Origin of the sequence: Lentzea sp. NPDC004782 (assembly GCF_040609115.1) — a bacterium.
In the GTDB taxonomy this organism is placed as follows: Bacteria; Actinomycetota; Actinomycetes; order Mycobacteriales; family Pseudonocardiaceae; genus Lentzea.
On record NZ_JBEXJN010000023.1, the window covers coordinates 1 to 56,244 of the forward strand.

Sequence of the window (56,244 nt, forward strand, 5' to 3'; positions counted from 1 at the left end):
CCCGCGGGTGGCTCGATTCGTTCTGCTAACGCGCCCGCCCCGCGCCCGTGTTGGTCGCACTTTTCCTCTATCCCGCGCGCCTTCATCCACGTCAGGTGGATGAAGGCGCCCTTCATCGTGGTGAACAGGGTTGTCACCCCTTGACGCGACAGCTGTACTGCGGTCGAGTGACACTCGAAAGCGGGGAATGGGCCGTGTGGGTGTCCCGCAGTACGGGAGAGAACACCCCGAAGGGGTGTCCGGCATGCGGCGAGTGGCCGTGATGCCGGTAGCCTTTCGCGGAGGAAAGTAGTCCCACTAATTGGGGACGGACACCTGGGAGGTGTGTGGATGCGGCTCGCAGTGATCCCAGGAGACGGGATCGGGCCCGAGGTCATCGCTGAGGCCCTGAAGGTTCTCGGCGAGGTCGTTCCGGCGGCCGAAATCACCCGCTACGACCTCGGCGCGGCGCGCTGGCACGCCACGGGAGAGTTGTTGCCCGAGTCGGTGCTGGGAGAGCTTCGCCAGCACGACGCGATCCTGCTCGGTGCGGTGGGCGACCCGTCGGTGCCGAGCGGAATCCTGGAGCGCGGCCTGCTGTTGCGCCTGCGCTTCGAACTCGACCACCACGTGAACCTCCGCCCCGCTCGTCTCTACCCCGGCGTCCGCAGCCCGCTCGCGGACCCGCCCGAGATCGACATGGTGGTGGTGCGCGAGGGCACCGAGGGCCCGTACGCGGGCAACGGCGGTCTGCTGCGCAAGGACACCCCGCACGAGATCGCGACCGAGGTCTCGCTGAACACCTCGTTCGGCGTCGAGCGCGTGGTCCGCGACGCCTTCGCGCGTGCGTCGGCCCGGCAGCGCCGGCACCTGACGCTGGTGCACAAGACGAACGTCCTCACGCACGCCGGCTCGCTGTGGTCGCGCGTGGTCGAGGAGGTCTCGCTGCAGCACCCGGACGTGACCGTCGCGTACCAGCACGTCGACGCGGCCACGATCCACCTGGTCACCGACCCGGGCCGCTACGACGTGATCGTGACGGACAACCTGTTCGGCGACATCCTGACCGACCTCGCCGCCGCCGTCACGGGCGGCATCGGCCTGGCCGCGTCGGGCAACCTGGACGTGACGCGCCGCAACCCGTCGATGTTCGAGCCGGTCCACGGCTCGGCACCGGACATCGCGGGCCAGGGCATCGCGGACCCGACCGCCGCCGTGCTGTCGGTCGCCCTGCTGCTCGACCACCTGGGCGAGCACGAGGCGTCGCGCCGGATCGAGGCCTCCGTGGCGTTCGACCTGGCGACGCGCGACCACCAGTCGCCGGGCGCGACCTACGCGATCGGCGACCGGCTCGCGGCGCTCGTCTCCTCGAACGTCCGCACCGGCTGACCGTTTTCGGCCTGTTCACGGCTCCCGGCACCTGCGTGGTGCCGGGAGCCGAGCCGTTCACAGGAACTGTTTCGGGTCTTCCCATTGCCCGCGGACGACGCCATCGGCGTCCGGCACCACCGCGTACAGCTCGGCCAGCGCGTCGGGTGAGAGGAAGAGGCTGAACCCGGCGCCGGTCACTTCAGCCACTTCGTCATCGTCGTCAACCCCGGCCGGTACGTGGCGATAGACGAGTTCACCTGGCACCAGAGGCGCCGTGAACGCGGTGAAACTCTCGGCAATCAGACGAACACGCAGGTCGGGTCCGCTGCGACGCTGACCGGAGATCCCGGCTGCATCGCCGCGTCGACATCCGGGATCTTCGGGGGTGCCGTCCTCCTCAAGCGAGAGAATCAGGTCCCTCGTCGTCAACCTGCTCGTCATCCGATCACCAGGTAGGGCTTGGTCTTCTCCGGATGCATGGTCTCCGACATCAACAGCACCTGCTTGCCGACGGCGTCGTGGATCACCTCGAGCAGGCCGACGAGCTTTCTCAGGTCCTCAGGCGTCGTGATCTCACGGGGCTCGCCCTGGAGCTCGATCCTGTTCTCGACGAACAACATCGACGTCCAGGTCTGCGCGCCGACCCGAAGCTTCAGCAGGTTGTCCTCGTTTCCGCCGAACACGTCGGCCCGGACGTCGAGCGGGGCGGGCTCCCCGGCGCGGGTGAACCCGGCCAGGAAGCCTTTCTCCGCCAGGCGTTCGACCATCCGCCGCCAGTCGTCGGCGTCGGTGCCGAACACGTAGACCTCGACAAGGCTGTCGTGTTGGCCGGCCAGGCCGGCGAGGATCTGTTCGACGTTCATATTTCCTCTCAGTGGTCCAGGAAGCCGATGAAGTCGCCGTTTTGCGACCACCTGGCGCCGACGTCTTCCAACCAGAAGTCGTAGACCGCCCCGTGGGTGGGATGGGTCCAGCTCTGCATCGCTGTGCGCGGGTTGGTGAGGATGTCCTCCACGAGGTACTGGCTCACATCCTTGATTTCCTTGCCCTTGAGCGGTATCAGCGACGTGTTCGTGCGGTTCAGGGTGTCGTAGGTGAAGCACTGGGTGCGCACCGGCGACTGCCCCTCGCGGCCCTGCGTGTTCACCATCTTGGTGAGGTTGCCTACCGGGTCGTACGAGTACTTCGTGTCGTCGATCTGCGCGTCCGCCTGCTGCGCGGAGAAGTTCGTCCCGGTCAGCCTGCGGTACTGCGACTCGGACACGTAGGCGAAGCTGGTGCTGCCCGTGCTGGTCGGCCTGCCGTACTTGTTGTACGTGATGCCGATCGCCTCACCGGGCAGACCACCGGCGGTCGGCTGCGAACCGAGTTCAGCAAACCGGTGGTCGTGTAGCCGTACGTGGTGGTGTACAGGCCTGCGAGCCCGGTTTCCGAGGCCGGGATCTGGGTGAACATCCTCGCCGGCTTGGCCTGGCCGTTGTACGCGCTGATGCCGGTGATGTAGTTGCCGTTCGCCGTGTACCGGGTCGAGTAACCCGGCAGGCCGACACCGTTCTAGACGAGATCCGCTCACCTCCATCACCGTTGAAGACCTCCTCCTCGTACGGCACGTCAGCGAACAGTCGATTGTCCACAGTGGACTGACCGGGCGAGTTCGTGACCGAGGCGGATCGTTTGGCACCACCGGGCATGGTGTCGCCGTCCATGCCGCGGAAGTAGGTCGTGCGCCGCAGCGTCTGCTTGTCGCTGACCCCGTCGAAGCTGAACTGCTTGTTGCCGGTGCGCTGTTCGACCTTTCAGTACCCGCGGAACTGGCCGTACGTGCGGTGCTCCGGCTTCACCAGCTCGAAGTCGTCGTAGTGCCAGGCCGCGTCACCGAGGTACGAGTACTCGGTGACCCGGGTCGGCGACGAGGCGGTCGTGTCCTGCACCTCGACCCGGTCGACGACGTACTTGTGGAAGTACTCCAGCGGCGGGTTCTCGTTGAAGGGCAACGTCCAGTACACCGGGTAACAACGCCGGTGATCGTTGGCGTGGTACGGGGAGACCGGCTGGTACTTCGACGGTTCGGTGGCCGACGTCCGCGTGCAGCAGCAGACGTTGTCCCCGCGGGACGCCGCTCTGGTGCACGCAGAACCGCACAACCGCCCCTACGGCCCGTACGCCAACAACAGCGGTGTGAGCGCGGGCGGTCTCGCGGTGGCGATGGAGCGTTCGACGATGAACGCGCCCGGCCTGCGCACCGTGATCGTCTCGACCGGCGCTCCCGATCTGCTGCGCGGTGTTTCGGCGGGTACCGTGCAGGCGGACATCACCGCGGCACTCAAGGCGAGCAGCCCGTTCGGCGCCAAGCGGGCGTTCCGTCCTGACGGGACGCCGCTGCACGTGATCATGACGACCGTCCCGCCGTTGAACCTGGACCCGTCCGACCCGCGAGAGCAGCAACGCCGTGAGCTCAACAACAAGATCCTGGCGAGCTGGGCGGACTTCGGCGCGGACGACGTCGTGGACTTCGACGCGGCGGTGCGGGCGCCGTCGGATGCGAGCAAGATCGATGGTCAGTACCTGACCAACGGCGCGATCAACCAGAAGTACCACGATCGGCTGGCCACCACGATGGCCGAAGCCTGTGCGGACTTCCCGCCCCACGCCGAACTCTGCTATGGCCTGAGCAGCCGGTGCGGGCTGGTGTTCAGAGCTGGCCGTTGGCCTCGCGCCAGGCCCGCTCCTTCTTGATCCACTCGTTGTCCTGGGGAAACTCGTCGATCGTGGGCACCCGGCGGATCTCGGTCTTGAAGCCGGGGCCCGTGAGCGGCGCGCGCTTCGCCCACTCGATCGCCTCCTCCCTGGACGCGACGTTGATGATGTAAAAGCCGTTGAACAGCTCCTTCGTCTCGCCGTACGGGCCGTCCGTGACGACCGGCGGCTCGGAGGAGTAGTCGACGACCACGCCCTCGGACGGGTCGGACAGGCCCTCCGCGGCGAGCAGGACGCCCGCGCGGATCATCTCGTCGTTGTACCGGCCGACGATCTCCAGCATCTTGTCGAAGTCGACGTCGCCCAGGTTCGCGAAGGCCTCGTCGGTCGCGCGCCAGATCAGCATGAACTTCACGGTGTGTCTCCCCGTTCGTCTGTGTTTGACGTCCACAGGTCGAACGGGTCCCGCACCGGATCGACACGGACCTCGAACTTTTTTGAAGTTTTCTGTTTCAGCAGGTCAGAGGCAGGTCGAACGCCTCGAAGACGGTCGGCGACTGGAAGACCGCGGTGTGCGCGATCAGCCCGCCGGCGACCGTGAACACCTGCAGCGTGTGGAGCCGGCCGTCCGGCGTGTAGGCCGCGACCGCCGGTTGGCCGTTGGCGGCGGTCGGCATCATGCGCCAGCCCTCGCCGCGCAGCGCGAACACCCGGCGGAGGAACGCGGCGCAGTCGTCGCGACCGCGGTACCACAACGGCACCGGCGGCATCTCCAGGATCGCGTCCTCGGTGAGCAGCTCGACCAGCGCGCCGACGTCGGCCGCCTCGAAGGCCCGCACGTAGGCCTCCACGGTCCGCAGCGCGGCGGGATCACTCGACGGGGCCACCTCGGCTCCGTTCAGCCCGGTCCGCGCCCGTTGCAGAGCGCTGTTCACCGACGTGACGGTCGTGCCGAGCTGCTCGGCCACCTCGGCGGCGCTGAACTCGAGCACCTCGCGCAGCACCCAGACCGCGCGCTGGCGGGCGGGCAGCGCCTGCATGGCCGTGATCAGGGCCAGCCGCAGACTGTCCCGCCGCACCGCCAGGTCCGCGGGATCGGCCCTGGTGTCGGGGAACGGCCCCAGCCACGGCACCTCGAAGTCGGGCACCAGCGGGGTCTGCGGGTCGGTGCTCGGCGGGCCCAGCCCGGACGGCAGCGGCCGGCGCGCCCTGCCCTCCAGCGCGGTCAGGCACACGTTCGTGGCAATCCGGTACAGCCACGTGCGGATCGACGCCTTGCGCTCGTCGTAGCGCTCGCGCGCGTTCCACGCCCTCAGCATGGTGTCCTGCACGAGGTCTTCCGCCTCGTGGACCGATCCGAGCATCCGGTAGCAGTAGGCGAGCAGCTCCGCGCGGTGCTGCTCGACGCGCGCCTGGAAAGTCGTGTCGGTCATCGCGATGAGTATGCGGCGCCCCGCCGGTATGTAGTGGCATGAATGATCTGATCGTCATCGAGTTCGTGACACTGGACGGCGTGGTCGAGGACCCCGACGGGTCCGGCGGCACCGCGGGCGGCGGCTGGGCGTTCCGGCACGGCCCGGAAGCGGTGAAGGGGGACAAGTTCGGGCTGGGACCGTTGCTCGACACCGGCGTGCTGGTGCTCGGCCGGACGACGTGGGAGCTGTTCTCCCGGATCTTCCCCAGCCGCACCGACGAGTTCGCCACCAGGATGAACGCGATTCCCAAGCTGGTCGCGTCCCGCTCGCTGACGCGGGCGGACGGTTGGGCGAACTCCTCGCTGATCGAGGACGACCTGGTCACGGAGGTGCGCAAGCGCAAGGCGCATCAGGACGTCCTCGTCACCGGCAGCATCAGCGTCGTGGACGCGTTGGCCGAGCACGACCTGGTCGACGAGTACCGCCTCATCGTGTTCCCCTCGACCGTCGGCGCCGGGCGGCGGCTTCCCCTGCCGGAGGACCTTCGCCTGATCTCGGTGGAGCGGAAGGGAAACGGCGCACTCCTGCGCTCCCGCAAGGTTGCGTGACGCAGCCCTCAGTTGCACAGCTCGTCCGACACTCACCGTGAGCCACCGGTAACGTACAGCGCTGCCGATCTGGGGGGATTGGTTCAACGGGAGAGGCATGGACGAGGAAAACGAGGCGGTCGCCCACGCGCGGCGCTACCGCGAGGGCGGGGGAGACCCGGAAGCGTTCCTGAAGGCGTTCCGGGCGAGCACGGTGTACCTGCAGCGGATCGACCCGCTGTCCCTGCCGGTCGTCACGGTCGAGGGACTGAACTGGCTGGCGGCGTTCTCCAGCCCCGAACTGCTGCGAGGACATCTGGCCGCCCGAGGTGAGAGCACCGACGCTCTCCACCTGGCGGTCACCGGCGGACGGTTGCTCGACCACTACCTGCCCGCGCTGCCGAGGCCGACGGGTGTGGTGTTCGACAACGGGTCCGAGCACATGATGACCCTGCCGCCGGTGCGCGGCGTCGTCGCGGACGAGCTGGCGGTGGACGCGTGACCGGGTTCGGCGTCGACCTCGGCGCGATGGCGCAGGCGATCAAGGGCATCAACGACACCGTCGCCGCCCTGAAGGAGATCGCGCCCGACGGCGGGCACCTCGTGTCCACCACGGCCACGTTCGGGATCATCTGCCCGGACGAGGACGAGTGCGGGGACGAGGTGCTCGCCGACGCGTTCGAGGAGTTCTTCGAGCGGTGGCGGTGGGGTCTGCGGCACCTGGTGAAGGAAGGCACGGCGATGGCGTCCGCGCTCACCGACACCAAGACCGTGTACGAGAAGGCGGACGAAAAGGCCAAGCAGGCGTTCCAGCTGCTCATGGGCAACCCGCACGCTCATGACGACGCGTCCCAGAAGTCATGGGAGGAGCTGGAGAAGTCCATGCGGCCGACCTCCGTCGGGCAGGAGTGGGACAAGGCGGGCAAGGGCCTGGACGACGCGTGGAACTCGTCGGCCAAGGACGTGCGCGGTGCCGCGGAATGGGTCGGTGATCTCACGTGAGTTTCTTCGGCCGCAGTGAGCTCGGCGACACCGACGACCCCGTCGAGCTGGTGCCCGGCAGCGTCACGTCCCTGGAGGAGACGGCGAACGGGTTGCACAAGCTCTCGACCGCCTGCCAGGAGGCGCACGCCGGTATGTCCCGATTGGACCTCGGCCAGTGGACGGGGGAGGCGGCGGAGAAGTTCGGCAGCTACCTCGCCCAGGAGACGCCGAAGTGGCGCGACGCCGCGGAGGCGTTCGGCCCGGTGGTGGACGCGTTGGTGACGTACAAGGGCGCGGTCGAACGCGCCCAGCGGGAAGCCGCCGAGGCGATCCGCCTCTACAACGAGGCCAAGGCGGAGACGAAGGCGGCGGAGAAGCAGTACGACGACGCCTCGTCGCGGTACGAGAAGGCCGCACTGGCCGCCATGACCTCTGGTGACGCGGCACCGTCGCCACTCGCACCGTTCAGCGATCCCGGCAAGGCCAAGCGGGAGCAGGCCGAGCGGATCCTCGCCGACGCGCGGAAGGCGTTGCGGGCGGCAGCCGCGCAGACGGCGTCGGTGGTCACGAAGGCGAAGGACAGAGCGCCGGAGGAACCTGGTTTCCTGTCCAAGGTCGTCGCCGCCTTCGAGGACACGACCGACAAGCTGGTCGACCAGATCGGGTCCTTCAACAGCGGTCTGACCAAGTCCGCGCTCGGCATCGTGCAGTTGCTCCGCGCGACCAACCCTCTCGACCCGTACAACATCTCGCACCCCGGCGAGTACGCGGCGAACATGATGAAGCAGGCCGCCGGCATGGTGCACATGGCCACGCATCCGGTCGACGCCGTCAAGGGCATCCTCAACTTCGAGCAGTGGAAGAAGGACCCGTTCGCCGCGCTCGGCCAGCTGACCGGTGACGTCGCCATCGCCATCGCGACCGACGGCACGGCACTCGCCGGCACGGCGGAGAAGGCGGTCGCCCGCGAGGCGATGGAGGCGTCGGCCCGGGAGGTCACCGAGCAGGCGGCGACCCAACTCGGCAAGCACGTCGACGACGGTCTGCCGCCCTGGGCCAAGGGGGAGCACTACGAGCCGCCGTCGCACCCGACGGACTACGGCAACCCGCACCCCGACGAGCCGTTCGGTCCACAGAAGACGGACGACCTCCCGACGCACGACCGGGAACCGGAACACCACGAGCCCGATCATCCTGCCGAGGAACCGAAGCACGAGCCGGACGAACAGCCCAAGGTCAGGGAGCCGGAACACCTGCCGCAGCCCGACAAGAGCTACTACTTCCAGCTGCAGGACGCGGTCGGCCGGATGCAGGACATGATGCCGAGCCTGTCTCCCCCGGAACAGGAAGCCATGTGGCGCGCAATCGAGGAGAAGAGGCAAATGATGCGCGACATTCTGGACCGGCACAGCTGACGTCACGGCGATCTTCAGGAGCCAATACCAATGCACCCACAGCAACCACCGATGCGTCCGCCACACCGTCAGCTGCCCCCACCGCAACCACCGCGCCCGATGAGGCCGCCAGTTCCACCGCCACCACCCCAACCGGTGGAGGAGGAGCTTCCGGAATGGACGAAGGACGGCGAGTTCCCGGCGATCTCCCGGCAGATCCCGCTCTACGGCAAGGATCCCGAGTCCGGCAAGGAGCAGGTGTGGGTCGGTCGCGTCGTGTGGCAGGCGCGGACCGCGAAAGAGATCACGATGGCGGTCTACGGCCCGTTCGGCCGCAAGATGGCCACCGGTGAGTCCGTGTTCCACGCCCTGTTCCGGATCCGCGGCGAGCTGGGGGACCCCGAGCAGTACAGCCCGCCGTGGAAGGTGCTGGTCAAGGGATCCAGGAGGGACGTGTGGCACCTCGGTCACAAGGTGTCGATCTTCCCCGGTGACCGGGCCGAGATCGTCGTGCCCGGTGAGAAGGTGACCGAGTCCGTCGACGTGCTCGCGATGCTCGAACCGCACGACACTCCGAAGTTCGGCTTGGTCGAGCATCAGATGACCAACGTCCTGGAGTACTTCCGCCGCTTCGGCGTGTGAGGCTCCTCGTAGCCCGAGGTCACGCCAGCCAGAGGATGAGGCCGGCCAGCAGCAACCAGTGCTGGCCGGCCACCGCCACGGCACGCCAGCCGGGCTTGGCCAGGCGGGAGATCGCGAGGCTGATCGGTACGAACACCAGTCCCACCCCGAAGAACGCCGACGGCACCACCCAGCTGCCGTCGGACGCGATGAGCAACATGCCCATGAGCCCTGCCAGGAACGCGCTGGAGTAGATCGCCACGTCGCGGCGCCAGAGGAGCACCAGCAGCGGCGCGACCGCGATCGCCCAGCCGATCAGCGCCTGCGGCAACGCCAGACAGAACTCCGGCGTGCAGTAGAGCCGATCAAGTGCCGCCGGGATCTCCTCGGCCCAGATGCCACCGGTCTGGAAACCGGCGACGAGCAGGGCGAACGCGATGAAGGCGGGGCTGTTCTTCTGCCCCGTGTCCTGCTCGCCCAGTTGACGCTGACGCCGTAATCGCCGTTTGTCTCCTCCGCCCATGCCTGTTGAACGCGTCTCCGCGCGGTTTTGTGCACTGGCCGGTGAGTTAGGGTGGGGTCGTCGTGCACGGGGGAAGACCGGTCGAAGTCCGGCGCTGACCCGCAACGGTAGGTCCCACTCCGGTGGGGCGAGCCCGAACACCCGCACACGGCTTTCAACCGGGAACTCCTGCCGTGGACTGCGGGAAGGGCTGTCAGTGATCGCGAAGATCAGCGCGCTCGTCGGCGTGCTCGCCGTCAGCGTCGTGGCGGGCGTGGCGCTCGGCCCCGTCTCCGTCCCGTTCAGCGTCACGGTCGACCTGTTGCGGGCGGCCGTCACCGGCGGCACGATCCCCGCGGACCTCGCCGGGCAGTACCACATCGTCTGTGACATCCGGCTGCCGCGCGTGCTGCTCGCCGCGGTCGTCGGTGCCGGGCTGAGCACGGTCGGCGTCGCGATCCAGGCGATGGTCCGCAACGCGCTCGCGGACCCCTATGTGCTCGGCATCTCGTCGGGCGCGAGCGTCGGTGCGACGGCGGTCGCGACGCTCGGCGTGTTGTCCGGTCTCGGCGTCTACGCGTTGTCGACCGGGGCGTTCCTGACCGGACTCGGTGCCACCGCGCTGGTCTACCTCACCGCGCGCACGAGCCGGGGGCTCACACCGTTGCGGCTGGTGCTGACCGGAACCGCGCTGGCGTACGGGTTCTCGGCCGTCGCGATGCTGCTGGTGTTCCAGGCGCCACGCGGGGACGCGGCGCGGGCGGCGATGTTCTGGTTGCTCGGCAGCCTCGGCGGAGCGGACTGGAAGTCGTTGCCCGTGGCCACCTCGGTGACGGTGCTCGGGATCGTGTACCTGCTCACCAGGGCGCGGCAGCTGAACGCGCTGGCGATGGGCGACGAGACGGCGACCACGCTGGGTGTCGAGGTCAACCGGTTCCGCACGCGGCTGTTCGTCGTCACCGCGGCGATCACCGGCGTGCTGGTGGCGGTCAGCGGCGCGGTGGGCTTCGTCGGGCTCATGCTGCCGCACCTCACGCGCATGGTCGTGGGCGCGGACCACCGCAGGGTGCTGCCGCTCGCACCCCTTGCCGGGGCCTCGTTCCTCGTCTGGGTCGACGTGGCCGCCCGGATGCTCGCGGCGCCGGAAGAGCTGCCGCTCGGCGTCATCACGGCCGCGATCGGCGTGCCGTGCTTCATCTTCCTCATACGCCGCAAGAGCTACGTGTTCGGAGGACGTTGATGCGCGTCGAGCTCACCGGCGTCGCGGTCCGCGGGATCGTCGAGGACATCACGCTCACCGCCTCGGCCGAGGTCGTCGGCATCGTCGGCCCGAACGGCAGCGGCAAGTCGACCACGCTCCGGTGCGTCTACCGCGCGCTGAAGCCGGACGCCGGTGCCGTGCGGATCGACGGCGAGAACGTCCACAAGCGACGGAACCTCGCCCGCGAGCTCGCGGCGCTCACCCAGGAGTCGCAGGTCGAGTTCGACTTCACGGTCGCCGAGGTCGTCGAGATGGGTCGCCTGCCGCACGACCGCGATCCCGCCAGAGACCGGCGCGTGGTCGCCGACGCACTGGCCACAGTGGACGTGGCGCACCTCGCCGACCGCAGTTTCCTCAGCCTCTCCGGCGGCGAACGCCAGCGCGTGCTCATCGCCCGCGCCATCGCCCAGGAACCGCGGGTGCTCGTGCTGGACGAACCGACGAACCACCTCGACATCCGCCACCAGCTGGACGTGCTGGCGCTCGCCCGCGGCCTGGGCGTCACGGTGCTGACCGTGCTGCACGACCTCAACCTCGCCGCGTCCTACTGCGACCGCCTCCACGTGCTCGACGAAGGCCGCCTGGTCGCGTCCGGCACGCCGGAGGAGGTGCTCGTGCCCGAGCTGATCGCCAAGGTCTTCCACGTCACCGCGCACGTCGTCCGCCACCCCACCACGGGAGTTCCGCAGCTCCTGTTCGACCAGGAGGTCACCCCTTGAGAACCGCTTTCGCCGCAGCCGCTCTGCTGCTCGTCTCCGGCTGCGGCGCGACGGTCGCGCAGGACACCGCGAAGTCCGACCCGGTGACCATCACCAACTGCGGTCGGCAGGTCACGTTCGACCAGGTTCCGTCCAAAGTGGTCACCAACGACACGGGCATCACCGAGCTGATGTTCGCGCTGGGCCTCAAGGACCACATGGCCGGGTACGTCGTGGACGGCGACAACACCGTCGACCTGCGCACCTCACCGTGGAAGGCCGACTTCGACAGCACCCGCAAGCTCGCGGACAAGATCTCCAAGGAGGTCGTGCAGGGCGCCAACGCGGACCTGGTGTTCGCGGGCTGGAGCTACGGGTTCAGCGAGAGCACCGGCTTCACGCCGGACGCGCTGAAGCAGCTCGGGATCGGCACCTACCAGCTCACCGAGGCGTGCCGCAACGGCATCGGCAAGCAGCGCGGCATCATGCCCGCCCTCGACGCGCTGTACACGGACCTCCGCAATCTGGGGAAGATCTTCCGCGTCGAGCGGAAGGCCGAGGAGCTGATCCAGGGCTACCAACGGCAGATCGACGACGCCGGCCGGTTGATGGTGGGCAGGCCGCGGCCGAAGGTGTTCCTCTACGACAGCGGCCAGGACCAGCCGTTCACCTCCGGCCGGAACGCGGCCCCGCAGGACGTCATCGGCAAGGCGGGCGGGGACAACGTCTTCGGCGACCTCGACGACAGCTGGACCACGGTCAACTGGGAGACCGTCGTGCAGCGCGATCCCGACGTCGTGCTCATCGTGGACTACGCGTCCGGCGAGGCGCACACGCCTGAGCAGAAGCAGGCGTTCCTGGAGGGCTTCGCGCCGCTGCGCAACTCCCCGGCGGTCAGGAACAAGCGCTTCTTCGCCCTCCCGTACGCCGCGCTGGTCGAGTCGCCGCGCAACCCGGCCTCGATCGAGGCCTTCGCGAAGTACCTGTCACAGGGGTGAACGCATGACCAGATAGTGGGAGATTTCCTCCCGGCGCTTGGTACGTCGAGCTGAGCTGTGGCAGCATCCGCTACATGGCTCAGCACCTCGCCATCATTATTGACGAGCGCGTCGGGTAGTGCCGCCCCTGGCACCCGACGCGCAGACCTCTCGCATCCCGCGGGGGGTCTTTTTGTTTGCCCGGATGAGGAGATGACCCGAGATGGCCGGCCCTACCGACGAGTTCCACGTCTACGACACGACGTTGCGCGACGGCGCACAACGTGAGGGCATTTCGTACTCCGTCACGGACAAGCTCGCGGTCGCGCGCCTGCTGGACGGGCTCGGCGTCGGGTTCATCGAGGGCGGCTGGCCCGGCGCGCTGCCCAAGGACACCGAGTTCTTCGCCCGTGCGGCGGCCGGTGACCTGGACCTCAAGCACGCCAAGCTGGTCGCGTTCGGCGCGACCCGCAAAGCAGGGGTGAAGGTCGAGGAAGACCCGCAGGTCAAGGCTTTGCTCGACGCCCAGGCGCCGGTCGTGACGCTCGTCGCGAAGTCGGACCTGCGCCACATCGAACGGGCGTTGCGCACCGACACCGACGAGAACCTCCGGATGGTGCGCGACACCGTCCGCTTCCTCGTCGATCACGGCAGGCGCGTCTTCCTCGACGCCGAGCACTTCTTCGACGGCTACGCCTTCTCGCCGGACACGTCGCTGCGCGTGCTGGAATCCGCTGTGGAGGGTGGCGCGGACGTCGTCGTGCTGTGCGACACGAACGGCGGCCAGCTGCCGTTGGGGCTCGCCGAAACGGTCGCGGAGGTGGTCGAGAAGACCGGCTTCCGCGTGGGAATCCACTGCCAGGACGACACGTCCTGCGCGGTGGCGAACACCATCGCGGCCGTGCAGGCGGGCGCGACGCACGTGCAGTGCACCGCCAATGGTTATGGCGAGCGAGCGGGCAACGCGGACCTGTTCGCCGTCGTGGGAAACCTCGTGACCAAGCTCGGCATGGACGTGCTCCCGACCGGGGCACTGGCCGAGCTCACCCGCGTCTCCCATGCGTTGGCCGAGATCGCGAACATCGCACCCGACACCCACCAGGCCTACGTCGGGTCGTCGGCATTCGCTCACAAGGCGGGTCTGCACGCGAGCGCGATCAAGGTGGATCCGGAGCTGTACAACCACATCGATCCGGACCGCGTCGGCAACGACATGCGGGTGCTGGTCACCGAGATGGCCGGCCGGGCGAGCATCGAGCTCAAGGGACGTGAGTTCGGACTCGACCTGGCCGGCCGGTCAACCGAGGTCGGCAACGCGTTGAAGCGCGTCAAGGAGCTGGAGGCCAGGGGCTGGTCGTTCGAGGCCGCCGACGCCTCGATGGAACTGCTGCTGCGCTCGGAGCTGTCCCAACTGGACACTCCTCCTTTCACGCTCGAGTCCTACCGGGTCGTGCTGGACCACCGCTCGGACGGCGAGATCGTGTCCGAGGCCACGGTCAAGGTGCACGTGGCGGGGGAGCGGGTCATCGCGACCGCCGAGGGCAACGGTCCCGTGCACGCTCTGGACGCGGCGCTGCGCAAGGCGTTGCTGCCGCACCTGTCCTGGTTGGACGCAGTGGAGCTGGCCGACTACAAGGTGCGCATCCTGACCGAGCACCCCGGCACGGACGCCGTGACGCGCGTGCTGGTGGAGTCCACGGACGGCGAGCGCGAGTGGACCACCGTGGGTGTGCACGGAAACATCGTCGAGGCCTCCTGGCTAGCGCTGTGTGACGCACTGGTGCACAAGTCGATGCGATCCAAGCCCGTCTAAGGTGTAGTACGTGCGTATAGCCCGAATCGCTCATCCTCAAGGCGTGGCTTTTGTCGCTGTTCACGGCGACGAGGCCGCGGAGATCGCCGAACACCCCTTCGGCACGCCCACGTTCACCGGTCGCAAGTGGCCGTTGGCCGACGTCAGGCTGCTCGCGCCGATCCTGCCGACCAAGATCATCGGCATCGGCCGCAACTACGCCGACCACGCCGCCGAGCTGGGCAACGAGGTGCCGGCCGAGCCGTTGATCTTCCTGAAGCCCAACACCTCGGTGATCGGGCCGAACGTCGAGATCAAGATCCCGGCCGCGTCGCAGCGGGTGGACTTCGAGGGCGAGCTGGCCGTCATCATCGGCCAGCCGTGCCGGGACGTGTCGAAGGCCAAGGCGATGAGCGTGGTGATGGGCTACACCATCGCGAACGATGTCACGGCGCGCGACCTGCAGAAGAAGGACGTGCAGTTCACGCGTGGCAAGGGCTTCGACACGTTCTGCCCGATGGGCCCGTTCATCGAGACTGAGTTCGACCCCTCCGATGTCCGCGTCATGACCGAGCTCGACGGCGAGGTCAAGCAGGACGGGCGTACTTCGTTGATGGTGCACGACATTCCGTCACTCATCGAGTACGTCTCCGGGATCATGACGCTGCTTCCCGGTGACGTGATCCTCACCGGGACGCCGGCGGGCGTCGGGCCGATGAGGGCCGGACAGACGGTCTCCGTGACTGTGGACGGCCTTGGCACGCTCACCAATCCGGTCGCAAATAGGTAGCCGTACGGAGCAATCCGGCGCCCGGCAGGTTACGCACTCGGGTACCCGCTAGTAACTTCCCGGTGTCATGACGGACCTGGCGTCCACGCGTGTGCTGCTCGTCGACGGTTCGCAGCTCATCACCGAGGGACTGCGACTCTCGCTGCACCGCACGCACTGCTTCCGCGTTGTGGGCATCGCCCACACCGTGGCCGACGCTGCGCGCTGCCTGCGCAGCGTCCTGGTGGACCTCGTCGTCACGGACTTCGACGTGCCGGGCGCCGGGCCGCTGCGCACCGTGCGGGACACGGCGCAGTTCCGGCCGAGCGCCCGTGTCGTCGTGCTGTCCAATGCGGACAGTCCGAGCTGGGCCCGCGCGGCCCTGGACGCCGGCGCGGTCGCCTACCTGCTGAAAACCTCGCCCGTGGCCGAACTGTTACCGCTGATCGCGGCCGCGGTCCGCGGTGCTCCCGCCACGATCGACGCGCGGGTGGGGTCGCTCTCACGGCTGCCGACGCGGATGCCGCCGCCCGCCTCGCTCGGCCAGCTGTCGGCACGTGAGTTCGACGTGCTGGCCGAGATGGCGAAGGGGATGGACAACGCGCGCATCGCCCAGCGGCTCTTCATCAGCAACGACACGGTGAAGACCCACGTGAAGGCGATCCTGCGCAAGCTGGGCGCACGGGACCGCGCCCACGCCGTGGCGATGGTGCTCGGCGAGTCCTCCGAGGCCTTCGTCACGACCTGACGATGGTCTGCGGCTCGCGGCGCGCGAACTCCGGCGCGTGTTCCGGCCGCGGGCCGATCGCGATCACGTAGGCCGGAACCACCTGCAGGAACGGCAGCTTCTGCACCAACCGGAGCATGAACGGCATGCCGGTGGTGGAGACCGTCTCGGTGCTGCCCAGCTTGCGGCCGAGGAACACCCGGTGGATGATCCGCTGCAGCGTCTGGATCACCACGGTCGGGAACAGCCTGCGCCTGCGCACCTTCGCCAGCGCCGCGCTCGTGACCAGGCCCTGCCGCAAGGGCTTCGCGAGCAGCCGGGCGGCCGCCACCGCGTCCTGCACGGCGAGGTTGATGCCCACGCCGCCGACCGGTGACATCGCGTGCGCCGCGTCACCGATGCACAGCAGACCGTCGACGTGCCACTGCCGCAACCGGTCCAGCTTCACGTCGAGCAGCTTCGCGTCGTCCATGCTCCTGATGTGGTCCACCCGGTCGGCGAGCCACGGGACGAGCGTGACGACGCGCTCGCGGAACTTCTCGACGCCCTCGGCGCGCAGCTGCTGGTCCGTGCCCTTGCGGATGAGGAAGGCGCACTGGAAGTAGTCGCCGCGCGGGATGAGCACCATCGCGCTGCCCGCGCTGAACCGGCCGGCGCCGCCGACGACGGGCTCGTCACCGTTGCGCGGCAAGCGGAACCACCACACGTCCATCGGCGCGCCGAAGCTGTAGACGGGCAGGTTCACCGCGTCGCGCAGGATCGAGCTGCGCCCGTCCGCCGCGACGACCAGGTCCGCGGCGATCTCGCCCTCGTGCCCGTCGGCGCGGTCGCGGTACTTCACGCCCGTGACCCTGTTGCCGCTCCTGGTGATTCCAGTGACCTCGGTGTTCATCCGCAGCGTGAACGCCGGTTCGAGCTTGCCCGCGTCGGCCAGCAGGTCGAGGAAGTCCCACTGCGGCACCATCGCGATGCGCTTGTTCGGCCCGGGAAGCCGCTTGAGGTCGGCGACCACGGCCTGCTCGCCGCCGTCGAGCAGCGCCTCCACCTTGTCGACGTCCTGGTGCGGCACCTGCTCGAACGCGGGCCCCAGTCCCAGCTCGTCCATGAGCGTGAGCGTCGACGCGTGCACCGTGTCGCCGCGGAAGTCGCGCAGGAAGTCGCCGTGCTTCTCCAGCACCGTGACCTCGACACCGCCGCGCGCCAGCAGCAGCCCCAGCACCATGCCCGCGGGGCCGCCTCCGACGACCAGGCAGGTGGTCCTCCCGGTGTTCCTCTCCATCTCGATCCCCTCATTTCAACCGCTGTTGAATAAACTCAGCATGCTCTTGATCGCCGGATGCGTCAAGCCGAGTCCCCCGTGACCTGGCTCGCCTCGGCTACTTGTCCACAATGGACTGTCTGGGAAACCGGGCTCCGGAACGGTTGCGGCCGGTGTGGAACGTCGTGGCGCGGGCTGGGATGTCGCGCTTTCGGAACCGCCCGTACGGGCAGGGGCGGTCATGTCGCCGAACAACACCCGACCGGGTGATTGCGCTTGGCGGCCGGACGAGCGTCACTGGCTCGTTCGGGGCCTCAAGGTCCGCTTGATCGTGCAAGGACCTATAGGAATCACCTCGTTAGCCGAATCGGACGAGGCTCCCTCACACCTAACCTTCCGGGGTGACAACTGCGTCCCCGACTTTCACGCGTAAGAGAACCGGCGAGATCCGCGCTGTGTGCCTGGACGTCGACGACACACTTGTCGACTACAGCACTTCGTCGCGCGCCGCGTTGGCCTCGATGGTCGGTAACGCCGACGCCTGGTCGTTGTGGCAGCGAATCACCGACGACCACGTGTCCCGCCAGTTGGCCGGTGAGCTGCAGTACGAGTCGATGCGCAACATCCGCACCCAAGCCTTCTTCGCCGCCCTCGGCGAAGAGCTCACGCTGGAGGAAGCCACCCGCCGCGAGCTCGCCCGCCAGGAAGTTCTCTCCGCGGGCTGGTGCCTGTTCCCGGACGTCATCCCGATGCTCGACTGGCTGCGCGCCACAGGCCTCCCGATCGCCGCGATCAGCAACGCCTCGGGCCGCCACCAGCGCGTGAAGATCGCCCAGCTGGGCCTGTCGTCCTACTTCGACGCCGTCCTCATCGCCGGCGAGGTCGGCTGCGCCAAGCCGGACCGCGTGATCTTCCACACGGCGTGCCTGTCGCTCGGCGTCCCGCCCGGCGACACGGTCCACGTGGGCGACCGCCTCCACGCCGACGCCATCGGCGCCCGCGACGCGGGAATGCACGGCGTCTGGATCAACCGCGTTGGACCGACCGGTGGCACCCTTCCCGCCGGTCTGTCGTCCATCACGTCACTGGCGGAACTGCCGGAGCTCCTCGTGTGCGAGCTGTCCGCGGCCACCGCCTGAGTTACTGCCTGAGACCGGCCCCCACCTGCATGTTTGCCTCCAGGTGGGGGCCGATTTCACTTCTGGTGGGGACGTGGTCTAGTATTTCTCCCGGCAGCAACGAGGACCTCGGAACTCCTTCGGGACACCGAAGTCGATCGTGAAAGCCAATGGGGTATGGTGTAATTGGCAGCACGACTGATTCTGGTTCAGTTAGTCTAGGTTCGAGTCCTGGTACCCCAGCTGCAACGGAAGAACTACCCTCAGGGTAAGCTTCCGGAGCGGTAAGAAAAAGAACTGAATAGCCGGATTTGGACCGGACAGAATGACCTGATAAGGTTCAAGCCAGCAAGAAGTTCTAGGGCCCCGTCGTCTAGCGGCCTAGGACGCCGCCCTCTCAAGGCGGTAGCGAGGGTTCGAATCCCTTCGGGGCTACAGAGGTGGGAGAGGCCTGTCAGCGGAGAGCGCTGACAGGCCTCTTTCGCATTTGTCTTCTGGGGGCCGAGCCCCCAGACCCCCAGCCGGCGGGGCTTCGCCCCCCGGACCCCCCGTAGGTTGCCCGGCTCGTTCGGGGGCTTCGCTTCGCTCGCCGGAATCGGTGGTGACTGACGTCACCGGAAGAATGTGGGCTCGCTTCGCTTCGCGTTGGGGGCTATTTGCGGTGGTGTGGGCGGTGCCGTTGCCATTTGCTGCTGCGGTCAACGCCAGCAAGCTTGCTGCGCCGGCAATGCGTCCTAATCCCGGCGGTTCGTGTCTCCTGAACCTCTGTTCTCAGAACCTTCAGGCGCTTGAGCTCCGCCGGGCGTGCCCGTGTTGCTGCCTTGGGGTGCGTTGCTTGGGTTCACGCTCATGTCTCGCTTGCCCGCCGTTCCGCCTTCGCCGCTCTGCCTGAGGCGAACTCAGTCGCTGAGTGCGCGCCGCGGCTCCTCCTGCACCATTTCCGGGCCTGGGGCCGAACTCGCGCACGCCATGTCGCGACACCATTGCGCGCTCCGAGGTACGTCACCTCACCTCCGCCCGACCTCGTCTCGGCCGTCCGGGGCGCTCGCTGCCTGTCCCGCCTGCGCCAGTTGCCGGGCCCGCGACATCCCACGGCTCAATGTCGCCGTGGCTGCTCCTGTTGCCTCGCGGCCGCCAGCCCCGGCGCCCCGCATTGCCATGGGCGGTAGAGCGTTCGGGGGTGGGGGAGTGCGGCCTGTTGAGATGCGCTCACACCGCGTGTCGTGGCGGAGTGGGCGGCGTGTCGCGGGGGTGGAATGCGCAAGGCCGCCCTCCCCGGGAAGGGAGAGCGGCCTTGGGGGAGAGCGGTCAGAGGCGGCTTTGCAGGGCCTCGGCCGCTGCGAGGAGGTCGGCTGCCCAGCGGGCGCCGGGGCGGCGGCCCATTCGGTCGATCGGGCCGCTGACGGAGACAGCGGCCACCACGGCGCCGGAGGAGTCGCGTACCGGGGCCGAGACTGAGGCCACGCCCGGTTCCCGTTCGGCCACGCTTTGCGCCCAGCCGCGGCGGCGGACCTCCAGAAGCGTGCGTTCGCCGTAGACGGCGTCGGCCAGGACGGCGCGTTGGGTTCCCGGGTCTGCCCATGCGGCAAGGACCTTGGCGCCGGAGCCGGCGGTCATCGGCAGGCGGGCGCCGATGGGAACGGTGTCGCGCAAGCCCGATGGCGGTTCGGCGGCGGAGACGCACACGCGCTGCATGCCGTCGCGGCGGTACAGCTGCACGCTTTCGCCCGTGATGTCGCGCAACCTGGGCAACACGGAGGACGCCGCGTCGAGCAACGGGTCTGTTGCGCCGCCCGCCAGTTCGGCGAGTGCCGCTCCAGGGCGCCAGCGGCCGTCGGAGCCTCGGCGCAGCAACCGGTGCACCTCCAGGCCCACGGCCAGGCGGTGCGCGGTCGCTCGCGGCAGGCCGGTGCGATTGCACAACTCGGCCAGGCCGCACGGATCTTTTGCTACGGCGTTCAACACGGCCACTGCCTTGTCCAGCACGCCGATCCCGCTATGCTGTCCCACAAGCCGATACTAACTTCCCAGACAGTGAGAAGTCCAGATCTGTCGGCGCGTCCATACTGTGGGAGATGTCGCGATGAGCCGCACGCTCGCGGAGAAGGTGTGGGAGGCACACGTTGTGCGCCACGGCAGTGGTGCGGAGCCGGACCTGCTCTACATCGACCTCCATCTGCTCCACGAAGTCACGAGCCCTCAGGCGTTCGACGGCCTCCGGCTTGCCAACCGCAAGCTGCGCAGGCCCGACCTGACGATCGCCACCGAGGATCACAACGTTCCGACCGTCGACATCGACAAGCCCATCGCGGACCCGGTGTCGCGCACGCAGGTCGAGACGCTCCGCCGCAACTGCGCGGAGTTCGGCGTGCGGCTGCACCCCATGGGTGACCTCGAGCAGGGCATCGTCCACGTGGTGGGCCCGCAGCTCGGCCTCACGCAGCCCGGCATGACCGTTGTCTGCGGCGACAGTCACACGTCCACGCACGGCGCGTTCGGCGCGCTGGCGTTCGGCATCGGCACGTCCGAGGTCGAACACGTGATGGCGACGCAGACGTTGCCGTTGCGTCCGTTCAAGACGATGGCCATCAACGTCAGCGGCTCGCTCAAGCCGGGCGTCACGGCGAAGGACATCATTCTCGCGGTCATCGCGAAGATCGGGACCGGTGGCGGACAGGGCTATGTGCTCGAGTACCGCGGCGAGGCCATCGAGAACCTCTCGATGGAAGCGCGCATGACGGTCTGCAACATGTCGATCGAAGCGGGCGCGCGCGCCGGCATGATCGCACCGGACGAGACGACTTTCGACTACATCAAGGGTCGTCCGCACGCACCGTCCGGCGCGGACTGGGACGCGGCCGTCTCGTACTGGAAGACGCTCAGGACCGACGACGACGCGACTTTCGATGCGGAAGTGCACATCGACGCCGACGAGCTCACGCCGTTCGTCACGTGGGGCACCAACCCCGGGCAGGGCCTGCCTCTGGGGGCGAGCGTCCCCGACCCCGAGCAGATCGCGGACGAGAACGAGCGCGTGGCCGCCGAGAAGGCGCTGACGTACATGGGCCTGGAGCCCGGTACACCGCTGCGCGACATCCGCGTGGACACCGTGTTCCTCGGTTCCTGCACGAACGGCCGAATCGAGGACCTCCGGGCCGCCGCGGACGTGCTCAAGGGCAAGCACGTCGCTTCAGGAGTACGGATGCTGGTCGTGCCCGGTTCGATGCGGGTGCGCAAGCAGGCCGAGGAAGAGGGCCTGGACAAGGTCTTCCTGGACGCGGGCGCCGAGTGGCGCCAGGCCGGCTGCTCGATGTGCCTTGGCATGAACCCGGATCAGCTCGCACCGGGTGAGCGCAGCGCGTCGACCTCCAACCGCAACTTCGAGGGCAGGCAGGGCAAGGGCGGCCGGACGCACCTCGTCTCGCCGCTCGTCGCGGCCGCCACGGCCGTGCGCGGCACCCTGTCGGCCCCCGCAGACCTGGAGAACTGAAAGCCATGGAAGCCTTCACCACCCACACGGGCGTCGGCGTGCCGCTGCGCAGGTCCAACGTGGACACCGACCAGATCATCCCGGCCGTCTACCTCAAGCGCGTGACCCGCAGCGGGTTCGAGGACGGCCTGTTCGCCGCCTGGCGCGGTGACGAGCACTTCGTGCTCAACCAGGAGCCCTTCCGGGCGGGCAGCGTCCTCGTGGCGGGCCCCGACTTCGGCACCGGGTCCTCTCGGGAACACGCCGTCTGGGCGTTGATGGACTACGGCTTCCGGGTGGTCGTCTCGTCCCGGTTCGCCGACATCTTCCGGGGCAACGCCGGCAAGCAGGGGCTCGTGGCGGCGCAGTGCAGCCAGTCCGATGTCGAGCTGCTGTGGAAGCTGCTGGAGTCCGAGCCCGGCACGCCGGTCACCGTGGACCTCACCGACAAGACCGTTCGCGCCAAGGACTTGGTAGCCCCCTTCGAGATCGACGACTACACCCGCTGGCGCCTTCTGGAAGGCCTCGACGACATCGCTTTGACGCTCCGCCACGAGGCCGAGATCAGCGGATTCGAGGGCAATCGCCAGACTTGGTTGCCCACAACGGATCCGCTTCCGGCGGTCTGAGAGGGGGCCGGATTCTCCCCTTGAGAGGGGCGAATCCGGCGCCTCCTGTCCCTCGAAGGGGCGCAATTAGCCACGCCACAACGAAAATTTTGGCGTGGCGATTGGTATTTCTCGCGTTTTGGGCCTACCGTTGCGTTCTAGTCGGCCCGAGCTAGGGCCGTGAGCGTCCTGGGAGGGACTGAAGGTGAACAAGGCCCAGCTCATCGAGGCGCTCGCCGAGCGCCTGGGAGACAAGAAGACCGCGGGTGCTGCTGTTGACGGCATCGTCGATGTGATCGTGCGCAGCGTCAACAAGGGCGAGAAGGTCAACATCACGGGCTTCGGCGTCTTCGAGAAGCGTGCCCGTGCGGCTCGCACCGCGCGCAACCCGCGCACGGGTGAGACCGTGAAGGTCAAGAAGACCAACGTGCCCGCGTTCCGCCCCGGCTCGACGTTCAAGGACGTCATCAGCGGTGCGAAGAAGCTGCCGAAGGCTGTCGCCGCCAAGCCGGCCGCGAAGCCCGCCGCCGCTGCCGCCGCGAAGCCCGCGGCTGCCAAGGCTCCGGCCACCAAGGCGGCGACCACGCGCGCCACCACGACGCGCACCCGCACGGCCGCGGCCGCCACCAAGGCGCCCGCGACCCGTCGCACCACCACGGCCGCCGCGAAGCCGGCTGCCGCTGCCAAGGCGCCCGCGAAGGCCGCTGCGACGAAGACCGCCGCTGCGAAGCCGGCTGCCGCGAAGGCGACCGCTGCCAAGAAGCCCGCTGCCGCCAAGACGACGGCCGCGGCCAAGCCCGCTGCGAAGACCACGGCTGCCAAGGCACCCGCGGCTCGCAAGACGGCTGCCAAGAAGAAGTGAGACGGGCCTCCTCGTGAAGGAGGCTGCGTCACTTCAGTAACCACGCGGAAGGCCCCGGTGTGCGCACACCGGGGCCTTCCGCGTGCCCGGGGGAAGGGTCGAAATGCCCTCCTGGATTGCGCTGTCACGCCTGGGAAGCGGCCGAGCGCGCACCGAGGCGGCCTGGCGTCCAGGACGCGGTGGGTGCGCCTGAGAACGTTCTCGGTCGCCCGTGCGACCGGTATCGGAATTGCGACACGGGCCTCGGGCGATTGGCTCGGGGAACGCCTGGCGCCCCAATAGAAATAACGCCCACACGCCTGCGAACGCCCCCGTGACAAGCGAAACCGCCGCCTCCCGGCCCGGCTTGGTTGCCAGAGGCGAACTTTCGCCGGAACCGGGAAGACGGCGGCTGGAAACGTGTGCGGCGACCCCTCAGGGACGCGGTAGCGGTGAGGCGAGGTAATGCGCCGACACCAGCGTTGGCCAGCGCGAAGGCGAGTCCGAAGTGGACCACGTGCCGAACGGCCGGGTGAAGGCCAGCACCCAGGTGCTGCCCTTCTTGCACGGGATCTCCGACAGCCGCAGACCACCCAGTTCGGCCAGCGCCTGCACGACCGAAGGGATCACCCCGCCCTGCGACGACACGACCGCCCGGCCCTCCTGCGCCGCGACCTCCAGCAGCCGCACGAGACCCGCCTCCGGGTCGGGCCAGTAGCCCTCCTCGGACAGGTGCGGCTCCTCGACCATCCCGACGGCCAGGTCCTCGGCCACGCCTGCCACGGTGTCCGCGCAACGCACCCTGGGAGCCGTGTGGACGCGTGTGGGCGCCCACAGGGGGAGCAGGGTGCGGAGAGCGGATGCCTGCTTCCACCCGGCGCCGGAGAGGGGGCGGAGGTCGTCATCGCCGTCCCACTCGGACCGCTTGCCGGCCTTCGCGTGCCGCACCAGCAGCACCAGCAGCAGGTCTGCGGGCAGGCGGTCGAACTCCGCGAGCACGACGCGGTCGTGCTCGTAGGTCAGCAACGACGAGGCTGCGGCGACCGGCAGCCACCGCAGCTCGTCGACCTCGTCGTTGGCGGCGAAATCGCCCGACACGGCTTCCGCGGCGTAGTAGTCGACGGTCTTCGTGTCGTTCTTCACCTTGTACGAGGTCTGCTGCAGGAACCGTCCGAGCACGCACGAGTACCCGGTTTCCTCCTCAACCTCGCGCGCCACGCAGGCGGGAATCGTTTCTCCCTTGTCCAGCTTTCCCTTCGGCAACGACCAGTCGTCATAACGCTGGCGGTGCACCACCGCGACTTCGACGTCACCGTCGGCATCGCGCCAGAGCACCGCCCCAGCAGCTTTGATCACCCAAGAGCTCCGTGCTTGTGCAGCAGTTCCATTTGGTGGTCGCGCACCGACGAGCCGTCCGCGGGCGACGCTTCCCATTCTCCGTCAGAGCGCAGCACCCAGCAGCGAGTCTGCGGGTCGAGCGCGGACGTGAAGACGTCCGCGAGCTGCGCGGCCAGGCGCGGGTTGATGACGCGCACGGCCACCTCGACGCGGCGGTCGAGGTTGCGGTGCATCATGTCCGCGCTGCCGATCCAGTACTCGCCGATGCCCGCGAAGTGGAAGATCCGCGAGTGCTCCAGGAACCGGCCCAGGATCGAGCGCACCCGGATGTTCTCGGACATGCCCTTCACGCCCGGCTTGAGGCTGCAGATGCCGCGCACGACGACGTCGACGGGCACACCGGCCTGTGATGCGCGGTACAGCGCGTCGATGACCTGCTCGTCCACGAGCGAGTTCACCTTGATGCGCACGCCGGAGAGCTCGCCCGCCTGTGCGCGCTCGATCTCCTGGTTGATCCGGTCCACGATGCCCTTGCGGACGCCGTAGGGCGCCACGAGCAGCGAGCGGTACTCGTCCTGACGCGCGTACCCGGTCAGCACGTTGAACAGGTCGGTGAGGTCCGCGCCGATCGTCGGCTCGGCGGTGAGGATGCCGACGTCCTCGTACAGCCGCGCGGTCTTCGGGTTGTAGTTGCCGGTGCCGATGTGGCAGTAGCGCCGGATCGTCGAGCCCTCCTGGCGCACGACCAACGACGTCTTGCAGTGCGTCTTCAGGCCCACCAGGCCGTAGACGACGTGCACGCCCGCCTTCTCCAGCGTGCGGGCCCACTTGATGTTCGCCTGCTCGTCGAACCGCGCCTTGATCTCGACCAGCGCCACGACCTGCTTGCCCGCCTCGGCCGCGTCGATCAGCGCGTCCACGATGGGAGAGTCGCCCGAGGTGCGGTACAGGGTCTGCTTGATGGCGAGCACGTGCGGGTCGGCCGCGGCCTGCTCGATGAAGCGCTGCACCGACGTCGAGAACGAGTCGTACGGGTGGTGCACCAGCACGTCACCCTCGCGCAGCGTCGCGAACACGCTCTTCGGCGTCTCGCGCTCACCGAACGCGGGGTGCGTCGCCGGCACGAACGCCGGGTCCTTCAACGTCTTGCGGTCGATGCCGTAGAGCTGCCACAGGCACGACAAATCGAGCAATCCCGGCACGGTCACGACGTCGTGCGGGTCGACGTCCATCTCCCGCAACAACAGTTCGAGCATGTGCTCGGTCATGTCGTCGGCCACTTCCAGCCGCACCGGCGGGCCGAACCGGCGCCGGGCGAGCTCCCGTTCCAAGGCCTGCAACAGGTCCTCGTCGCGGTCCTCCTCGACCTCCAGGTCCGCGTTGCGCGTCACCCGGAACGCGTGGCACTCGATGACCTCCATGCCGGCGAACAGCTCGCCCAGGTGCGCGGCGATGAGCTCCTCCAGCGGCAGGAAGGTCGCGGAGGAGGACGACCGGTCCGCCTCGACGCGCACGAGCCGCGGCACGTTGTCCGGCACCTTCACGCGTGCGAACCGCTCGCCGCCGCCCTCCGGGTCGCGCACGGTCACCGCGAGGTTCAGCGACAGCCCGGAGATGTAGGGGAACGGGTGCGCCGGGTCGACCGCGAGCGGCGTGAGGACCGGGAACACCTGCTCGCTGAAGTAGTTGGAGAGCCGCAGCCGGTCGTAGTCGGTGAGGTCGCCCCACGTCACGATGCTGATCCGGTGCTCTTCCAGGCCGGGCCGGATGTGGTCGAGGAACGCGCGGGCGTGCTGCTCGACGAGTTCCTGCGAGCGCTTGGAGATCGCGACGAGCTGCTCGCGCGGCGTGAGCCCGTCCGCGCTGCGCACCGAGAGACCGGTCTCCTCACGTCGCTTCAGCCCGGCGACCCGGACCATGTAGAACTCGTCGAGGTTCGACGCGAAGATCGCGAGGAACTTGGCCCGCTCCAGCAGCGGCTGCGAGGCGTCCTCGGCCAGCGCGAGCACGCGCGAGTTGAAGTCCAACCAGGACAGTTCACGGTTGAAGTACCGGTCGTCCGGCAGGTCGGTGGGCAGGGCGCTCGACGTCACCGCGGGTGGTGCGGAGGGCATGCCGCGCACGGGCGTCGCCACCGGCTGGGTCGGCTGGGTCTTCGTCCGCGGAGGGTTGGACGCCCGCCTCGTCGCCGCGCGTGGCTGCCTGCGCGGGGTCGCCGCACGCGGGGTGTCCGCCGCCTTGCTGCGCGTGGAGCGGCGTCGGGGAGGGGTCGCCTTGCCGTCGTTGTTCTCCGTGCTCACGCCCCGCATTGTTCCCCACTATCGGCGCGAGCGCCCCTGCCGAGAACGTCCGGCCGGTGAACTCCTCGTCACAGAACAGGCAACCGCACGGCGGTGACGACCCCGTCGGCACTACGTTCGAGGGTCACTCGTTGCCCTGGACGCAGCATTCGCCAGCCACCCGCGGTGACCGCGGCCGCGCTCACGTCGAGCAGAACGCCGTCATCGCGCAGGACGACGGCAGAACCGTCACTGTTAAAAGAAGACACAGTCGCCTGCACGGAGCAAAGCCTAGACGTTCGGACCTACACGTCTCATTTGCCGCGCTGCCAGGGTCAACCGCATGAAGGTTATAGCCACGATCACTGCGGCAACCCTGATGGCCTTCACCACGGCAGGCTTGGCTTCGGCGGCGGCGGCCGAACCCAAGACTCCCGCGGTGGACAAACCGCGCCTGCAGGCGGCGGCGAAGAACGTGCGCCTGAAGGCGACCCTGCCCGACACGCAGCGCGCCATCTCGATCGCGTTCGCCCAGTACGGGCCCCGCGACGTCGCGTTCGTCAGCCTGGAGACCGGGCTGAAGACGTTCGACGTCACCGATCTCGACCACCCGAAGTTCCTCGACCACCTCACCAAGCAGGAGATGGCGCTGCCCGGTGACGACCCGGCACAGCGCTTCTGGGAGAACGAGGACATCAACGTCGACCCGGTCCGCAAGCTCGCGTTCCTCGCGCGCGAGGTCAACTCGTTCGGCCGCGCGCTGCCCGGCGACCGTCCGACCGGCAACTACATCGTGTCCGCTGTGGACCCGGCCGACCTGAAGATCCTCAGCTTCCACCGGCAGGACACCGGTCACACGACCACCTGCATCAACGACTGCCAGTACCTGTGGACCGCCGGCCGCGACCGTTCGGACGCGAAGACCGGCCGCATCTTCGTCACGGACATCCGCGACCCGAAGAACCCGAAGGAACTGCCGGTCTCGGTCGACGTCCGCGGCAAGCCGGGCGAGGGCAAGATCACGCACGACGTCCAGGTCGACGCCCAGGGCATCGCGTGGGTCGCGGGCGACAACGGCACCCGCGGCTACTGGACGCAGGGCTGGCACCGCGATCCGTTGAGCGGCAAGTTCCGCGAGGCCACGGCGTGGGACCCGATCGCGTACGCGGGCGGCAACGTGCCGAAGGTGGACATGCCGACGTCGTTCACGCACAACTCGTTCCGCCCGGTAGGCAGGACGTTGTCCGACGGACCCCGCCCCACGCCCGAGAACCCGCCGGGCACCCTGCTGCTGCACACCGAGGAGGCGTTCGGCTCGCCCACCTGCAAGACCGAGGGCCGGTTCGTCATCTCGTCGCTGAAGGGGTCGTTCAACGGCGAGGGCTGGAGCCAGCAGCCGTTCGAGATGAAGACGGTCGGCGTGTGGAGCCCGGACGACCAGGAGGGCACGATCCCCGGTGACGTCGAGTGCTCCGCGCACTACTTCGACGTGAACAAGCGGATCGTGGCCTACTCCTGGTACGAGCAGGGCACGCGCTTCCTCGACATCTCCAACCCGGCCAAGCCGATCCAGATCGGCTACTGGCGGCCGGACTCGGCGGTGTCGTGGGCGCCGTACTGGCACAAGGACAGCGTCTTCATCGCCGACATCTCGCGCGGCGTCGAGATCGTCTCGCTGGAGAAGGGTGCCTACGAGGCGCAGGAGAGCGGCACGAACGTGACGCTCACGGCGCACCACTCGAAGGAACTGGCCAGGGAGAGCGGCCGCGACCGCCTGCCGCTCGCCCCGGACCCGTTCTACGGCTGGGCCTGCCCCATGGTCGCCAACCGCGAGGACTGCGGCGCGGGAGCCTGCTGCTGAGCAACACCGGCCCGGACGGCGGCCGCAGCGCGCTGGCGGGTGATCACGAGCCGGCCCAGGGTGATCATCGGGATCTCCACGGTCGCGTAGAGGACGCTCGCCAGCGCCAGGCCCAACGCGGTGACCACCACCGACTGCCCGAGTCCGGACAGGGTCGGCCAGAAGAACCAGATGACGGTCGCGGCGACCGTCTGCACGAGGTAGAGCGAGTACGAGCGCTCACCGACGAACTGCATCGGCCTCGTGGACAGGAAAGTCGTCACCGGGCCGGGCGCGACCAGCGCGGCGAGCAGTGTCGCCGCCGCGAGCGCGTACACCGGGATGACCAGCACGTGACCTGGGATCCCGTTGATCCCGTCGAGGAGTGCGGCGAGGGGCTTCACGCTCAAGTGCACCGCGACGAACCCGATCGCGACGAGCACCTGCGCGACCCGGTTCGTGAGCGGGCGCAGCACGGCGAACCCGCGCGGGCTGTGCAACGCGATGGCGAGCAGCACACCGGTCAGGATCGAGAAGTAGTGCACCGGCCAGCCGGGATTGCTGTGCGACGTCGTGAAGTTGACGACCACGAGCGCGAGCACCATGCCCAGGAGCGCGGCACCGGCGCGGCGCCGCAGCACGACGGTGCCCAGCGCGATCGCGACCAACGGCCAGACCAGGTAGAACTTCTGCTCGACGCCCAGCGACCAGGACTGCCCGTACGGGCTGGCGCCGGCGAACTCGTTGGTGAAGGTCAGGAAGTACTTCAGCGCCGGACCGATGCCGTTGCTGGTGAACGTGCCGAAGAGCCACGAACCGACCGCGGTGATCAGCAGGATCACGAAGTACACGGGCAGGATCCGGAACGCCCGCCGCAGGTAGAACTCCTTGAGGGAGATCCGTCCGGTGCCGCGCTCCTCGCGCAGCATCAGCGTGGTGATCAGGAATCCGCTGAGGACGAAGAACAGCTGGACTCCCGCCCAGCCCTGCAGCCAGTCCGGGCCCCCGTAGTGGAAGAACACCACCAGCACCGCGGCAATGGCCCGCAGGCCGTCAAGAGCGGGAAAGCGGCGCAGCGCCAGGTAGTCGGCGTGCGTCATCGACTTCATGCAGGTACACCTCTTGGCGAACGTCGGGGAACGGCATCGGGGGGTACGCCGTTTGCATCAAGGGATACGGAGGTAAAGGTGCCCGGGTTTCCCGTCGCGTTGCCTGAACCAACTTTTTCGTGGCGTTCGTCACGTTCGGCACTGCGGTAGAGGGGAAAGCGCCGACAGCGCCGCGGACGCCGCGACCTGCCCGCCTTCACGGGTCAGCGCGCCGCCGTGCACCTCCAGCCAGTAGCCGGCTTCCGAGCTGTGGACGGTGGCGCCGCTGCGGATGTCCGTGACGTAACCCGACTCCGAGCGCCACGACACGAAATCCCCGCTGACGCGCGGAAACACGATGCCTTCGGTCTTCGGCACGGTCTTGATCCCGGCGAGCAACCGCGGTGCCGTCCAGTCCGCCCGCCAGCCGTGCAGCGTGTCGTCGCCCTGCGTCCACACCAGCGTGCGGCCGTCCGACGCGACGTGTCCGCTGGGCCGAGCCTGCTGCAGCGGCTCGGGAAGCGCTGTCTCCGAGCGGAACTTCCCGTCCTGCAGCCAGATGACCGCGTCACCGAAGAAAGCCGGTGCCGTGCCCTGGCCCACGACCTTGTCCTTCTTCTTCGCGAGGTCGTAGACGTGCACGGACTTGTCTTCCGACCAGGCGGCTTTGCCGTTGCGCACCACGGCACTGCTGCTGCCGATCCGCACGGGCGCGCCGTCGTTGCGCGAGTCCCACGCGTAGGTCGCCGCGGTGTGGTTCTCCGGGTTCGGGGTGGTCGTGAACGTCACCCAGCGCCCGTCGAACTCCACGCCGGAGATCTGCGCCTCGTCCTGCACCGCCATCACCTGCTGGCGCTTCTGGTTGTCGCGCAGCACGAGCTCGGTCGTGTGGTTGCGGGTCGTCCGCACCAGTGTCGCGTCGGCGTTCTCGTTGGCGCCGACGATCGTGACCCGCTCGTGCGAACCCGCTCGGGTCTGGTTGCGGGCCAGCTCGTCCTTCCAGCTCTGCGGCAGCCCGACGCTGCACGACACGAGCTTGTTCGGTGCGGTGTAGTCCGGCGTCCGGTCGTCCTGCATGGCGGCGGCACATCCGGAGATGACGGTGATCGCCGCCAACGCGATCAGTGTTCGCATCTGCTCCCCAGAGTTCGATCAACCCAGAGGACGCGTGTGGATCGCTCAGGTTGTCCAGGCGGGCAAGGCGTTCGCGGTGTGCACACCGAGCCCCAACGTCAGCGCGAGACGCAGATCTTCTTCTGTGTCCACGTCACAACGCAGTGACGGCCACGGCCCCGACAGCGCGATCGCACCGGAGTTCCGGTGGTGGCCGGCGGATCCGACGCCGAACCGCGGGTCGAGCTCACCGCCGGGCGCGGCCAGCAGCAACGTCGTGCCGGTGCCCTGCCGGTCCGGCACGAACGCGCGGCGCCCCGCCGAGGCTTCCAGCGCGGCCTGGAGCTCGGCTGACCTGAGCGCGGGCAGATCGGCCTGGAGCGCACCGACGCGCGCAGACCGCAGCATGCGCGCGCCGTGCTCCAACGCCGCGTTGAGACCGGGTTCGGCGGGCTCCGGCAGCGACTCGACGCCCAGCGCGGCCATCTCGGCGGCGACGGCCGGGTCCGATGTGACCGTGACCACGCGCCGGACACCGGGCGTGCTCAGCGCGGCGCTCACCGTGTCCAGGGCGAGCGCCAGTGCCAGCGCCGCGTGCGACACCGGATCTCCGCCGGTGGCACTGGTCAGCCTGGTCTTGGCCCTGCCGAGCGTTTTGACCGGAACCACGAGGTCGACTTCATCCCTCACCTCGTCATAGTCCACGATCTGCCGACTAATGTGCTCGTGGGTGCAGATCGAGCGGAGGAGAGGCCACGTGGCCAAACGGGAGAAGGGCGGCTTCTGGGTCGGGGTCGCCGCGGTGATCGTCTACCCGCTGTCGGGCCTGCTGGGCAGGCGGAAGTACCTGCACGGCGACCGCATCCCGCGCCGAGGATCGGCGCTGCTGGTCATGAACCACATCTCGCACCTCGACCCGATCTACGACGCGGTCTTCACGCACCGCAACGGCCGGGTGCCGCACTTCCTCGCCAAGCACAGCCTGTGGAACATCCCGTTCGCCGGCATGATCCTGCGCGGCACGAAGCAGATCCCGGTGTACCGCGGCACGTCGGACGCCCAGCAGAGCCTGCGGGCGGCGCACGAGGCGCTGGCGGACGGCCAGGTCGTGGTGATCTACCCCGAGGGCACGATCACCAAGGACCCCGAGAGCTGGCCGATGAACTCGCGCACCGGCGTGGCGCGGCTCGCGCTGCAGCACGACGGCCCGGTGATCCCGATCGCCCGCTGGGGCACGGTCGACATCTACGACCACTACAAGAAGCGGTTCCGGCCCTTCCCGCGCAAGACGGTCACCTACCTGGTCGGTGAACCGATCGACCTCTCCGAGTTCAGGGAGCGCGAGGAGTCGCTGACCGTGTTGCGCGAGGTCACCGACCTGCTGATGAACCGCGTGAAGGAGCTGCTGGCCGAGGTGCGCGGACAGCAGGCGCCGGAAGGCTTCTACGGACCGAGGAAGGCCTGAACACCATGGCGATCGAACGCGTTGCGGTGCTCGGCGCCGGTTCGTGGGGCACGACGTTCGCGAAGGTCATCGCGGACTCCGGTCCCGAGGTCGTGCTGTGGGCACGGCGGCAGGAGGTCGCCTCGGCGATCACCGAGACCCGCGTGAACACCGACTACCTGCCCGGCATCTCGTTGCCCGCCAACCTGACCGCGACGGCCGACGCGGCGAAGGCGCTGGACGGGGCGGACGCCGTCGTGCTGGCCGTGCCGTCGCAGACGTTGCGGGTCAACCTGTCGGCGTGGAAGGAGCTGCTGCCCGCCGGCGCGACCCTCGTGTCGCTGTCGAAGGGCGTCGAGCTCGGCACGTTGAAGCGGATGAGCGAGGTGATCCGCGAGGTCGCCGGCGTCGACGAGTCGCAGGTGGCCGTGGTGTCCGGGCCGAACCTGGCCAAGGAGATCGCGGTCGGGCAGCCGACGGCGACCGTCATCGCGTGCACCGACCACGACCGCGCGGTCGACCTGCAGCACGCGTGCTCCAACTCGTACTTCCGCCCGTACACCAACACCGACGTCGTCGGCTGCGAGCTGGGCGGGGCGTGCAAGAACGTCATCGCGCTGGCGTGCGGCATGGCGGCGGGCATGGGCTACGGCGACAACACGATGGCGTCGATCATCACGCGCGGTCTGGCCGAGACCGCGCGGCTGGGCGCGGCGCTGGGCGCGGACCCGCTGACGTTCGCCGGGCTGGCCGGGCTGGGCGACCTCGTGGCGACCTGCGCGTCGCCGTTGTCGCGCAACCGGTCCTTCGGTGAACGGCTCGGCAAGGGCGACACGCTCGCGCAGGCGCAGGAGGCCGCGCACGGTCAGGTCGCCGAGGGTGTGAAGTCGTGCTCGTCGATCCTGGAGCTGGCGCGGTTGCACGACGTCGACATGCCGATCACGGAAGGCGTGAACGGGGTCTGCCACGACGGGCTGAGCGTGCGGGACCTCGGTGCCGCGCTGCTGGGCCGCGACCGGAAGCACGAGCGCCAGTGACCCCCGAGTTCGGTGACGGCACGCGGGTCGTGCACGCGGTGCAGGGCGCGCCGGGCGAACCGTTCGGCGCGCAGCCGGTGTTCGCGTCGGCGTACCACCTCGGCGGCCAGGACCAGTACGGCCGTGCGGGCAACCCGACGTGGCGGTCGCTGGAAAGCGCGCTGGGATCGCTGGAGGGCGGGGAGTGCGTCGTCTTCCCGTCCGGGATGGCCGCGATCTCCACGCTGCTGCGGACCGTCCTGTCCACCGGGGACGCTCTGGTGCTCCCGTCGGACGGCTACTACCTGACTCGCGCGTTCGTGTCCGAAATGGACATCAACGTGGTCGAGGTGCCCACGGCCGGGCCGTATCCGTCGTTCGACGGCGTGAAACTGGTGCTGCTGGAGACGCCGTCGAACCCCGGCCTGGACGTGTGCGACATCGCGGAGCTGGCCGTGCGAGCGCATGCGGCCGGCGCGTTGCTGGCGGTGGACAACACGACCGCGACACCGTTGGGGCAACGGCCGCTGGAGCTCGGCGCGGACATCGTCGTGGCGTCGGACACCAAGGCGGTCGCCGGCCACAGCGACGTCCTCTTCGGACACGTGACGACGGCGTCCGCCGAGCTGGCGGCCAGGATCCGGGACGCGCGGACGTTGAACGGCGCCATTCCCGGCCCGTTCGAGTCGTGGCTCGTGTTGCGCGGCCTGGGAACGCTGGACCTGCGGCTCGCCAGGCAGGCGCAGAACGCGGCGGCGATCTGCACGTTGCTGCGCGGCCACGTCGAGAACCTGCGCTGGCCGGGCTCGGCGGAGGACCCGTCGTACCTCGTTGCGGCGCAGCAGATGCGGCGGTTCAACGGCGTGCTGACGTTCGAGCTGCCGGATGCGGCGGCCGTCGAGAGGTTCCTGTCGCGGTCGAAGCTGGTGTCGGCGGCGACGTCGTTCGGCGGCCTGCACTCCACGGCCGACCGGCGCGCCCAGTTCGGCGACCCGGTGCCCGAGGGCCTGGTGCGTTTCTCGGCCGGGTGCGAGGACACCCGCGACCTGGTCGCGGACGTGTCCCACGCCTTGGGACTGGATTGACGGAGGGTCCCGGTTCCGGGACCCTCTGCCTCATGTCCTTCAACACGTGTTGCTGTTGTACCTGGCGATAGTCCCGCGTCCTCTTTTCGCGCACTCGCCTGGTTAGGACTTCTCCTCGATGTTCGCCGTTCCTGAGAACAGCGTCGTTCTGCCGGAAAACTCCGCACTGCTGCACCCCGTTCGGGTGGCTTTGGCGTGGGCGGCCGACCGCGACCGCTGGAAGCACCTGCTCCGCTACGACCCGGAGGAGCGCTTCTCGGCGTTGGTCGACAAGACCGACGACCAGGAGATCTGGCTGATGAGCTGGCTCCCCGGTCAGACGGCCTCGCTGCACGACCACGCCACGACCTCCGGCGCGTTCACCGTGGTCAGCGGCCTGCTGACCGAGGTGGTGACGACCCGGATCCAGGTCGTGCACTCGCTGCACGCCGGTCAGTCACGTGTGTGGGGGCCCGGTTACGTGCACCAGGTGCGCAACGACGGCGTGGACCCGGCCGTGTCGATCCACGTCTACCGTCACGGCACACGCGCCATGACCCCGTACCGCTTCGACCCGGTCAACGGCCCCGTGCGCTGACGTGCGGCGGTACCGGCTTGTCCGTCTCGTGCGGCACCGGCGCGCCCCACGTCGTGATGAGCGGCATGTGCCCTGCCCACACGAGGTTGGCTTCGAGGTCCGACGGCTCCTCGCCCGGCCCGCCCTCGCGCACCTTGACGCTGGCCTCGGTCAGGTCGATCTCCACCGCGGCCGTCTGCGCCAGCTCCTTCTTGGACGGGCTGCGCGCGTAGTCCCAGCTGCCGGGCGTGACGTGCTCGACGATGGTGCGCAGGGCGTGCTCGGGGTCCTCGGCGATCTTCGCGGTGCCGTGGATGATCGCCGACCGGTAGTTCATCGAGTGGTGGAACACCGACCGCGAGTACACGACACCGTCCACGAGCGTCACGGCGACGCAAACCTGCTTGCCTTCGAGCATGCTCCTGATGGACCGTGAGCCCGTCGACCCGTGCAGGAAGATGCGGTTGCCGTCCCGCCCGTACGCGGTGGGGATGAGGAACGGCGCCCCGTCGACCTCCACGGCGAGGTGGCAGACCAGGCCGGCGTCGAGGATGTCGTAGAGCACCTGGCGGTCCTGGACGGCTCGCTTCTTGCCGCGGACGACGGTGCTGCGCGGCGTGGGGGAGAGCTGCAGGTCAGTGGTCATGCTTCTACTGTGCGCGGCGAAGTGGCATCATTGAAGCGCCATTTTCAACCGATTTGAGAAGGCCACTTTCGTCTTCGGCTCTGCTGGGAGTGTCGGTGCCGTCTGGGAGAATTAGAACAAGGGGTCCCCTTCGCCGGGGGACGCCTGCGTCAGCGTGGGAGGCCGCCCGTGGCTGAGACCGCGCTTCCCGTGGCGCTGGACCGCGAGTCCGCAGAACCGCTCGCCGTCCAGCTGGCGGACGCCCTGCGCTCCGCCGCGTCCGAGGGACGGCTTCGCGCGGGCGACCGTTTGCCGTCCACTCGCGCGTTGGCCGAGTCGCTCGGTGTCTCGCGCACGGTCACCGCCGCCGCCTACGACCAGTTGCACGCGGAAGGCTGGATCGCCGGCCGTCACGGCTCCGGCACCTACGTCACCACGACCCCACCCGGCCCGTTGCGCAAACGTTCGCGCAAAGCGGTCGTCCCGGCCATCACCGACTTCGTCGACCTCGGCACCGGCGCGCCGTGGGCAGGCGGCCTCGACCGCGCGGCCTGGCGCCGGGCGTGGCGTGCCGCGGCGGACGCGCCACCGCTGTCGCGTCCCGAACGCGCGGGTCTGCCCGAGTACCGCGAGGCCATCGCCGAGCACCTGCTGCGCCACCGCGGCCTGGCCGTGAACGCCGAACCCGTCCTGGCCACCGGCGGCACCACCGCCGTACTCACCGAGATCGCGGTGGCCGTGCTGCAGCGCGGTGACGCCGTGGCCGTGGAGGAACCCGGTTACCAACGGGCGGTGGGCGTCTTCCGCACGGCCGGGCTGAGGGTCGTCCAGGCGGCGGTCGACGCGGAAGGCCTGCTGCCGGACGCGGTTCCGGCAGGGGTAAAGGCCGTCTACTGCTCGCCGGCCCACCAGTACCCGCTGGGCGGCCGCATGTCGGCCGGGCGCCGGGTGGCGTTGGTCGAACGCGCGCGCCGCGACGGTTGGCTGGTCATCGAGGACGACTACGACGGCGAGCTGCGTTATGACGTGGCACCGCTGCCGTCACTGGCCGCGCTGGCCCCGGACGTCGTCGTCCACCTCGGCACCACGAGCAAGATCCTCACCCCGACCCTGGGTGCGGGCTGGATGGTCGCGCCGGAGCACATCGCGACCACGATCCTCGAACACCGCGACCTGACCGGCACCAGTCCGGCGGCCGCGGGCCAGCGGGTCGTCGTCGAGCTGGCCCGCACCGGCGACCTCGGCCGCCACCTGCGCAAGCTGCGACGGGAGCTGTCCGAGCGCCGCGCGTTGATCGTCGACACGTTCGCGGCGGCGGGCATCCGGATGATCGGCGACGACGCGGGCGCGCACGTCGTCGTGCTGCTGCCGAACCTCGACCGGGAACGGGAGGTCATGCGGCTCGCGCTGGAGCGCGGCCTGCGGGTGGACGGCCTGGCGAGGCACTACGTCAACCGTCCCAAGTTCCACGGTCTCGCGATCGGCTACAGCGCGTGCTCGCGAGAACAGCTGGTCAACGCACTGCCCGTCCTCACGGAGTTGCTCACCGATGACCTTCGTTCCTGACGGTTTCGAGATCCCCCGAGGCCTGACCACCGCGTCGTTCCGCCTCGAACCCCTCGGCCCGCAGCACAACGAGCGGGACCACCGGGCGTGGACGGCCAGCATCGACCACATCCGGTCGACGCCGGGTTTCGAGACCTGGACCTGGCCGCCGGCGGAGGGCATGTCGCTCGACCGCAACCTGGCTGATCTGCACAGGCACGCGAACGACTTCGCCCAGCGCACCGGGTTCACCTATTCGGTGCTCGACGGGGAAGAGGTGGTCGGCTGCGTGTACATCTATCCGGCGCGTGACGACCACACGGTGGCGGACGTGCATTCCTGGGTGCGTGCCGACCGCGCTGACCTGGACAAGCCGCTGCACGACGCGGTTTCCGCCTGGCTGGTGAACGACTGGCCCTTCCCCGAGATCCGCTACGCGCCGAGGCCGTGAACTGCCCGATGGGCACAATCGCCCAAACGGGTAGGGTCGGGCCCCATGACGCAGCGCAAGACGAGGGTGGCCGTGGTGTTCGGCGGCCGCAGCTCCGAGCACGAGGTCTCCTGCCAGTCCGCCAAGAGCGTCCTGCCCCACCTGGACGCGGACCGCTTCGAGGTGGTGCCCGTCGGCATCACGCCGCAGGGCCAGTGGACGCTCGGCACGGACCCGAACGCGCTGGAAGCGGGCACGGGCAACCTCCCCACGCTGCGCAACCGCACCGACCTCGCCGCGATCGAGCCCGGCCAGGCGCTGCAGGACGTCGACGTCGTCTTCCCGCTGCTGCACGGCGCGTGGGGTGAGGACGGCACCATCCAGGGCCTGCTCGAACTCGGCGGCGTCCCGTACGTCGGCCCCGGCGTGTTCGCCAGCGCCGCCGCCATGGACAAGATCTTCGCCAAGAAGATCCTTCAGGCGGAAGGCCTGCCGGTCGGCAGGTTCGTGGCGCTGGACCGGTCCGCCACGACCCTGACGCTGGACGAGCGCGAGCACCTCGGCCTGCCGGTGTTCGTGAAGCCGTCGCGCGCCGGGTCGTCCGTCGGCATCTCCAAGATCTCCGACTGGGCCGACCTGGACGCCGCGATCTTCGAGGCGCGCCGGCACGACCCGAAGGTCATCGTCGAGGCCGCCGTGCCGAACGTGCGCGAGATCGAGCTCGCCGTGCTGGAGTTCCCGGACGGCCGCGTCGAGGCGTCCCTGCCCGCCGAGCTGCGCGCGGTCAGCGCGGACGTCGAGTGGTACGACTTCAACGCCAAGTACGTCGACGACTCCTACGAGGCCGACATCCCGGCGAAGCTCGACGACGACATCACCGCACAACTGCGCGAGATGGCCGTCACGGCGTTCAAGGCGCTCGACTGCCAGGGTCTGTCCAGGGTGGACTTCTTCCTCACCGAGCAGAACGAGCTGATCATCAACGAGCTCAACACCATGCCGGGCTTCACGCCGATCTCCATGTACCCCAAGGCGTGGGCGGCGACCGGGATCGACTTCACCACGTTGCTGACCACGTTGATCGAGACGGCGATCGCGCGCGGTTCAGGCCTGCGTTGAGGCTGCTGGCGTCTTCGCTTCGTGGACGCCGGCGTGGTAGCGCACAGCCGAGGGCCCGGCAGCTCTAGTTGATCTTTATGAAGGGCTCCTTCATCCACGTGAGGTGGATGAAGGAGCCCTTCATGCAGGTCAACACACCCTTGGCGGCGACTGGATCAAGAATTGGTGGTACTTGCAGATGCCTAAGGCGCGGTCTTGACCGGCTGCTTCGGCAGGAGGTCGCGCACCGTCGTGGAGATGTCCTGCAACGGTCCGGTGCCCGCGTCGTCGGGCACCGTCAGCGCCACGTACACGCCGCGGTCCACGATCACCCACGTCGAGCTGCCGGAACCGGGCAGCTGCAGCCACTGCACGTCGGAGATCACCCGCAGCTGGGAGGTCGGCGAGAGCTCGGCGGGCCGGGGCAGACCGCAGCGCAGAACCACCGGATCGTGTTTGGCGTCACCCCACGCCACCGCGGCGGTTGGCGCCGGCGAGGCGATCTCCCTGCGCGGCAGCATGTCCTTCCCGGACGGCAGCCCGACGGGCAGCTTCTCGACCAGGGAAGCGCATTCCGGTGCACCCGCTGACGGTGCGTCGATCGAGACCAGCGCGAGAGGGCCCGTGCGGCCGGGCACGTCCTCGGTCTGGTTGCCCGTGCCCAGCACCAGACCGAGCGCGGCGACACCGATGGCGAGCAGCACGGCGAGTCCGACCGCCGCGAGCAGCGGCCGGGACAGCGCCGATGTGGATTCCTGCTGAGTCACCCAGTTATGACAACACGAGCTAGAGATGCACGACCGGGCAGGTCAACGTACGAGTGATGCCCTCGACGTTCTGGATGCGCGCGACCACCAGCTGGCCGAGCTGGTCGACGGTGTCGGCCTCCGCCCGGACGATGACGTCGTACGGACCGGTGACGTCCTCCGCGGTGGCGACTCCGGCGATCCCGGAGATCTCGGAGGCGACTGCAGCGGCCTTGCCGACCTCGGTCTGGATGAGGATGTATGCATGCACCACGGCGTGCCCCTTCGTCGCGACAGGTTGGGTCGAGGTAGGAACGTGTCACGCAACGTACCCCAGTTGGGGTTCCGAATGCTCAGATTGGGAGGCAACTTTGCGTCCGGAGCCGCCGCGCGACGCGGAGACGGTCGCCGAAGTGGGTGAGTTCCATCTCATCCACCGGGTGACGACCGGTCGGGCGCAACCCGAGACGACCATCCTCGGTCCCGGTGACGACGCGGCCGTGGTGGCCGTTCCGGACGGTCGGGTCGTCGCCTCCATGGACGTGCTGGTCGAGGGTGTCCACTTCAGACTCGACTGGTCCACACCCGAGCAGGTGGGCCGAAAAGCGGCCGCGGTGAACCTCGCCGACGTCGTCGCCATGGGGGCGCTGCCGTCCGGTCTGCTCGTCGGGATCGCGTGCCCGGCGGACACGCCCGCGGCCACGATCCAGGGGATCATGTCGGGCCTGTGGGAGGAGGCGGCCAAGGCCGGCGCGGGCGTCGTCGGCGGTGACATGGTCAGCTCCGCCACACTGGTGATCTCGATCACCGCGATGGGGGACATGAACGGACTTGAGCCGGTCACGCGGTCCGGCGCGCTCGTCGGCGACGTCGTGGCGGTGACCGGACGGCTCGGCTGGGCGGCCGCGGGACTGGCCGTGCTCGGCCGCGGGTTCCGCTCGCCGGTCGGCATCGTCAACGCCCAGCGCACCCCGGAGCCGCCGTACGAGGAGGGGCCCAAGGCGGCGGAGGCCGGTGCCACGTCGATGATCGACGTCTCGGACGGTCTGCTGCAGGACCTCGGCCACATCGCGGACTCGTCGGGCGTCGCGATCGACATCCGCACCGACCTGCTGCCGTTGCACCCGCGCCTGCTGGACGTGGCGTCGGCGCTCGGCGGTGACGCGCGGCACTGGGCGTTGACCGGAGGCGAGGACCACGCCCTCGCGGCGACGTTCCCGGGACCGAAGGCGGTGCCGGAGGGCTGGACGACGATCGGCACGGTCCGCGCCGGTGAAGGCGTGACGGTCGACGGCAGGACGTACGAAAAACCCCCTGGCTGGGAGCATTGGCGCGCGTAAACTGGTCGATGTGGAACTATGCACGCGAGCGTATGACCATCCGGACTCGGTCAAGCTGATCGCCGACCTGCAGCAGGTCTTCGTCGAGCGCTACGGCGACGAGGACATCACTCCGGTCGACCCGGCGCAGTTCGCCGCGCCACTCGGCTACTTCGTCGTCGGCTACCTCGACGGCGTGCCCGTCGCGTGCGGTGGCTGGCGCGCGCACTCCGAGGACGGCGCAGCCGAGATCAAGCGCATGTACGTCGCGGAATCGCTGCGCGGCCGTGGGCTTTCGCGGCTGGTTCTCGCGAACCTGGAGGACACCGCGCGCGAGGCCGGCCATCGGCGAATGGTGCTGGAAACCGGCATGCGTCAGCCCGAGGCGATCGGCCTGTACCTCTCCAGCGGCTACAAGCGGATCGAGAACTTCGGCGTCTACCGCGACCACCCGGAGAGCCGCTGCTTCGGGAAGCCGTTGTAGGTTCGGGCGCATGGCCATCTATGCGTTGGGGGAGTACACGCCGCAGATCCACCCGGACGCGTACGTGCACCCGGATGCGACGGTGATCGGCGACGTGCGCATCGGCGCGTTCTCGTCGGTGTGGCCTCAAGCGGTGCTGCGCGGCGACTACGGCCGCATCGTCGTCGACGAGCGCACGTCGATCCAGGACGGCACGGTGATCCACTGCACCGAGGTCCACCCGGTGCACATCGGTTCGTCGTGCGTCATCGGCCACAACGTGCACATCGAAGGCGCGACCATCGCGGACGACTGCCTGATCGCGTCAGGTTCGGTGGTGCTCAACGGCTCCATCGTCGAGAAGGGCGCGATCGTCGGCGCCGGCGCGGTGGTCTCGTTCGACGGCCATGTTCGCGAACGCACGATGGTTCTTGGAGTTCCGGCCCGCGAGCGTGCTGGACATGTTGTGCCAGAACGGGCCTGGGCGTTCATCGTCGAGAAATATGTGCAGAACATCGGTTTGTACCGGGAGAAGCTGCGCCGTTTGGATTGAGATAGGGTTCACAGCCGTGGCTCGTCCCCTCAACGAAGTTGTCGAAGCCGGCTGGGCTGAAGCTCTCGCCCCCGTTGCCGACCAGATCGCCGCCATGGGTGAGTTCCTGCGCGCGGAGGTCGCCGCCGGCCGCACCTACCTCCCCTCCGGCGAGAACGTGCTGCGCGCTTTCAAGCAGCCGTTCCACCAGGTGAAGGTGCTCATCGTCGGGCAGGACCCGTACCCGACGCCCGGCCACGCGGTCGGCCTGTCGTTCTCCGTCGCCCCCGACGTGCGGCCGATCCCGAAGTCGCTGGTCAACATCTACAAGGAGTACGCGGAGGACCTCGGTCACCCGCTGCCCTCCAACGGCGACCTGACCCCGTGGGCCGAGCGCGGCGTGCTGCTGCTCAACAGGGCGCTGACCGTGCAGCCCGGCAAGGCCAACTCCCACCAGGGCAAGGGCTGGGAGGCCGTGACCGAGCAGGCGATCAAGGCGCTGGCGGCGCGTGACGCACCGTTGGTCTCGATCCTGTGGGGCCGCAACGCGCGCAACCTGCGCCCGTTGCTCGAACCGTTGCCCTGCATCGAGTCCGCGCACCCGTCGCCGCTTTCCGCGCACGCCGGGTTCTTCGGCTCGAAGCCGTTCAGCCGCGCCAACGAGCTGCTGGAGAAGCAGGGCGCGGAGCCGATCGACTGGAAGCTGCCGTAGTTCGGCGAGCTGGACGTGACCTCTGGTTGACGGCCGCGGGAGCGGCCGTCTCCGAGTTCGGCAACGCGTTGTCGTTGCTCGTGCTGCTGTTCTGGGCGACGCCGATCAGCTCGCTGCTGGTGGCCGCGATCCTGGTGGCCGAACTGCTGCCGCTCGTGCTCGGCGCGCCGCTGGCCGGTGCCCTCGTCGACCGGCTGCCCAACCGCCGCCTGCTGATCATCGCGTTGCTGTGCCAAGGCGCCGCTATCACGGCCATCGCGCCCCTGATGGGCCGGCCGGTGTTCGTCGTGGCGCTGGTGTTCCTGTCCGGCTGCGGTCGTGCGGTCGCCCAGCCCGCGATCTCGGCCCTGGTCCCGCACATCGCGGGCGAGGAAGAGTCGACCCGCGGCTATGCGTGGCTGGGCACCGCGCGCAGTGCCGGCAACATCGCGGGCGCCACCGGTGGCATGGTGCTCGCCGGGATCTTCGGGCACCCCGCCGCGATGCTGATCGACGGCGGCACGTTCCTCGGCTACGCGGCGCTGCTGGCGTTCGTGCGGTCGGAACGCGGGCCGTCGGGCGGGCACGAGACGCGGCCGAGCGCACTCGCGGGCATCCGGCACGTCCGGCGGGATCCCGTGCTGTTCGCGGCGATCATCGGGCTGGCGTTCTTCGTCGGCGCGACTGTGGTGATCAACGTGGCGGACCCCGCGTTCGTCCGGTTCGTGCTGCACGGTGACGAGTTCGTGCTCGGCGCGCTGCAGACGTGCTGGATGGTCGGGATCATCGTCGGCAACCGGCTGGCCGCGCGGTTGCGGACCGTCGCCCAGGTCGCCTGCTCGCTGGCCGTCTCCGGTGTCACGACCGGGATCGCGGTGTTGATTCCGGCGACGTTGCCGTACGTCGTGACCGCCGGGACCGGCTGGTTGATCGGCGGTGTGTGCAACGGCGTCATCAACGTCACCATGAACGCCCTTGTCCGGCTGCGCACGCCCGAGGAGATACGCGGCCGGGCGTTCGCCGCGGTCGGGTCGATGGTCACCGGCGCGAACCTGCTCGGGACCGCGGCGGCAGGGGTGTTGTTGCTGGTCATGGGGCCGCAGACGGTGTTCGCGCTCGGTGGCGCGGGCGCGCTGCTCAGCGGTGCGGCCTGCCTGGTGTTCGTGGTGCGGGCGCTGCGCCGTCAGGCCGCCAACGGCGGCATCGACCGGTACCAGGACACGGTTTCGCGGAGCCCCTGACGCAACGGCCGCGGGCTCACCAGCTCGTACATCCGCGTCGTGTCCAACGGTCGCGGTGCGGCGCCGGTCGGTTTGGTGAGATCGAGCCGCACCCGTTCCGGTGCGTCCAGGAGCGCGCAGAGGGTGCGAGCCAGGTCGAGGATCGAGATCGTTTCGCGCGTCGCGACGGTCAGCACGTCCTCGGTGTTCTGGGCGACCATCTGCAGGATCGCCGCGACGACGTCGCGCACGTGCACGAACGACCGCGTCTGTGAACCGTCGCCCCAGATCTCGATCTCCTGGCCGGAGGTGATCCGGCTGATCATCGCGGGGATCACCCGGTGGACCCGGTCGCGCGGGCCGTAGACGTTCGACGGGCGCGGCAGGAAGATCCGCATGCCGTACTGCTTGCGGTACTGCTCGGCCAGCAGTTCGACCACTGACTTCGAGAGCGCGTAACCGTTGTCCGACTCCACCGATGCCTCGGCGGAGCTCACCAGGACGACGTTTTCGACGCCGCAGTCACGCGCGCAGTTCAGCACGTTCGAGCCGATGCGCAGGTTGGTGTCGAAGATGAGGGCGGTGTTGTCGCGCTTGAACGCGGCGTTGCCGTCCATCGCCGCCGTGTGGATCACTGTGTGGGCGTTGGGTGCCGCGTAGCGCAGCACCGCCCGGAGCTCGTTCTCGTCACGCAGGTCGAGCGGGAACGTCTGGAGGTTCGGCGCGGTGAGCGGTGGTGGGTCCGTGCGGTACAAGGCGATCACGCGGGTGTCGGTGCTCAGCAGCGTTTCCACCACGTGCGAGCCGATGAAACCACCTGCGCCGGTCACCACGACTGTCTTCACGACTGCGCCTCCACTAGGGCGGTGAGGGAGGAGACGACGGCTGCGGGTGGCGGCAGTGCCCGCATCTCGTCGCGGATCTTCTCCGCGGCCACGCGCGGTGCCGGGTCGCCCAGCAGCCGTTGCACGTGGTCGCGGACGGACTCCGCGGTGATGTCGTCTCCGACGAGTTTGGCGGCGGCGCCGACGGCTTCCGCCCGGTCCGCGTGGCGGTGCTGGTCGCACATCTGCGGCAACGCGAGCTGCGGCAGGCCCGCGTGCAGCGAGGTCATGGTCGTGCCCGACCCGCCGTGGTGCACCACGGCGTCACACACCTTCAGCACCTGGTTGAGAGGAACCCAGTCCACGACGCGGGTGTTCGCGGGCACGGTGCCGGGATCGAGCGCCCCGCCGCCCGTGATGACCAACACCTCCGCGTTGATCTTCTCGAGTCCGCGGAGCACCGTGCGCAGCACGCGGTCGTGCTCTCCGCCGGGGACTGGCACGCTGCCGAGCGTCACGCAGATCCTCGGCCCGGTGCGCGGGTCGAACAGCCACGAGGGGAGAACGCCGGAGCCGTTGTAGGCGGTGTAGGCCATCGGCAGGCCCGACGGCGCGTCCGGGTACTGCAGCGCGGGCGGGCAGACGTCCACTTCGAGTGCCGGGTCGTCGGGGAACCCATGTTCACGGTGCACCGGTGCGAGCGTCTCGGCTTCGGCCGGTGCGAGCTCCGCCGGCAGCGCGACACCCCAGGTGTGCCGGACGAGCGGAACACCGAGTCGTGCGGCGGCGATCGGTCCCGCGTACTCCCATGGCGTGTGCATCACGGCATCCGGGCGCCATCTCTCGGCCAGGCCGATCACGTTGGAGACCGTGAAACGGGTGATTTTCGCGTAATGCTCGGTGACGTGCTCGATCAGAGCTTCGGTCACATTTCCGGAATAGAGGGCGTGATTCGAGTTCGCGAAGACTTCCCGGATCGACACCGGTCCCACCGCTGCGGCCTGGAGGCCGGTGGTGGCTCCCACCTGGGCGAACTGGTCCGGCAACGCGAGCAGCACGTCATGCCCGGCGTTGGTCAACGCCCAGCTCAGTGGAATAAGCGGATACAGATGCCCAAAACCGGGGCAGCTGGTCACCAGGACTCGCACGTGGTCAAACGTAAGTCAAACTTCGTGACAGTTTCAACATCGTCTTGATTGGCGAGTCAACTACATGTCTCGTATGGATGTTCCGGAAAAACAGAAGAGCCCGGCCGAAGCCGGGCTCTTCTGGGTTCTGCTCTGTGGCGGTGATCAGCCGCGCACGACCTTGCCTGCCTTCAGGCAGGAGGTGCACACGTTGATCCGCTGGCGCTGCGAGGCCGAGACCTTCGCGCGCACAGACTGGATGTTCGGGTTCCAGCGGCGGTTCGTCTTCCGCTGGGAGTGCGAAACCGAATGGCCGAAGCCCGGCCCCTTGCCACAGACGTCGCACACGGCAGCCACGTCAGCCACTCCTTCAGGTTCCTCAAGCGGGTGTCTCGCGTCCCGGTGGGCGCGCAAGCGTGCACAAGCCTCAACCGGGCACGGCAACCCAATCAGGGTAGCCGGTGGCCTCACCCGCGACCAAACCGGGTGGATACTCTCGCCGCCATGCAGGTCATGGATGCGGTCGCGGTGCGCAGGTGGGCGGACGCGTGCGTGCGGTCGTTGGACGCCAACCGGGAGTCGATCGACCAGATCAACGTCTTTCCCGTACCCGATGGTGACACGGGCACCAACCTGCTGCACACGATGCAGTCGGCGCTGGACGCGCTGCTGCGTTCGCCCATCTCCACGGTCGGTGACGCGTTGTCCGCGTTGGCCAGGGGCGCGCTCGCCGGGGCGCGCGGGAACTCCGGCGTGATCCTCTCGCAGGTGCTCAGGGGACTGGCGGAATCCGTGCAGGAGGTCTCGGTCGTCACCGGGTCCGCGCTGCGCAAGGCCCTGCAGCGCTCGGACGAGCTCGCCACCGCTGCGGTGTCCAAGCCGGTTCCCGGCACCGTGCTGTCCGTGCTGCACGCCGCTGCCGAGGCCGCGCGCGACTGCTCGTCAGACGAGCTCGACGAGGTGGTGATGGCGGCCGCGCGCGCGGGTGCCGTGGCGTTGGCCGACACGCCTCGACAACTCGCGGTGCTGGCCAAGGCCGGGGTGGTCGACGCCGGTGGGCGCGGTCTCGTTGTGCTGTTGGACACACTGGCCGCGGTGATCACCGGTCAGGCCGTGGAAACCCCGGTGGACGCGCCACTGCTGCCGCGCACACCCGAGTCGCTGACGACCGAGCGCGAGAGCGGCTCCTCTGAGTTCGAGTACGAGGTCATGTACCTGCTCGACAGCACCTCGGAGGAGGAGGCTCTTGAGCTGCGCGCGTCGTTGAACCTGCTCGGCGACTGCGTGTCGGTCGTCGGTGACGGCGCTTCACTGTGGACCGTGCACGTGCACTGCAACGACATCGGCGCGGCCATCGAGGCGGGTGTGCGCGCTGGGCGTCCACACCGGATCACGGTGGCGCGGTTCGCCGACCAGATCGCCGCGCAGGCGTCGCGGTTCGTGCGCGACCGGGCGATCGTGGTGGTCGTGAGCGGTGCCGTGGACCTGTTCCGCGCGGAGGGCGCCACGGTGTTCGACCTTGCCTCTTCTTCTGCCACACCCACGGACTTGTTGTCGGCCATCGTGTCGACGCGCGCGCGTCACGTGGCGGTTCTGCCGGGCGATCCGGACATCCGCGAGGCTTTGGACGAAGCCGTGGCGTACGCACAGGCCGCAGGGCAGGACGTAGTAGTCGTGCCAACGTTCTCACCCGTGCAGGCCCTCGCCGCCTTGGCCGTCCACGACTCCTCACGGCGTGCCGGTGACGATGTTGTCGCCATGGCCGAAGCCGCGGCCGCAACGCGGCGCGGTGAGCTGTCGATCGCCGCCGACGAAGCCATCACCTGGGTCGGCCGCTGCCAGCCCGGCGACCTGCTGGGCATGCTGGACGGCGAGGTCGTGCTGATCGAGCCCGGTCCCTCGTCGCCGGAGTCGGTGCTGGACCTGTCCTGCCGCCTGGTCGACCGCATGCTGACCGGTGGCGGTGAGCTGGTGACGGTGATCCTGGGCGCCGACGCCCCGGACGGCCTCGCCGACGTGGTGGAGGACCATCTGCGGGTCACCCATCCGGAGGTCGAGGTGACGGCCTATCCGGGCGGCCAGCCCGACACGGTCATTTTTGTCGGTGTCGAGTAGTTCAATGGGGACACGATGATCTCCTTCGACGACAAGCTGCAGCCGTTGCTCGGCAAGAAGACCGCCGACGCACTGGAGACCGGCCTCGGCCTCACGACGGTCGGCGACCTGCTGCGCCACTACCCGCGCCGCTACGACGAACGCGGGAAGCTGACCGACATCAGGTCCCTGGAAATCGACGAGCACGTCACCGTCCAGGCCGAGGTCCGCAAGTGCACCAAGCGGCGCATGAAGGCCAGGCACGGCCACATGACCGAAGCGGTGATCACGGACGGCACGTCCGAACTGCACCTGGTCTTCTTCGGCAAGGTGGCGTTCGTGGCGGAGCAGGAGCTCCTGCCCGGCACGCGGGCCCTGTTCGCCGGCAAGGTCGGCCGCTACCGGCAGAACCTGCAGCTGGTGCACCCGGCGTTCGAGATCCTCACCCCCGAGCAGGACGGATCGTCGTTCCTGCAGGCGTTCCTGCCCGTCTACCCGGCGTCGCAGCACATCAACACCTGGAACATCGCCAACTGCGTCAAGCAGCTGCTGGAGATCTGGGACGGCGTGCCCAACGACCCGCTGCCCGACGACTTCCGCGCCGAGCACGGTCTGATCGGCCTGGAGGAGGCGCTGCGGGCCATCCACCGCCCGGAGAGCTGGGCCCAGATCGCCGTGGCGCAGCAACGGCTGAAGTGGGACGAGGCGCTGGCCGTGCAGCTGACGCTGGCCCAGCGCCGCAAGGCCTCCACGGCCCGTCCCGCGCCGTCGTGCGCGCGCCGGTCCGGCGGCATCCTCGACGCCTTCGACGCGCGGCTGCCGTTCAAGCTGACCGCCGGCCAGGTCGCGGTAGGTGAGCAGATCGCCTCCGACCTGGCTTCGGTCGTGCCGATGAACCGCCTGCTGCAGGGGGAGGTCGGTAGTGGGAAGACCATGGTCGCGTTGCGAGCCATGTTGCAGGCCGTCGACGCGGGCCGTCAGTCCGCGATGCTCGCGCCCACGGAAGTCCTTGCGGCACAACACGCCCGCTCGTTGCAGGAGATGCTCGGCGACCTCGCCCAAGCGGGCCAGCTCGGCGGCGCGGAGAACGCGACGCGCGTGACGCTGCTGACGGGCTCGATGAACACGGCCCAGCGCCGCCAGGCGTTGCTCGACATCGTGACCGGCGAGGCGGGCATCGTCGTCGGCACGCACGCGATCATCCAGGACAAGGTGGAGTTCCACTCGCTGGGCCTCGTCGTCGTCGACGAGCAACACCGCTTCGGCGTGGAGCAACGTGCCGCGCTGTCGGCCCGCGGCGCCGTCGAGAACCCGCACGTCCTGGTGATGACCGCGACCCCGATCCCGCGCACGGTCGCCATGACCGTCTACGGCGACCTGGAAGTCTCGGCCCTGCGCGAACTCCCCGGCGGCCGCTCGCCGATCAAGACCTCGGTCGTCCCCGTCCGAGAGAAACCGGCCTGGCTGGACCGGGCGTTCGCCCGCGTCCGCGAGGAGGTGGCCGCCGGCCACCAGGCCTACTTCGTCTGCCCGCGCATCGGTGACGAGGAACCCGCGAAGTCGGACGACGAGGACAAGCGCCCGGCGCTGTCCGTGATCGACGTGGCGAACATGCTGGTGCAGGGCCCGTTGCGCGGCCTCCGCGTGGAAATCCTGCACGGCCGCATGCCCCCCGACGAGAAGGACGCGGTGATGCGCGCCTTCGCGGCGAACGAGGTCCAGGTCCTCGTCGCCACCACGGTCATCGAGGTGGGCGTCAACGTCCCGAACGCCACCGTCATGGCCATCATGGACGCCGACCGCTTCGGCGTCTCCCAGCTCCACCAGCTCCGCGGCCGCGTGGGCCGAGGCAGCGCCCCCGGCCTCTGCCTGCTCGTCACCGAGATGCCGGAGATGACCGCCACGATGGAACGCCTCCGCGCGGTCGAGTCCACTCTGGACGGTTTCGAACTGGCCCAGCTCGACCTCGAGCTCCGCCGCGAGGGCGACATCCTCGGCGCCGCCCAGTCAGGCCGCCGCTCGGCGCTCAAGATGCTGTCCTTGCTGCGCGACGAGGACATCATCGCCGACGCCCGCACGGCAGCCCAGCAGTTCGTGGACGCCGACCCGGACCTGGAGAAGCACCCCGGCCTGGCGGGCATGGTGGCCACGCTGCTGACGGAGGAACGGGCGGACTTCCTGGAGAAGACCTAGCCGCCTTCCGCTCCGCAGCATTTGGACCGGTGCCGCGGATTTGGCGCAGCCGGGACGCCGACCAGACGTGGGAGTACCTGTCGGAGTGCGGCACAGACTGGGTGACCCCGGCTGGTACGAGGTGCCCGCGCCGGTCGCACACGACGACCACTGCCAGAACGACCGCCCCGCCGGGGCGCTGATCGGGCTCGCCGACGTGGCGGGCGGCAGGCGTCACACGGGCTGGGCCACGTGCAGCCTGCCGCCGTTCCTTCCGAACGACCTGAGCTCAGTTCTGCCGCGGCTTCGGCAGCTGCTCGGTCTTGGGCTCGCCGGTCTCCTCGGCGGCGGGCGCGTCCTCCAGCGGCTTCAGCACCGACATCGCCGCCTCGACCGCGGCCTGCGCGGCGTGGAACTGCTTCGCGAGGTTGTCGTGCGCCGCCCGCAGTGAGGCCTCCCGGTCGGCCGCGGCGGCCGCGCGCTGGTCGGACCGGGCCACGGCGGCCGCCGACTTCTCCTCGGCCTCGCGGACCAGAGCCGACGTCCTGGCTTCGGCATCCCGAACCAACGTGGTGGCCTTCTCGTCGGCCTCCCGCACGGTGTTCGCGGCCTTCTTCTCGGCCTCGGCGACGGTCGTCGTGGCCTTCTCGGAGGCTTCGCGCAGGGTGGTCGCCGCTTTCTCCTCCGCCGCGTTGACCAGGGCGGTCGCCTGCGCGGTCGCGTCGGCGGTGGTCTTCTCCGCGCGGGCCAGCGACTCGGCCTCCAGCTCGGCGATCGCCTTCTCGGCCTCCGCCTGCTTGGTCTTGAGCGCGTCGTCGAGCTTCTGCATCGCCTCGACGCGGGTGGCCTCGGCCTCGGCGGCGATCCGCTCGGCCTCGGCCTGCGCGTCCGCGAGCACCTTCTTGTGCTCGGCGGTCAGCGTCGCCTTGAGGCCGTCGTACTCCTTGTCCAGCTCGTCGTGGTACGCCTTGTACTTGGCGTCGAGCTCCACGCGGCGGGCGTCCAGGTCGGCCGACTTCTTGTCGAACTCGGCGGCCACGCGCTCTGCTTCCGCGCGCACCTCGGCGACCAGGGCCTCGTGCTCGGCGACGAGCTTCGTGCGCAGCGCCTCGTGCTCGGCCTCCAGCTCGGCCCTGCGCTCGCCGAACTGCTTCTCGAGCTCGGTCGTGCGCTGCTGGTGGGCGACTTCCAGCTGCTTGCGGCGGGCCTCGGTCTCCGCGAGCAGGCGGTTGTGCTGCTCGCGCTGGTCGGCCGCCCACTTCTCGGCCTCGGCGCGCGTGGCGGCCGCCTTGTCGAGGGCGTCCTTGCGGATGTCCGCGATCTCTTCCTCGGCGAGCGACATCATCACGCGAACACGCTCGGTGACGTTCGACGCGCTGACGGGGCTGTTGGCGAGGTTCGACAGCTGCATCTTGGTCTTGTCGAGCTCGGCGCGCGTCGCGTTGAGCACCTTGGTGAGCTCCGCGACCTGCGCGGCCGCGGCGTCTCTGGCGCGGTTCGAGTTCTTGAGGTCGAACTCCAGCCGGGTGACTCGTTCGTTCACCTGTCGCTGGTTGTAACCACGGAGGACAACGTCGAAATGCGGTGTGCGGGCAGTAGGCTGCCCGGCTCCATCAGCCCCGGCCATATGGCTCACCCTACCGAGATGGTTATCAAGATCGTCACTCGATCTGGTTAATCCCACTACCGGCCGCAGTCTGACCGGGTGGTGGGTATCAACCTAGCTTCCAAACCGCGAGAATCCTCACGAGCAAGACCGATCACGATGACACCCATCACGTGAGACAGTCCTCCCAACAGGCAAGAGTCGCACGGTAACGTGCCCGAACTGACCGTCGAGTAACTCCGGGAGGGCTACGGATGTTCCGCAAGGTTCTTGTCGCCAACCGCGGCGAGATCGCGATTCGCGCGTTCCGAGCCGCCTACGAACTGGGCGCGGGAACGGTCGCCGTTTTCCCTCATGAAGACCGCAACTCGCTGCACCGGTTGAAGGCGGACGAGGCCTACGAGATCGGCGAGCCCGGACATCCCGTCCGCGCCTACCTGTCCGTCGACGAGATCATCAAGGCTGCCCGCAAGGCCGGCGCCGACGCGATCTACCCGGGCTACGGCTTCCTGTCCGAGAACCCGGAGCTCGCGATGGCGTGCCGGGAGGCCGGCCTCACGTTCATCGGCCCCGTCGCCGAGGTGCTGGAGCTGACGGGCAACAAGGCGCGCGCGATCGCCGCCGCCCGCGAGGCCGGGCTGCCGGTGCTGGAGTCGAGCGCGCCCTCGTCGGACATCGACGAGCTGCTCGAAGCGTCGAAGTCGATGCGCTTCCCCGTGTTCGTCAAAGCCGTCGCCGGTGGTGGTGGCCGGGGCATGCGCAAGGTCGACGACCCGGCCGCGCTGCGCGAGGCTCTCGAAGCCGCGTCGCGCGAGGCCGAGTCGGCGTTCGGCGACCCGACCGTGTTCCTCGAGCAGGCCGTGGTCGAGCCGCGTCACATCGAGGTGCAGATCCTCGCCGACGGCCAGGGCAACGTGATCCACCTCTTCGAGCGCGACTGCTCCGTGCAGCGGCGCCACCAGAAGGTCATCGAGATCGCGCCCGCGCCGAACCTCGACCCCGAGCTGCGCGACCGCATCTGCAACGACGCCGTGAAGTTCGCGCGCCACATCGGCTACCGCAACGCGGGCACCGTCGAGTTCCTGCTCGACCCGCAGGGCCACTACGTCTTCATCGAGATGAACCCGCGCATCCAGGTCGAGCACACGGTCACCGAAGAAGTGACCGACGTCGACCTCGTGCAGTCGCAGATGCGCATCGCCGCCGGTGAGACGCTCGAAGACCTGGGCCTCTCGCAGGACACCGTGCAGCTGCGCGGCGCGGCGCTGCAGTGCCGCATCACCACGGAGGACCCGGCCAACGGGTTCCGCCCGGACACCGGCACGATCAGCGCCTACCGCTCGCCCGGTGGTTCCGGCATCCGCCTCGACGGCGGCACGGCGGGCGCGGGCATGGCCATCAGCCCGCACTTCGACTCGATGCTCGTGAAGCTCACGTGCCGCGGGCGCACCTTCGCCCTCGCCGTCGCGCGTGCGCGCCGGGCGATCGCGGAGTTCCGCATCCGCGGCGTGTCCACGAACATCCCGTTCATCCAGGCCGTGCTGGACGACCCGGACTTCTACGAGGGCCGCGTCACCACGTCGTTCATCGAGAAGCGCCCGCACCTGCTGACCGCGCGCCACTCGGCCGACCGCGGCACGCGCCTGCTGACCTACCTCGCCGACGTCACGGTCAACCACCCGAACGGCACCCGTCCGACCGCGGTGGACCCGCGCGAGAAGCTGCCGATCGTCGACCTGAACGCCGAACCGCCCGCCGGTTCCAAGCAGAAGCTGGTCGAGCTCGGCCCCGAGGGCTTCGCGCGGTGGCTGCGGGAGAGCAGGGCCGTCGGCGTCACGGACACGACGTTCCGCGACGCGCACCAGTCGCTGCTCGCGACCCGAGTACGCACCAAGGACCTGCTCGCCGTCGCGCCGCACGTCGCGCGCATGACGCCCGAGCTGCTCTCGCTGGAGTGCTGGGGCGGCGCGACCTACGACGTGGCGCTGCGGTTCCTCGCCGAGGACCCGTGGGAGCGTCTCGCCGCGCTGCGCGAGGCCGTGCCGAACATCAACCTGCAGATGCTGCTGCGCGGCCGCAACACGGTCGGCTACACGCCGTACCCGGAGGCGGTCACCAAGGCGTTCGTGCAGGAGGCGACGAACACCGGCATCGACATCTTCCGGATCTTCGACGCGCTGAACGACGTCGAGCAGATGCGCCCGGCGATCGAGGCCGTGCGCGAGACCGGGACGGCGGTCGCCGAGGTCGCGCTCTGCTACACGAGCGACCTGTCCGACCCGGACGAGCGTCTGTACACACTGGACTACTACCTGAAGCTGGCCGAGCAGATCGTCGGCGCGGGCGCCCACGTGCTGGCCGTGAAGGACATGGCGGGCCTGCTGCGCGCCCCCGCCGCGGCGCGCCTGATCTCGGCGCTGCGCAAGGAGTTCGACCTTCCGGTCCACCTCCACACGCACGACACCGCGGGTGGCCAGCTCGCGACCTACCTGGCCGCGATCCAGGCGGGCGTGGACGCGATCGACGGCGCGACCGCGTCGATGGCGGGCACGACGTCGCAGCCGCCGCTGTCGTCGATCGTGGCGCTGACCGACCACACCGAGCACGCCACGGGCCTGAACCTGCAGAACGTGTGCGACCTCGAGCCGTACTGGGAGGCCGTGCGCAAGATCTACGCGCCGTTCGAGTCCGGCATCCCCGGCCCGACCGGACGCGTCTACCACCACGAGATCCCCGGTGGTCAGCTCTCGAACCTGCGCACCCAGGCCGTCGCACTGGGCCTGGGCGAGAAGTTCGAGGAGATCGAGTCCATGTACGCGGCGGCCGACCGGATGCTCGGTCACCTGGTGAAGGTGACGCCGTCGTCCAAGGTCGTCGGCGACCTCGCGCTGCACCTCGTGGGCGCGGGCGTCTCGCCCGCCGACTTCGAGGCCGACCCCGGCAAGTACGACATCCCGGCCTCGGTGATCGGCTTCCTGCACGGCGAGCTGGGCGACCCGCCCGGCGGCTGGCCGGAGCCGTTCCGGTCGAAGGCCCTGGCGGGCCGCCCGGCCCCGAAGCCGATCGAGGAGCTCTCGCCGGAGGACGAGGCCGGCCTCGTCGACTCACGGCGGGCGACGCTGAACCGGCTGCTGTTCCCTGCGCCCACGAAGGAGTTCCTGGCTCACCGCGAGGCCTACGGTGACACGTCGGTGTTGCGCTCCAAGGACTTCTTCTACGGCCTGCGCCCCGGCGAGGAGTACTCCGTCGACCTGGAGCCGGGTGTGCGGCTCCTGATCGGCCTGGAGGCGATCTCCGAGGCGGACGCGCGCGGCATCCGCACGGTCATGGCAACCCTGAACGGCCAGCTGCGCCCGATCCAGGTCCGCGACCGTTCGGTGGCGGCCGACATCCCGGCCGCCGAGAAGGCCGACCGCGGCAACCCGAACCACGTCGCGGCGCCGTTCGCGGGCGTGGTGACGGCGGCGGTGGCCGAGGGCGACTCGGTCGAGGCCGGCCAGACGGTCGCGACGATCGAGGCCATGAAGATGGAGGCGGCGATCACCGCCCCGAAGGCGGGCCGCGTGCGGCGCCTGGCGTTGCGCGGAGCCCAGCAGGTCGAGGGCGGCGACCTGTTGATCATCCTGGAGTAGTCCTGGTTCGTCGATGAAGGGCTCCTTCTTCCACTTGTGGTGGATGAAGGAGCCCTTCATCGTTCTGCAGGCCGAGCGGAACTCGGTGACCATTCCCTGCGTTGCACCGAGCACGGGGTCAGGGAGAGGGATTCGCATCATGAAGAAGGCGTTGGCCGGCCTGCTCGGGTTCGCGGGGGTGGCGTGGGCGTTGCGGGACGTCCCCAGACAGCTGGGCGGCAAACCGGATCCGGTCGAGATGTCGCGCTCACCGCGCTACCGCGACGGCAAGTTCCACAACGACAAGGAAGTCCGCACGGTCCCCGACCGCGACTCGTTCTCGTTGCGCGACTTCGTGTTCGGCGGCGAGGACCGCAAACCGTCCTCCGCCGTCCCGCTGGTGGGCCCGTCCGCACCGGTGACCACCGGGCTGCACATCACCTGGTACGGCCACGCGTCCGCGCTGATCGAGATCGACGGCGCCGCAGTGCTGCTCGATCCCGTGTGGAGCGACCGGGTCTCCCCGTCCGCCCACGTCGGCCCCCGCCGCCTGCACCCGGTGCCGCACCAGCTGTCGGATCTGCCCGCCTTGAGCGCCGTGGTGATCTCGCACGATCACTACGACCACCTGGACATGGCGACCGTGGACGCCCTGGTCGCGGGGTCGTCCGCCGTGTTCGTGGTGCCGCTGGGGCTGGGTGCGCATCTGCGGCGCTGGGACGTGCCATCCGCTCGGATCGTCGAGCTGGACTGGGACGAGTCGTACTCGGTCGACGGGTTCACCCTCACTTGCACTGCGGCGCAACACTTTTCCGGGCGTTCGGTGCAGCGGAACGTGACGCTGTGGGCTTCCTGGGTGATCGCTCGTGGGGAGCGGTCGGTGTTCTACAGCGGTGACACCGGGTACTTCCCCGGCTACCGGGCGATCGGCGCCGCGCACGGGCCGTTCGACGCGGTGTTGATGCAGGTCGGGGCCTATGGGGACGCTTGGCCTGATATCCACATGACGCCTGAGGAAGGGGTTCAGGCGTTCGAGGATCTCGGGGGTGGGTTGCTGATTCCCGTGCACTGGGCGACGTTCAACCTCGCCCTGCACCCGTGGACTGAGCCGGTGGATCGGGTGTGGCGGGAGGCCAAGGCTCGGGGGTTGACGCTGGCGGTGCCTCGGCCCGGGGAGCGGGTTGATGTCGACGCTCCTGGGGAGGTTGACGGGTGGTGGCAAGGACTCGGGTGAGTTCTCGCGGGTTGCGGGTGGCTGGTCGCGTCGCGTTGGGCGGGTCGCGTTCTGAAGATTCCGGGGCTCCGCCCCGGAAT

56 protein-coding genes, 2 tRNA genes and 1 riboswitch are annotated in these 56,244 nt (G+C 69.1%); of the genes, 36 read left to right on the top strand and 22 right to left on the bottom strand.

Going from position 1 to position 56,244, the window contains the following annotated elements; all coding sequences use genetic code 11:
• Window positions 1–330 precede the first annotated feature (330 nt).
• Window positions 331–1,368, top strand: coding sequence for a 3-isopropylmalate dehydrogenase (locus ABZV40_RS21715; protein WP_355444223.1), 1,038 nt, complete (start codon window positions 331–333; stop codon window positions 1,366–1,368).
• Between the two features lie 57 nt (window positions 1,369–1,425).
• Here the strand turns inward: ABZV40_RS21715 and ABZV40_RS21720 are convergent, their stop codons facing one another.
• From ABZV40_RS21720 to ABZV40_RS21735, 4 genes are all read right to left on the bottom strand, one after another.
• Window positions 1,426–1,791, bottom strand: coding sequence for a hypothetical protein (locus tag ABZV40_RS21720; RefSeq protein ID WP_355444226.1), 366 nt, complete (start codon window positions 1,789–1,791; stop codon window positions 1,426–1,428).
• Window positions 1,788–2,213, bottom strand: coding sequence for a hypothetical protein (locus ABZV40_RS21725; protein WP_355444229.1), 426 nt, complete (start codon window positions 2,211–2,213; stop codon window positions 1,788–1,790). The genes ABZV40_RS21720 and ABZV40_RS21725 overlap by 4 nt, the downstream gene beginning before the upstream one ends.
• A gap of 8 nt (window positions 2,214–2,221) precedes the next feature.
• Complete coding sequence (locus tag ABZV40_RS21730; RefSeq protein ID WP_355444232.1) at window positions 2,222–2,614, bottom strand: hypothetical protein; 393 nt, start codon at window positions 2,612–2,614, stop codon at window positions 2,222–2,224.
• A 532-nt stretch (window positions 2,615–3,146) separates the two neighbouring features.
• Window positions 3,147–3,356, bottom strand: coding sequence for a hypothetical protein (locus tag ABZV40_RS21735; protein ID WP_355444235.1), 210 nt, complete (start codon window positions 3,354–3,356; stop codon window positions 3,147–3,149).
• Between the two features lie 22 nt (window positions 3,357–3,378).
• On the opposite strand from ABZV40_RS21735, the gene ABZV40_RS21740 reads away from it, so the two are divergent.
• Window positions 3,379–4,086, top strand: a complete 708-nt coding sequence (locus ABZV40_RS21740) for a hypothetical protein (protein ID WP_355444238.1) — start codon at window positions 3,379–3,381, stop codon at window positions 4,084–4,086.
• Here ABZV40_RS21740 and ABZV40_RS21745 read toward each other — a convergent pair.
• Entirely contained in the window at window positions 4,043–4,462 is a 420-nt protein-coding gene (locus ABZV40_RS21745) for a YciI family protein (protein WP_355444241.1), read from the bottom strand. The genes ABZV40_RS21740 and ABZV40_RS21745 overlap by 44 nt on opposite strands.
• A gap of 97 nt (window positions 4,463–4,559) precedes the next feature.
• Window positions 4,560–5,480: a sigma-70 family RNA polymerase sigma factor gene (locus tag ABZV40_RS21750; protein ID WP_355444245.1), complete on the bottom strand. Its 921-nt coding sequence runs from the start codon at window positions 5,478–5,480 to the stop codon at window positions 4,560–4,562.
• A 38-nt stretch (window positions 5,481–5,518) separates the two neighbouring features.
• On the opposite strand from ABZV40_RS21750, the gene ABZV40_RS21755 reads away from it, so the two are divergent.
• The 5 genes from ABZV40_RS21755 to ABZV40_RS21775 all read left to right on the top strand — a co-directional run bounded on the left by ABZV40_RS21755 (window position 5,519) and on the right by ABZV40_RS21775 (window position 9,069).
• A complete protein-coding gene (locus ABZV40_RS21755) occupies window positions 5,519–6,070 on the top strand; it encodes a dihydrofolate reductase family protein (protein ID WP_355444248.1) in 552 nt (183 codons plus the stop codon).
• Window positions 6,071–6,167: 97 nt separating this feature from the next.
• Window positions 6,168–6,551 (top strand): SseB family protein, encoded by a 384-nt coding sequence (locus tag ABZV40_RS21760; RefSeq protein WP_355444251.1) that lies wholly within the window; start codon window positions 6,168–6,170, stop codon window positions 6,549–6,551.
• A complete protein-coding gene (locus tag ABZV40_RS21765) occupies window positions 6,548–7,051 on the top strand; it encodes a hypothetical protein (RefSeq protein ID WP_355444254.1) in 504 nt (167 codons plus the stop codon). Before ABZV40_RS21760 ends, ABZV40_RS21765 begins: the two co-directional genes overlap by 4 nt.
• A complete protein-coding gene (locus ABZV40_RS21770) occupies window positions 7,048–8,448 on the top strand; it encodes a putative T7SS-secreted protein (RefSeq protein ID WP_355444257.1) in 1,401 nt (466 codons plus the stop codon). The genes ABZV40_RS21765 and ABZV40_RS21770 overlap by 4 nt, the downstream gene beginning before the upstream one ends.
• A 135-nt stretch (window positions 8,449–8,583) precedes the next feature.
• Entirely contained in the window at window positions 8,584–9,069 is a 486-nt protein-coding gene (locus ABZV40_RS21775; protein WP_355444260.1) for a hypothetical protein, read from the top strand.
• A gap of 19 nt (window positions 9,070–9,088) precedes the next feature.
• On the opposite strand, the gene ABZV40_RS21780 is transcribed toward ABZV40_RS21775, so the two are convergent.
• Window positions 9,089–9,571, bottom strand: coding sequence for a hypothetical protein (locus ABZV40_RS21780; protein ID WP_355444263.1), 483 nt, complete (start codon window positions 9,569–9,571; stop codon window positions 9,089–9,091).
• Window positions 9,572–9,597: 26 nt separating this feature from the next.
• Window positions 9,598–9,735, top strand: a riboswitch (cobalamin riboswitch).
• Between the two features lie 32 nt (window positions 9,736–9,767).
• On the opposite strand from ABZV40_RS21780, the gene ABZV40_RS21785 reads away from it, so the two are divergent.
• The 6 genes from ABZV40_RS21785 to ABZV40_RS21810 all read left to right on the top strand — a co-directional run bounded on the left by ABZV40_RS21785 (window position 9,768) and on the right by ABZV40_RS21810 (window position 15,795).
• Window positions 9,768–10,790: an iron ABC transporter permease gene (locus tag ABZV40_RS21785; RefSeq protein WP_355444266.1), complete on the top strand. Its 1,023-nt coding sequence runs from the start codon at window positions 9,768–9,770 to the stop codon at window positions 10,788–10,790.
• The gene (locus tag ABZV40_RS21790; RefSeq protein WP_355444269.1) at window positions 10,790–11,530 is read left to right on the top strand and encodes an ABC transporter ATP-binding protein; all 741 of its coding nucleotides are present in this window, start codon (window positions 10,790–10,792) and stop codon (window positions 11,528–11,530) included. The genes ABZV40_RS21785 and ABZV40_RS21790 overlap by 1 nt, the downstream gene beginning before the upstream one ends.
• The gene (locus ABZV40_RS21795) at window positions 11,527–12,507 is read left to right on the top strand and encodes an ABC transporter substrate-binding protein (protein WP_355444272.1); all 981 of its coding nucleotides are present in this window, start codon (window positions 11,527–11,529) and stop codon (window positions 12,505–12,507) included. The genes ABZV40_RS21790 and ABZV40_RS21795 overlap by 4 nt, the downstream gene beginning before the upstream one ends.
• Before the next feature lie 202 nt (window positions 12,508–12,709).
• Window positions 12,710–14,299 (top strand): citramalate synthase, encoded by a 1,590-nt coding sequence (gene cimA / locus ABZV40_RS21800; RefSeq protein ID WP_355444275.1) that lies wholly within the window; start codon window positions 12,710–12,712, stop codon window positions 14,297–14,299.
• Window positions 14,300–14,309: 10 nt separating this feature from the next.
• The gene (locus ABZV40_RS21805; protein WP_355444278.1) at window positions 14,310–15,068 is read left to right on the top strand and encodes a fumarylacetoacetate hydrolase family protein; all 759 of its coding nucleotides are present in this window, start codon (window positions 14,310–14,312) and stop codon (window positions 15,066–15,068) included.
• A 67-nt stretch (window positions 15,069–15,135) separates the two neighbouring features.
• On the top strand, window positions 15,136–15,795 hold the full coding sequence (locus tag ABZV40_RS21810) for a response regulator transcription factor (protein ID WP_355444281.1): 660 nt from the start codon (window positions 15,136–15,138) through the stop codon (window positions 15,793–15,795).
• Here the strand turns inward: ABZV40_RS21810 and ABZV40_RS21815 are convergent.
• Window positions 15,785–17,053 carry an FAD-dependent oxidoreductase gene (locus tag ABZV40_RS21815; RefSeq protein ID WP_355444284.1) on the bottom strand — a complete coding sequence of 423 codons (1,269 nt, stop codon included), beginning with the start codon at window positions 17,051–17,053 and terminating at the stop codon, window positions 15,785–15,787. The genes ABZV40_RS21810 and ABZV40_RS21815 overlap by 11 nt on opposite strands.
• Window positions 17,054–17,433: 380 nt before the next feature.
• Between ABZV40_RS21815 and ABZV40_RS21820 the strand changes: the two genes are divergently transcribed.
• The 3 genes from ABZV40_RS21820 to ABZV40_RS21830 all read left to right on the top strand — a co-directional run bounded on the left by ABZV40_RS21820 (window position 17,434) and on the right by ABZV40_RS21830 (window position 18,585).
• On the top strand, window positions 17,434–18,171 hold the full coding sequence (locus ABZV40_RS21820) for an HAD family hydrolase (RefSeq protein ID WP_355444287.1): 738 nt from the start codon (window positions 17,434–17,436) through the stop codon (window positions 18,169–18,171).
• A 150-nt stretch (window positions 18,172–18,321) separates the two neighbouring features.
• Window positions 18,322–18,393, top strand: a tRNA-Gln gene (locus ABZV40_RS21825).
• Window positions 18,394–18,512: 119 nt separating this feature from the next.
• Window positions 18,513–18,585: transfer RNA gene (locus ABZV40_RS21830), tRNA-Glu, on the top strand.
• A gap of 873 nt (window positions 18,586–19,458) precedes the next feature.
• Here the strand turns inward: ABZV40_RS21830 and ABZV40_RS21835 are convergent.
• A complete protein-coding gene (locus ABZV40_RS21835; RefSeq protein ID WP_045310640.1) occupies window positions 19,459–20,160 on the bottom strand; it encodes an IclR family transcriptional regulator in 702 nt (233 codons plus the stop codon).
• Window positions 20,161–20,233: 73 nt separating this feature from the next.
• Here ABZV40_RS21835 and leuC point away from each other — a divergent pair, with 73 nt between their 5' ends.
• The 3 genes from leuC (at window position 20,234) to ABZV40_RS21850 (ending at window position 23,089) form a co-directional block, all read left to right on the top strand.
• Window positions 20,234–21,640, top strand: a complete 1,407-nt coding sequence (gene leuC / locus ABZV40_RS21840) for a 3-isopropylmalate dehydratase large subunit (RefSeq protein ID WP_355444290.1) — start codon at window positions 20,234–20,236, stop codon at window positions 21,638–21,640.
• Window positions 21,641–21,645: 5 nt separating this feature from the next.
• Window positions 21,646–22,248: a 3-isopropylmalate dehydratase small subunit gene (gene leuD / locus ABZV40_RS21845; protein WP_355444293.1), complete on the top strand. Its 603-nt coding sequence runs from the start codon at window positions 21,646–21,648 to the stop codon at window positions 22,246–22,248.
• Between the two features lie 184 nt (window positions 22,249–22,432).
• A complete protein-coding gene (locus tag ABZV40_RS21850; protein ID WP_355444296.1) occupies window positions 22,433–23,089 on the top strand; it encodes an HU family DNA-binding protein in 657 nt (218 codons plus the stop codon).
• 414 nt (window positions 23,090–23,503) lie between these two features.
• On the opposite strand, the gene ABZV40_RS21855 is transcribed toward ABZV40_RS21850, so the two are convergent.
• From ABZV40_RS21855 to ABZV40_RS21865, 3 genes are read right to left on the bottom strand one after another with little or no spacing between them, the layout of a single operon-like run.
• Window positions 23,504–24,421 carry an NUDIX hydrolase gene (locus tag ABZV40_RS21855; RefSeq protein WP_355444639.1) on the bottom strand — a complete coding sequence of 306 codons (918 nt, stop codon included), beginning with the start codon at window positions 24,419–24,421 and terminating at the stop codon, window positions 23,504–23,506.
• Window positions 24,421–26,715 carry an RNA degradosome polyphosphate kinase gene (locus ABZV40_RS21860; RefSeq protein ID WP_355444299.1) on the bottom strand — a complete coding sequence of 765 codons (2,295 nt, stop codon included), beginning with the start codon at window positions 26,713–26,715 and terminating at the stop codon, window positions 24,421–24,423. The genes ABZV40_RS21855 and ABZV40_RS21860 overlap by 1 nt, the downstream gene beginning before the upstream one ends.
• 59 nt (window positions 26,716–26,774) lie before the next feature.
• Complete coding sequence (locus ABZV40_RS21865) at window positions 26,775–26,966, bottom strand: hypothetical protein (RefSeq protein ID WP_355444302.1); 192 nt, start codon at window positions 26,964–26,966, stop codon at window positions 26,775–26,777.
• Window positions 26,967–27,028: 62 nt separating this feature from the next.
• Between ABZV40_RS21865 and ABZV40_RS21870 the strand changes: the two genes are divergently transcribed.
• Entirely contained in the window at window positions 27,029–28,546 is a 1,518-nt protein-coding gene (locus tag ABZV40_RS21870) for a hypothetical protein (protein ID WP_355444305.1), read from the top strand.
• On the opposite strand, the gene ABZV40_RS21875 is transcribed toward ABZV40_RS21870, so the two are convergent.
• The 3 genes from ABZV40_RS21875 to cofC all read right to left on the bottom strand — a co-directional run bounded on the left by ABZV40_RS21875 (window position 28,483) and on the right by cofC (window position 31,416).
• The gene (locus ABZV40_RS21875) at window positions 28,483–29,634 is read right to left on the bottom strand and encodes an acyltransferase (protein WP_355444308.1); all 1,152 of its coding nucleotides are present in this window, start codon (window positions 29,632–29,634) and stop codon (window positions 28,483–28,485) included. The two genes, ABZV40_RS21870 and ABZV40_RS21875, sit on opposite strands and share 64 nt — an antisense overlap.
• Window positions 29,635–29,763: 129 nt before the next feature.
• Window positions 29,764–30,747 (bottom strand): hypothetical protein, encoded by a 984-nt coding sequence (locus ABZV40_RS21880; protein ID WP_355444311.1) that lies wholly within the window; start codon window positions 30,745–30,747, stop codon window positions 29,764–29,766.
• Between the two features lie 45 nt (window positions 30,748–30,792).
• Entirely contained in the window at window positions 30,793–31,416 is a 624-nt protein-coding gene (gene cofC / locus ABZV40_RS21885; protein ID WP_355444314.1) for a 2-phospho-L-lactate guanylyltransferase, read from the bottom strand.
• Between the two features lie 67 nt (window positions 31,417–31,483).
• Between cofC and ABZV40_RS21890 the strand changes: the two genes are divergently transcribed.
• From ABZV40_RS21890 to ABZV40_RS21905, 4 genes are all read left to right on the top strand, one after another.
• A complete protein-coding gene (locus tag ABZV40_RS21890) occupies window positions 31,484–32,191 on the top strand; it encodes a lysophospholipid acyltransferase family protein (protein ID WP_355444317.1) in 708 nt (235 codons plus the stop codon).
• A 5-nt stretch (window positions 32,192–32,196) separates the two neighbouring features.
• Window positions 32,197–33,207 carry an NAD(P)H-dependent glycerol-3-phosphate dehydrogenase gene (locus tag ABZV40_RS21895; protein WP_355444320.1) on the top strand — a complete coding sequence of 337 codons (1,011 nt, stop codon included), beginning with the start codon at window positions 32,197–32,199 and terminating at the stop codon, window positions 33,205–33,207.
• Window positions 33,204–34,271 (top strand): cystathionine gamma-lyase, encoded by a 1,068-nt coding sequence (locus ABZV40_RS21900; RefSeq protein ID WP_355444323.1) that lies wholly within the window; start codon window positions 33,204–33,206, stop codon window positions 34,269–34,271. Before ABZV40_RS21895 ends, ABZV40_RS21900 begins: the two co-directional genes overlap by 4 nt.
• Window positions 34,272–34,389: 118 nt before the next feature.
• Window positions 34,390–34,848 carry a cysteine dioxygenase family protein gene (locus ABZV40_RS21905; RefSeq protein ID WP_355444326.1) on the top strand — a complete coding sequence of 153 codons (459 nt, stop codon included), beginning with the start codon at window positions 34,390–34,392 and terminating at the stop codon, window positions 34,846–34,848.
• Here ABZV40_RS21905 and ABZV40_RS21910 read toward each other — a convergent pair.
• On the bottom strand, window positions 34,829–35,473 hold the full coding sequence (locus tag ABZV40_RS21910) for a pyridoxamine 5'-phosphate oxidase family protein (protein ID WP_355444329.1): 645 nt from the start codon (window positions 35,471–35,473) through the stop codon (window positions 34,829–34,831). The genes ABZV40_RS21905 and ABZV40_RS21910 overlap by 20 nt on opposite strands.
• A 168-nt stretch (window positions 35,474–35,641) precedes the next feature.
• Between ABZV40_RS21910 and ABZV40_RS21915 the strand changes: the two genes are divergently transcribed.
• The 3 genes from ABZV40_RS21915 to ABZV40_RS21925 are packed head-to-tail and all read left to right on the top strand — an operon-like array spanning window position 35,642 to window position 38,546.
• Window positions 35,642–37,018: a PLP-dependent aminotransferase family protein gene (locus tag ABZV40_RS21915; RefSeq protein WP_355444332.1), complete on the top strand. Its 1,377-nt coding sequence runs from the start codon at window positions 35,642–35,644 to the stop codon at window positions 37,016–37,018.
• On the top strand, window positions 37,002–37,448 hold the full coding sequence (locus tag ABZV40_RS21920; protein WP_355444335.1) for an N-acetyltransferase: 447 nt from the start codon (window positions 37,002–37,004) through the stop codon (window positions 37,446–37,448). Before ABZV40_RS21915 ends, ABZV40_RS21920 begins: the two co-directional genes overlap by 17 nt.
• Window positions 37,449–37,493: 45 nt before the next feature.
• Window positions 37,494–38,546: a D-alanine--D-alanine ligase family protein gene (locus ABZV40_RS21925; RefSeq protein ID WP_355444338.1), complete on the top strand. Its 1,053-nt coding sequence runs from the start codon at window positions 37,494–37,496 to the stop codon at window positions 38,544–38,546.
• Window positions 38,547–38,728: 182 nt separating this feature from the next.
• On the opposite strand, the gene ABZV40_RS21930 is transcribed toward ABZV40_RS21925, so the two are convergent.
• Both ABZV40_RS21930 and ABZV40_RS21935 read right to left on the bottom strand, forming a co-directional pair.
• The gene (locus ABZV40_RS21930) at window positions 38,729–39,292 is read right to left on the bottom strand and encodes a DUF3515 domain-containing protein (RefSeq protein ID WP_355444340.1); all 564 of its coding nucleotides are present in this window, start codon (window positions 39,290–39,292) and stop codon (window positions 38,729–38,731) included.
• Between the two features lie 19 nt (window positions 39,293–39,311).
• Window positions 39,312–39,545 (bottom strand): Lrp/AsnC ligand binding domain-containing protein, encoded by a 234-nt coding sequence (locus ABZV40_RS21935; protein ID WP_089925682.1) that lies wholly within the window; start codon window positions 39,543–39,545, stop codon window positions 39,312–39,314.
• 97 nt (window positions 39,546–39,642) lie between these two features.
• Here ABZV40_RS21935 and ABZV40_RS21940 point away from each other — a divergent pair, with 97 nt between their 5' ends.
• From ABZV40_RS21940 to ABZV40_RS21960, 5 genes are read left to right on the top strand one after another with little or no spacing between them, the layout of a single operon-like run.
• Window positions 39,643–40,611 (top strand): thiamine-phosphate kinase, encoded by a 969-nt coding sequence (locus ABZV40_RS21940; protein ID WP_355444344.1) that lies wholly within the window; start codon window positions 39,643–39,645, stop codon window positions 40,609–40,611.
• Window positions 40,612–40,621: 10 nt separating this feature from the next.
• On the top strand, window positions 40,622–41,074 hold the full coding sequence (locus tag ABZV40_RS21945; RefSeq protein ID WP_355444347.1) for a GNAT family N-acetyltransferase: 453 nt from the start codon (window positions 40,622–40,624) through the stop codon (window positions 41,072–41,074).
• A gap of 10 nt (window positions 41,075–41,084) precedes the next feature.
• Window positions 41,085–41,606 carry a gamma carbonic anhydrase family protein gene (locus tag ABZV40_RS21950; RefSeq protein ID WP_355444350.1) on the top strand — a complete coding sequence of 174 codons (522 nt, stop codon included), beginning with the start codon at window positions 41,085–41,087 and terminating at the stop codon, window positions 41,604–41,606.
• A 16-nt stretch (window positions 41,607–41,622) separates the two neighbouring features.
• A complete protein-coding gene (locus ABZV40_RS21955; RefSeq protein ID WP_355444353.1) occupies window positions 41,623–42,297 on the top strand; it encodes a uracil-DNA glycosylase in 675 nt (224 codons plus the stop codon).
• Window positions 42,298–42,323: 26 nt separating this feature from the next.
• On the top strand, window positions 42,324–43,517 hold the full coding sequence (locus ABZV40_RS21960; protein ID WP_355444355.1) for an MFS transporter: 1,194 nt from the start codon (window positions 42,324–42,326) through the stop codon (window positions 43,515–43,517).
• Here the strand turns inward: ABZV40_RS21960 and ABZV40_RS21965 are convergent.
• The 3 genes from ABZV40_RS21965 to rpmB form a co-directional block, all read right to left on the bottom strand.
• Window positions 43,460–44,341: an NAD-dependent epimerase/dehydratase family protein gene (locus ABZV40_RS21965; protein ID WP_355444358.1), complete on the bottom strand. Its 882-nt coding sequence runs from the start codon at window positions 44,339–44,341 to the stop codon at window positions 43,460–43,462. The two genes, ABZV40_RS21960 and ABZV40_RS21965, sit on opposite strands and share 58 nt — an antisense overlap.
• Complete coding sequence (locus tag ABZV40_RS21970; protein ID WP_355444361.1) at window positions 44,338–45,468, bottom strand: nucleotide disphospho-sugar-binding domain-containing protein; 1,131 nt, start codon at window positions 45,466–45,468, stop codon at window positions 44,338–44,340. Before ABZV40_RS21970 ends, ABZV40_RS21965 begins: the two co-directional genes overlap by 4 nt.
• Window positions 45,469–45,612: 144 nt before the next feature.
• On the bottom strand, window positions 45,613–45,804 hold the full coding sequence (gene rpmB / locus ABZV40_RS21975) for a 50S ribosomal protein L28 (protein WP_030467945.1): 192 nt from the start codon (window positions 45,802–45,804) through the stop codon (window positions 45,613–45,615).
• Window positions 45,805–45,951: 147 nt separating this feature from the next.
• On the opposite strand from rpmB, the gene ABZV40_RS21980 reads away from it, so the two are divergent.
• Complete coding sequence (locus ABZV40_RS21980; protein WP_355444364.1) at window positions 45,952–47,562, top strand: DAK2 domain-containing protein; 1,611 nt, start codon at window positions 45,952–45,954, stop codon at window positions 47,560–47,562.
• 15 nt (window positions 47,563–47,577) lie between these two features.
• Window positions 47,578–49,734, top strand: coding sequence for an ATP-dependent DNA helicase RecG (gene recG / locus ABZV40_RS21985; RefSeq protein WP_355444367.1), 2,157 nt, complete (start codon window positions 47,578–47,580; stop codon window positions 49,732–49,734).
• Between the two features lie 268 nt (window positions 49,735–50,002).
• On the opposite strand, the gene ABZV40_RS21990 is transcribed toward recG, so the two are convergent.
• On the bottom strand, window positions 50,003–51,256 hold the full coding sequence (locus ABZV40_RS21990; protein WP_355444370.1) for a hypothetical protein: 1,254 nt from the start codon (window positions 51,254–51,256) through the stop codon (window positions 50,003–50,005).
• Between the two features lie 317 nt (window positions 51,257–51,573).
• Between ABZV40_RS21990 and ABZV40_RS21995 the strand changes: the two genes are divergently transcribed.
• Both ABZV40_RS21995 and ABZV40_RS22000 read left to right on the top strand, forming a co-directional pair.
• Complete coding sequence (locus ABZV40_RS21995; RefSeq protein WP_355444373.1) at window positions 51,574–54,951, top strand: pyruvate carboxylase; 3,378 nt, start codon at window positions 51,574–51,576, stop codon at window positions 54,949–54,951.
• 139 nt (window positions 54,952–55,090) lie between these two features.
• Window positions 55,091–56,164, top strand: a complete 1,074-nt coding sequence (locus ABZV40_RS22000) for an MBL fold metallo-hydrolase (RefSeq protein WP_355444376.1) — start codon at window positions 55,091–55,093, stop codon at window positions 56,162–56,164.
• Window positions 56,165–56,244 lie beyond the last annotated feature (80 nt).

Excerpts from the sequence above, each read along its gene's own strand:
- ABZV40_RS21715 (WP_355444223.1), top strand. The coding sequence starts at position 331 with ATGCGGCTCGCAGTGATCCCAGGAGACGGGATCGGGCCCGAGGTCATC.
- ABZV40_RS21720 (WP_355444226.1), bottom strand. The coding sequence starts at position 1,791 with ATGACGAGCAGGTTGACGACGAGGGACCTGATTCTCTCGCTTGAGGAG.
- ABZV40_RS21725 (WP_355444229.1), bottom strand. The coding sequence starts at position 2,213 with ATGAACGTCGAACAGATCCTCGCCGGCCTGGCCGGCCAACACGACAGC.
- ABZV40_RS21750 (WP_355444245.1), bottom strand. The coding sequence starts at position 5,480 with ATGACCGACACGACTTTCCAGGCGCGCGTCGAGCAGCACCGCGCGGAG.
- ABZV40_RS21755 (WP_355444248.1), top strand. The coding sequence starts at position 5,519 with ATGAATGATCTGATCGTCATCGAGTTCGTGACACTGGACGGCGTGGTC.
- ABZV40_RS21760 (WP_355444251.1), top strand. The coding sequence starts at position 6,168 with ATGGACGAGGAAAACGAGGCGGTCGCCCACGCGCGGCGCTACCGCGAG.
- ABZV40_RS21780 (WP_355444263.1), bottom strand. The coding sequence starts at position 9,571 with ATGGGCGGAGGAGACAAACGGCGATTACGGCGTCAGCGTCAACTGGGC.
- ABZV40_RS21790 (WP_355444269.1), top strand. The coding sequence starts at position 10,790 with ATGCGCGTCGAGCTCACCGGCGTCGCGGTCCGCGGGATCGTCGAGGAC.
- cimA (WP_355444275.1), top strand. The coding sequence starts at position 12,710 with ATGGCCGGCCCTACCGACGAGTTCCACGTCTACGACACGACGTTGCGC.
- ABZV40_RS21810 (WP_355444281.1), top strand. The coding sequence starts at position 15,136 with ATGACGGACCTGGCGTCCACGCGTGTGCTGCTCGTCGACGGTTCGCAG.
- ABZV40_RS21815 (WP_355444284.1), bottom strand. The coding sequence starts at position 17,053 with ATGGAGAGGAACACCGGGAGGACCACCTGCCTGGTCGTCGGAGGCGGC.
- leuC (WP_355444290.1), top strand. The coding sequence starts at position 20,234 with ATGAGCCGCACGCTCGCGGAGAAGGTGTGGGAGGCACACGTTGTGCGC.
- leuD (WP_355444293.1), top strand. The coding sequence starts at position 21,646 with ATGGAAGCCTTCACCACCCACACGGGCGTCGGCGTGCCGCTGCGCAGG.
- ABZV40_RS21860 (WP_355444299.1), bottom strand. The coding sequence starts at position 26,715 with ATGCGGGGCGTGAGCACGGAGAACAACGACGGCAAGGCGACCCCTCCC.
- ABZV40_RS21870 (WP_355444305.1), top strand. The coding sequence starts at position 27,029 with ATGAAGGTTATAGCCACGATCACTGCGGCAACCCTGATGGCCTTCACC.
- ABZV40_RS21875 (WP_355444308.1), bottom strand. The coding sequence starts at position 29,634 with ATGAAGTCGATGACGCACGCCGACTACCTGGCGCTGCGCCGCTTTCCC.
- ABZV40_RS21880 (WP_355444311.1), bottom strand. The coding sequence starts at position 30,747 with ATGCGAACACTGATCGCGTTGGCGGCGATCACCGTCATCTCCGGATGT.
- ABZV40_RS21895 (WP_355444320.1), top strand. The coding sequence starts at position 32,197 with ATGGCGATCGAACGCGTTGCGGTGCTCGGCGCCGGTTCGTGGGGCACG.
- ABZV40_RS21905 (WP_355444326.1), top strand. The coding sequence starts at position 34,390 with ATGTTCGCCGTTCCTGAGAACAGCGTCGTTCTGCCGGAAAACTCCGCA.
- ABZV40_RS21910 (WP_355444329.1), bottom strand. The coding sequence starts at position 35,473 with ATGACCACTGACCTGCAGCTCTCCCCCACGCCGCGCAGCACCGTCGTC.
- ABZV40_RS21920 (WP_355444335.1), top strand. The coding sequence starts at position 37,002 with ATGACCTTCGTTCCTGACGGTTTCGAGATCCCCCGAGGCCTGACCACC.
- ABZV40_RS21925 (WP_355444338.1), top strand. The coding sequence starts at position 37,494 with ATGACGCAGCGCAAGACGAGGGTGGCCGTGGTGTTCGGCGGCCGCAGC.
- ABZV40_RS21950 (WP_355444350.1), top strand. The coding sequence starts at position 41,085 with ATGGCCATCTATGCGTTGGGGGAGTACACGCCGCAGATCCACCCGGAC.
- ABZV40_RS21980 (WP_355444364.1), top strand. The coding sequence starts at position 45,952 with ATGCAGGTCATGGATGCGGTCGCGGTGCGCAGGTGGGCGGACGCGTGC.
- recG (WP_355444367.1), top strand. The coding sequence starts at position 47,578 with ATGATCTCCTTCGACGACAAGCTGCAGCCGTTGCTCGGCAAGAAGACC.
- ABZV40_RS21995 (WP_355444373.1), top strand. The coding sequence starts at position 51,574 with ATGTTCCGCAAGGTTCTTGTCGCCAACCGCGGCGAGATCGCGATTCGC.
- ABZV40_RS22000 (WP_355444376.1), top strand. The coding sequence starts at position 55,091 with ATGAAGAAGGCGTTGGCCGGCCTGCTCGGGTTCGCGGGGGTGGCGTGG.